At 57.7% G+C, this 56048-nt stretch carries 58 protein-coding genes, 1 other RNA gene and 1 riboswitch (2 of these 60 cut by a window edge); of the genes, 18 read left to right on the top strand and 41 right to left on the bottom strand.

Annotation, left to right across the window (positions count from 1 at the left end; translation table 11 throughout):
• The 16 genes from ftsA to rsmI form a co-directional block, all read right to left on the bottom strand.
• On the bottom strand, positions 1 to 877 hold the 5' portion of the coding sequence (ftsA, locus tag RHM56_RS02155) for a cell division protein FtsA (RefSeq protein WP_019408606.1). The gene continues 383 nt to the left of window position 1, outside the view; the window shows 877 of its 1260 coding nt (coding positions 1-877); its start codon is at positions 875 to 877; its stop codon lies off the left edge, out of view.
• 15 nt (positions 878 to 892) lie between these two features.
• Positions 893 to 1759, bottom strand: coding sequence for a cell division protein FtsQ/DivIB (locus RHM56_RS02150; RefSeq protein WP_322238098.1), 867 nt, complete (start codon positions 1757 to 1759; stop codon positions 893 to 895).
• A gap of 4 nt (positions 1760 to 1763) precedes the next feature.
• On the bottom strand, positions 1764 to 2720 hold the full coding sequence (locus tag RHM56_RS02145) for a D-alanine--D-alanine ligase (protein WP_322238096.1): 957 nt from the start codon (positions 2718 to 2720) through the stop codon (positions 1764 to 1766).
• Positions 2717 to 4177 carry a UDP-N-acetylmuramate--L-alanine ligase gene (gene murC / locus RHM56_RS02140; protein WP_322238094.1) on the bottom strand — a complete coding sequence of 487 codons (1461 nt, stop codon included), beginning with the start codon at positions 4175 to 4177 and terminating at the stop codon, positions 2717 to 2719. Before murC ends, RHM56_RS02145 begins: the two co-directional genes overlap by 4 nt.
• Entirely contained in the window at positions 4170 to 5240 is a 1071-nt protein-coding gene (gene murG / locus RHM56_RS02135; protein ID WP_322238092.1) for an undecaprenyldiphospho-muramoylpentapeptide beta-N-acetylglucosaminyltransferase, read from the bottom strand. Before murG ends, murC begins: the two co-directional genes overlap by 8 nt.
• Positions 5230 to 6444 carry a putative lipid II flippase FtsW gene (gene ftsW / locus RHM56_RS02130; RefSeq protein ID WP_416194881.1) on the bottom strand — a complete coding sequence of 405 codons (1215 nt, stop codon included), beginning with the start codon at positions 6442 to 6444 and terminating at the stop codon, positions 5230 to 5232. Before ftsW ends, murG begins: the two co-directional genes overlap by 11 nt.
• Entirely contained in the window at positions 6441 to 7787 is a 1347-nt protein-coding gene (gene murD / locus RHM56_RS02125) for a UDP-N-acetylmuramoyl-L-alanine--D-glutamate ligase (protein WP_322238090.1), read from the bottom strand. The genes ftsW and murD overlap by 4 nt, the downstream gene beginning before the upstream one ends.
• Positions 7788 to 7792: 5 nt before the next feature.
• Positions 7793 to 8875, bottom strand: coding sequence for a phospho-N-acetylmuramoyl-pentapeptide-transferase (gene mraY, locus RHM56_RS02120; protein WP_019408599.1), 1083 nt, complete (start codon positions 8873 to 8875; stop codon positions 7793 to 7795).
• On the bottom strand, positions 8875 to 10242 hold the full coding sequence (locus RHM56_RS02115) for a UDP-N-acetylmuramoyl-tripeptide--D-alanyl-D-alanine ligase (protein WP_322238088.1): 1368 nt from the start codon (positions 10240 to 10242) through the stop codon (positions 8875 to 8877). Before RHM56_RS02115 ends, mraY begins: the two co-directional genes overlap by 1 nt.
• Positions 10235 to 11698, bottom strand: coding sequence for a UDP-N-acetylmuramoyl-L-alanyl-D-glutamate--2,6-diaminopimelate ligase (gene murE / locus RHM56_RS02110; RefSeq protein ID WP_322238086.1), 1464 nt, complete (start codon positions 11696 to 11698; stop codon positions 10235 to 10237). Before murE ends, RHM56_RS02115 begins: the two co-directional genes overlap by 8 nt.
• Positions 11698 to 13446 (bottom strand): peptidoglycan D,D-transpeptidase FtsI family protein, encoded by a 1749-nt coding sequence (locus RHM56_RS02105; protein WP_416194880.1) that lies wholly within the window; start codon positions 13444 to 13446, stop codon positions 11698 to 11700. Before RHM56_RS02105 ends, murE begins: the two co-directional genes overlap by 1 nt.
• Positions 13443 to 13736 carry a cell division protein FtsL gene (gene ftsL / locus RHM56_RS02100; protein ID WP_322238084.1) on the bottom strand — a complete coding sequence of 98 codons (294 nt, stop codon included), beginning with the start codon at positions 13734 to 13736 and terminating at the stop codon, positions 13443 to 13445. The genes RHM56_RS02105 and ftsL overlap by 4 nt, the downstream gene beginning before the upstream one ends.
• A complete protein-coding gene (gene rsmH, locus RHM56_RS02095; protein WP_416194879.1) occupies positions 13733 to 14680 on the bottom strand; it encodes a 16S rRNA (cytosine(1402)-N(4))-methyltransferase RsmH in 948 nt (315 codons plus the stop codon). The genes ftsL and rsmH overlap by 4 nt, the downstream gene beginning before the upstream one ends.
• A complete protein-coding gene (gene mraZ / locus RHM56_RS02090) occupies positions 14677 to 15132 on the bottom strand; it encodes a division/cell wall cluster transcriptional repressor MraZ (protein ID WP_019408593.1) in 456 nt (151 codons plus the stop codon). Before mraZ ends, rsmH begins: the two co-directional genes overlap by 4 nt.
• A gap of 356 nt (positions 15133 to 15488) precedes the next feature.
• An RNA gene (rnpB, locus tag RHM56_RS02085) (RNase P RNA component class A) lies at positions 15489 to 15842 on the bottom strand.
• Positions 15843 to 15973: 131 nt separating this feature from the next.
• The gene (gene rsmI, locus RHM56_RS02080) at positions 15974 to 16828 is read right to left on the bottom strand and encodes a 16S rRNA (cytidine(1402)-2'-O)-methyltransferase (RefSeq protein ID WP_322241674.1); all 855 of its coding nucleotides are present in this window, start codon (positions 16826 to 16828) and stop codon (positions 15974 to 15976) included.
• A gap of 234 nt (positions 16829 to 17062) precedes the next feature.
• Between rsmI and RHM56_RS02075 the strand changes: the two genes are divergently transcribed.
• From RHM56_RS02075 to RHM56_RS02060, 4 genes are all read left to right on the top strand, one after another.
• The gene (locus RHM56_RS02075; RefSeq protein WP_322238082.1) at positions 17063 to 18835 is read left to right on the top strand and encodes a penicillin-binding protein activator; all 1773 of its coding nucleotides are present in this window, start codon (positions 17063 to 17065) and stop codon (positions 18833 to 18835) included.
• A complete protein-coding gene (locus RHM56_RS02070) occupies positions 18835 to 19197 on the top strand; it encodes a YraN family protein (RefSeq protein ID WP_322238080.1) in 363 nt (120 codons plus the stop codon). Before RHM56_RS02075 ends, RHM56_RS02070 begins: the two co-directional genes overlap by 1 nt.
• A gap of 139 nt (positions 19198 to 19336) precedes the next feature.
• Positions 19337 to 19930 carry a phosphoheptose isomerase gene (locus RHM56_RS02065; RefSeq protein WP_019408589.1) on the top strand — a complete coding sequence of 198 codons (594 nt, stop codon included), beginning with the start codon at positions 19337 to 19339 and terminating at the stop codon, positions 19928 to 19930.
• On the top strand, positions 19927 to 20508 hold the full coding sequence (locus tag RHM56_RS02060; protein ID WP_019408588.1) for a BON domain-containing protein: 582 nt from the start codon (positions 19927 to 19929) through the stop codon (positions 20506 to 20508). The genes RHM56_RS02065 and RHM56_RS02060 overlap by 4 nt, the downstream gene beginning before the upstream one ends.
• 122 nt (positions 20509 to 20630) lie before the next feature.
• Here RHM56_RS02060 and RHM56_RS02055 read toward each other — a convergent pair whose 3' ends face one another.
• From RHM56_RS02055 to rplM, 7 genes are all read right to left on the bottom strand, one after another.
• Complete coding sequence (locus RHM56_RS02055; RefSeq protein WP_322238077.1) at positions 20631 to 21044, bottom strand: ClpXP protease specificity-enhancing factor; 414 nt, start codon at positions 21042 to 21044, stop codon at positions 20631 to 20633.
• Positions 21045 to 21061: 17 nt separating this feature from the next.
• The gene (locus tag RHM56_RS02050; RefSeq protein WP_322238075.1) at positions 21062 to 21679 is read right to left on the bottom strand and encodes a glutathione S-transferase N-terminal domain-containing protein; all 618 of its coding nucleotides are present in this window, start codon (positions 21677 to 21679) and stop codon (positions 21062 to 21064) included.
• Between the two features lie 187 nt (positions 21680 to 21866).
• The gene (locus RHM56_RS02045; protein ID WP_322238073.1) at positions 21867 to 22646 is read right to left on the bottom strand and encodes a cytochrome c1; all 780 of its coding nucleotides are present in this window, start codon (positions 22644 to 22646) and stop codon (positions 21867 to 21869) included.
• Positions 22646 to 23857 carry a cytochrome b gene (locus RHM56_RS02040; RefSeq protein ID WP_019408584.1) on the bottom strand — a complete coding sequence of 404 codons (1212 nt, stop codon included), beginning with the start codon at positions 23855 to 23857 and terminating at the stop codon, positions 22646 to 22648. Before RHM56_RS02040 ends, RHM56_RS02045 begins: the two co-directional genes overlap by 1 nt.
• A complete protein-coding gene (petA, locus tag RHM56_RS02035; protein ID WP_322238071.1) occupies positions 23857 to 24450 on the bottom strand; it encodes a ubiquinol-cytochrome c reductase iron-sulfur subunit in 594 nt (197 codons plus the stop codon). The genes RHM56_RS02040 and petA overlap by 1 nt, the downstream gene beginning before the upstream one ends.
• A 254-nt stretch (positions 24451 to 24704) precedes the next feature.
• The gene (gene rpsI / locus RHM56_RS02030; protein WP_002555064.1) at positions 24705 to 25097 is read right to left on the bottom strand and encodes a 30S ribosomal protein S9; all 393 of its coding nucleotides are present in this window, start codon (positions 25095 to 25097) and stop codon (positions 24705 to 24707) included.
• Between the two features lie 14 nt (positions 25098 to 25111).
• Complete coding sequence (gene rplM / locus RHM56_RS02025; RefSeq protein WP_019408582.1) at positions 25112 to 25540, bottom strand: 50S ribosomal protein L13; 429 nt, start codon at positions 25538 to 25540, stop codon at positions 25112 to 25114.
• Positions 25541 to 25786: 246 nt separating this feature from the next.
• On the opposite strand from rplM, the gene RHM56_RS02020 reads away from it, so the two are divergent.
• Complete coding sequence (locus tag RHM56_RS02020) at positions 25787 to 26827, top strand: NADP(H)-dependent aldo-keto reductase (RefSeq protein ID WP_322238049.1); 1041 nt, start codon at positions 25787 to 25789, stop codon at positions 26825 to 26827.
• Positions 26828 to 27119: 292 nt separating this feature from the next.
• Positions 27120 to 28016 carry a GlxA family transcriptional regulator gene (locus RHM56_RS02015; RefSeq protein ID WP_322241673.1) on the top strand — a complete coding sequence of 299 codons (897 nt, stop codon included), beginning with the start codon at positions 27120 to 27122 and terminating at the stop codon, positions 28014 to 28016.
• Positions 28017 to 28102: 86 nt separating this feature from the next.
• Here RHM56_RS02015 and zapE read toward each other — a convergent pair whose 3' ends face one another.
• From zapE to RHM56_RS02000, 3 genes are all read right to left on the bottom strand, one after another.
• Positions 28103 to 29197 (bottom strand): cell division protein ZapE, encoded by a 1095-nt coding sequence (zapE, locus tag RHM56_RS02010; protein WP_322238047.1) that lies wholly within the window; start codon positions 29195 to 29197, stop codon positions 28103 to 28105.
• Between the two features lie 91 nt (positions 29198 to 29288).
• A complete protein-coding gene (locus RHM56_RS02005; RefSeq protein WP_322238045.1) occupies positions 29289 to 30644 on the bottom strand; it encodes a tryptophan--tRNA ligase in 1356 nt (451 codons plus the stop codon).
• 24 nt (positions 30645 to 30668) lie between these two features.
• Positions 30669 to 31304 (bottom strand): alpha/beta hydrolase, encoded by a 636-nt coding sequence (locus RHM56_RS02000; RefSeq protein WP_322238043.1) that lies wholly within the window; start codon positions 31302 to 31304, stop codon positions 30669 to 30671.
• Positions 31305 to 31443: 139 nt separating this feature from the next.
• Between RHM56_RS02000 and RHM56_RS01995 the strand changes: the two genes are divergently transcribed.
• On the top strand, positions 31444 to 31878 hold the full coding sequence (locus RHM56_RS01995; RefSeq protein ID WP_322238041.1) for a YhcB family protein: 435 nt from the start codon (positions 31444 to 31446) through the stop codon (positions 31876 to 31878).
• A gap of 106 nt (positions 31879 to 31984) precedes the next feature.
• Here the strand turns inward: RHM56_RS01995 and RHM56_RS01990 are convergent, their stop codons facing one another.
• The 4 genes from RHM56_RS01990 to RHM56_RS01975 all read right to left on the bottom strand — a co-directional run bounded on the left by RHM56_RS01990 (position 31985) and on the right by RHM56_RS01975 (position 36048).
• Positions 31985 to 32707, bottom strand: coding sequence for an OmpA family protein (locus RHM56_RS01990; RefSeq protein ID WP_322238039.1), 723 nt, complete (start codon positions 32705 to 32707; stop codon positions 31985 to 31987).
• Between the two features lie 103 nt (positions 32708 to 32810).
• A complete protein-coding gene (locus RHM56_RS01985; protein WP_322238037.1) occupies positions 32811 to 33452 on the bottom strand; it encodes an MBL fold metallo-hydrolase in 642 nt (213 codons plus the stop codon).
• A gap of 31 nt (positions 33453 to 33483) precedes the next feature.
• On the bottom strand, positions 33484 to 35250 hold the full coding sequence (locus RHM56_RS01980) for a DUF1302 domain-containing protein (RefSeq protein WP_322238035.1): 1767 nt from the start codon (positions 35248 to 35250) through the stop codon (positions 33484 to 33486).
• A 168-nt stretch (positions 35251 to 35418) separates the two neighbouring features.
• Complete coding sequence (locus RHM56_RS01975) at positions 35419 to 36048, bottom strand: LysE family translocator (RefSeq protein WP_322238032.1); 630 nt, start codon at positions 36046 to 36048, stop codon at positions 35419 to 35421.
• Between the two features lie 80 nt (positions 36049 to 36128).
• Between RHM56_RS01975 and RHM56_RS01970 the strand changes: the two genes are divergently transcribed.
• From RHM56_RS01970 to RHM56_RS01960, 3 genes are all read left to right on the top strand, one after another.
• A complete protein-coding gene (locus tag RHM56_RS01970) occupies positions 36129 to 37094 on the top strand; it encodes a 2-hydroxyacid dehydrogenase (protein WP_322238030.1) in 966 nt (321 codons plus the stop codon).
• A 30-nt stretch (positions 37095 to 37124) separates the two neighbouring features.
• Positions 37125 to 38123: a class I SAM-dependent methyltransferase gene (locus tag RHM56_RS01965; protein ID WP_322238028.1), complete on the top strand. Its 999-nt coding sequence runs from the start codon at positions 37125 to 37127 to the stop codon at positions 38121 to 38123.
• A 50-nt stretch (positions 38124 to 38173) separates the two neighbouring features.
• Positions 38174 to 38293, top strand: a riboswitch (yybP-ykoY riboswitch).
• Positions 38294 to 38385: 92 nt separating this feature from the next.
• Complete coding sequence (locus RHM56_RS01960) at positions 38386 to 38970, top strand: TMEM165/GDT1 family protein (protein WP_322241671.1); 585 nt, start codon at positions 38386 to 38388, stop codon at positions 38968 to 38970.
• A gap of 86 nt (positions 38971 to 39056) precedes the next feature.
• Here RHM56_RS01960 and RHM56_RS01955 read toward each other — a convergent pair whose 3' ends face one another.
• The 4 genes from RHM56_RS01955 to RHM56_RS01940 are packed head-to-tail and all read right to left on the bottom strand — an operon-like array spanning position 39057 to position 41040.
• A complete protein-coding gene (locus tag RHM56_RS01955; RefSeq protein ID WP_322241670.1) occupies positions 39057 to 39875 on the bottom strand; it encodes a M48 family metallopeptidase in 819 nt (272 codons plus the stop codon).
• A 34-nt stretch (positions 39876 to 39909) separates the two neighbouring features.
• On the bottom strand, positions 39910 to 40536 hold the full coding sequence (locus tag RHM56_RS01950) for an SOS response-associated peptidase (RefSeq protein WP_322238026.1): 627 nt from the start codon (positions 40534 to 40536) through the stop codon (positions 39910 to 39912).
• 48 nt (positions 40537 to 40584) lie between these two features.
• Entirely contained in the window at positions 40585 to 40845 is a 261-nt protein-coding gene (locus RHM56_RS01945; RefSeq protein WP_322238024.1) for a putative signal transducing protein, read from the bottom strand.
• Between the two features lie 12 nt (positions 40846 to 40857).
• Complete coding sequence (locus tag RHM56_RS01940) at positions 40858 to 41040, bottom strand: CPXCG motif-containing cysteine-rich protein (protein WP_322238022.1); 183 nt, start codon at positions 41038 to 41040, stop codon at positions 40858 to 40860.
• A gap of 103 nt (positions 41041 to 41143) precedes the next feature.
• Here RHM56_RS01940 and RHM56_RS01935 point away from each other — a divergent pair, with 103 nt between their 5' ends.
• Together RHM56_RS01935 and RHM56_RS01930 are read left to right on the top strand one after the other, a co-directional pair.
• A complete protein-coding gene (locus RHM56_RS01935) occupies positions 41144 to 42310 on the top strand; it encodes a 1-acyl-sn-glycerol-3-phosphate acyltransferase (protein ID WP_322238020.1) in 1167 nt (388 codons plus the stop codon).
• 113 nt (positions 42311 to 42423) lie between these two features.
• Complete coding sequence (locus RHM56_RS01930) at positions 42424 to 42630, top strand: hypothetical protein (RefSeq protein WP_019408559.1); 207 nt, start codon at positions 42424 to 42426, stop codon at positions 42628 to 42630.
• A 60-nt stretch (positions 42631 to 42690) separates the two neighbouring features.
• Here RHM56_RS01930 and RHM56_RS01925 read toward each other — a convergent pair whose 3' ends face one another.
• Positions 42691 to 43275 carry a YajG family lipoprotein gene (locus tag RHM56_RS01925; RefSeq protein WP_322238018.1) on the bottom strand — a complete coding sequence of 195 codons (585 nt, stop codon included), beginning with the start codon at positions 43273 to 43275 and terminating at the stop codon, positions 42691 to 42693.
• A 158-nt stretch (positions 43276 to 43433) separates the two neighbouring features.
• On the opposite strand from RHM56_RS01925, the gene RHM56_RS01920 reads away from it, so the two are divergent.
• A complete protein-coding gene (locus RHM56_RS01920; RefSeq protein WP_322238016.1) occupies positions 43434 to 43667 on the top strand; it encodes a hypothetical protein in 234 nt (77 codons plus the stop codon).
• Positions 43668 to 44371: 704 nt separating this feature from the next.
• Positions 44372 to 45880 carry a malate dehydrogenase (quinone) gene (gene mqo / locus RHM56_RS01915; protein ID WP_322238014.1) on the top strand — a complete coding sequence of 503 codons (1509 nt, stop codon included), beginning with the start codon at positions 44372 to 44374 and terminating at the stop codon, positions 45878 to 45880.
• A 76-nt stretch (positions 45881 to 45956) separates the two neighbouring features.
• Here the strand turns inward: mqo and RHM56_RS01910 are convergent, their stop codons facing one another.
• The 3 genes from RHM56_RS01910 to RHM56_RS01900 all read right to left on the bottom strand — a co-directional run bounded on the left by RHM56_RS01910 (position 45957) and on the right by RHM56_RS01900 (position 47457).
• Entirely contained in the window at positions 45957 to 46409 is a 453-nt protein-coding gene (locus RHM56_RS01910) for a hypothetical protein (RefSeq protein WP_322238012.1), read from the bottom strand.
• Between the two features lie 214 nt (positions 46410 to 46623).
• Positions 46624 to 46911 carry a PA4642 family protein gene (locus RHM56_RS01905; protein WP_322238010.1) on the bottom strand — a complete coding sequence of 96 codons (288 nt, stop codon included), beginning with the start codon at positions 46909 to 46911 and terminating at the stop codon, positions 46624 to 46626.
• Positions 46912 to 46962: 51 nt separating this feature from the next.
• Positions 46963 to 47457 (bottom strand): hypothetical protein, encoded by a 495-nt coding sequence (locus RHM56_RS01900; protein WP_322238008.1) that lies wholly within the window; start codon positions 47455 to 47457, stop codon positions 46963 to 46965.
• A gap of 189 nt (positions 47458 to 47646) precedes the next feature.
• Here RHM56_RS01900 and RHM56_RS01895 point away from each other — a divergent pair, with 189 nt between their 5' ends.
• Complete coding sequence (locus RHM56_RS01895; protein ID WP_322238006.1) at positions 47647 to 48060, top strand: hypothetical protein; 414 nt, start codon at positions 47647 to 47649, stop codon at positions 48058 to 48060.
• Positions 48061 to 48101: 41 nt separating this feature from the next.
• On the opposite strand, the gene RHM56_RS01890 is transcribed toward RHM56_RS01895, so the two are convergent.
• The 3 genes from RHM56_RS01890 to RHM56_RS01880 form a co-directional block, all read right to left on the bottom strand.
• Positions 48102 to 49817 carry an ABC transporter ATP-binding protein/permease gene (locus RHM56_RS01890; RefSeq protein WP_322241668.1) on the bottom strand — a complete coding sequence of 572 codons (1716 nt, stop codon included), beginning with the start codon at positions 49815 to 49817 and terminating at the stop codon, positions 48102 to 48104.
• A gap of 140 nt (positions 49818 to 49957) precedes the next feature.
• Positions 49958 to 50518, bottom strand: coding sequence for a response regulator transcription factor (locus tag RHM56_RS01885; protein WP_322238004.1), 561 nt, complete (start codon positions 50516 to 50518; stop codon positions 49958 to 49960).
• On the bottom strand, positions 50511 to 51773 hold the full coding sequence (locus tag RHM56_RS01880) for an ATP-binding protein (protein WP_322238002.1): 1263 nt from the start codon (positions 51771 to 51773) through the stop codon (positions 50511 to 50513). The genes RHM56_RS01885 and RHM56_RS01880 overlap by 8 nt, the downstream gene beginning before the upstream one ends.
• A 230-nt stretch (positions 51774 to 52003) precedes the next feature.
• On the opposite strand from RHM56_RS01880, the gene RHM56_RS01875 reads away from it, so the two are divergent.
• The 3 genes from RHM56_RS01875 to RHM56_RS01865 form a co-directional block, all read left to right on the top strand.
• Positions 52004 to 52720 carry an SIMPL domain-containing protein gene (locus RHM56_RS01875; protein WP_322238000.1) on the top strand — a complete coding sequence of 239 codons (717 nt, stop codon included), beginning with the start codon at positions 52004 to 52006 and terminating at the stop codon, positions 52718 to 52720.
• A gap of 309 nt (positions 52721 to 53029) precedes the next feature.
• Positions 53030 to 54655 (top strand): ABC transporter substrate-binding protein, encoded by a 1626-nt coding sequence (locus RHM56_RS01870; protein ID WP_322237998.1) that lies wholly within the window; start codon positions 53030 to 53032, stop codon positions 54653 to 54655.
• A 399-nt stretch (positions 54656 to 55054) separates the two neighbouring features.
• Positions 55055 to 56048, top strand: the 5' portion of a protein-coding gene (locus RHM56_RS01865) for an OprD family porin (RefSeq protein ID WP_322237995.1). The gene runs 374 nt beyond the window's last position; the window shows 994 of its 1368 coding nt (coding positions 1-994); its start codon is at positions 55055 to 55057; its stop codon lies off the right edge, out of view.

The following is a 56048-nucleotide window of genomic DNA, read 5'->3' as shown; positions in this document are numbered from 1 at the left end:
AGGCCTGGCGGGACAGCTCGCGCGGAGGACGATCGCCCACGCTCGGTACTTTGATGGTTTCACCCGCGCCAGCCAGTTTGGCCAGTGCGCAGGCGTAACGGATTTTGATTTCTTCGGCGTATTGGGTCGGTGTGCGCAACGCCATCGCGATGTCGTTGGTCACTTGATCTCCGGCAATCGGGATCACGGCCGTGTGACGAATCGCACCTTCGGTGAAGATCGCGATGTCGGTGGTGCCGCCACCGATGTCGACCAGGCACACGCCCAGTTCTTTTTCGTCGTCGGTCAGGACCGAGTACGCCGACGCCAGTTGCTCGAGGATGATGTCATCGACTTCGAGGCCACAGCGGCGTACGCACTTTTCAATGTTCTGAGCCGCATTGACCGCACAGGTGACCACGTGCACTTTGGCTTCCAGACGCACGCCCGACATGCCCAGAGGCTCGCGAACGCCCTCTTGGTTATCGATCACGTAGTCTTGCGCCAAGGTGTGCAATACGCGCTGGTCAGCCGGAATCGCAACCGCCTGGGCAGCGTCGAGAACGCGCTCAAGGTCGGCCGTGCTGACTTCACGGTCGCGGATCGCAACAATGCCGTGGGAGTTCAGGCTGCGGATGTGATTGCCCGCAACGCCAACGAACGCCGAGTGAATCCGGCAACCGGCCATCAGCTGCGCTTCTTCGATAGCGCGCTGGATCGATTGCACGGTGGACTCGATGTTCACCACCACGCCCTTCTTCAGGCCACGGGACGGATGCGTGCCAATACCGACTATTTCGATCGTGCCGTCTTCACCGACCTCGCCCACCAGCGCCACCACTTTGGAGGTGCCGATATCGAGACCGACGATCATTTTCCCGCTTTGCACGTTTGCCATGGGTCCTGCCTCTTCTTAATTCTTCGCGACAGCGGGTTGGGCTGCCGTGGGTGCCACAGGTTCCCGCCAGCCGACGGCCAATCCGTTGGCATAACGCAAATCAATGCGCGCTATGTTTGTAATCTGATCTTTGAGCGTCTTGTCATAGATGGCTATGAAACGACGCATTTTCTCTACCAAGTGATCGCGCCCCAACAGCAGCTCGATTCCAGGCCCTGCACTGCCAGCTCCGGTGGTCAGGAACCAGCTACCGCGCTCACGCAATTCCAGACGGGCAATCGAAAAGCCCATTGGACGCAGCATCTGGCTCAGCACCTGATACTGCTGCATCACTTGTTGTTGAGCCCGTTGTGGGCCAAACAGCTGCGGCAAATGTTCATAATTGGCCAGCTCACGCGGGGTGAACGCCTGGCCCTGGTTGTTCAGCAGCGCTTCATCGCCCCAACGCGCCACCGGCAGTTGCTCTTCAAGGCGAATCACCACTTGGTCCGGCCACACCCGACGGACTTCGGCGTGGGCAATCCATGGCATTTGTTCAAGCTCGGTGCGCATGCCTGCCAGATCGACCGTGAAGAAACTCGCGGCCATATACGGAGCAATACGCTGTTGCACGGCCTGCTGGCTGATGTAGGTCAAATCACCCTGCACATTGATGTTGGTGATCGGGCGGTCCGCATACGGCATCAGACGTTGTGCGCCTTCGTACGTACCGAACCCCAGCACCACCAGCAACACTGGCCAAAACAGCACTTTCAAAAAGCCAAAATTGGCTTTTGGCACACGCACCGACATCGGCTCTTTAGCCACCATTCGGCTGGCACCCCGTGGCACCGGCTTGCGGCCGGGTACGGGTTGCTGATGACGAAGCGATGCGCCTTGCATGGTCTTAACCTCGCGGCTCAACACTGGCCGCCAAAATCGACAGCACCAGTTGCTGGAAATCCAGACCGGCCGCCTTGGCCGCCATCGGCACCAGGCTGTGATCGGTCATGCCTGGCGCGGTGTTGACTTCGAGCAGCCAGAACTGGCCATCGGTGTCTTGCATCACGTCCAGACGGCCCCAACCGGCAATACCAATCGCCTCACAGGCTTTCGCCGTGAGCGCCATGAGTTCTTGTTCCTTGTCGCGATCAAGGCCGCACGGAATCCGATACTGGGTATCGTCAGACACGTACTTGGCGTCGTAGTCGTAGAACGTATGCGGAGTGCCCAGTGCGATAGGTGGCAGCACTTGGTCACGCAGGGTGGCGATGGTGAACTCCGGACCGTGGATCCATTGCTCAACCAACACTTGCGAGTCGTACTTACTGGCGTCAGTCCAGGCGACGATCAACTCGTCTGCGCTGTTCACTTTGGCCATACCGATACTTGAACCTTCATGGGCCGGTTTGACGATCAAAGGGAAGCTCAGTTCCTTCGCTGCTGAAATACAGTCGTCTTCGCTGCTCAGCACGGCGTGACGCGGGGTTGGAATCCCCAGGCTGTGCCACACCTGTTTGGTGCGCAGCTTGTCCATGGCCAGCGCCGACGCGAGGATGCCACTGCCGGTGTAAGGAATGCCCAGGCACTCCAGCAGGCCTTGCATGCTGCCGTCTTCGCCGCCACGGCCATGAAGAATAATGAAGGCTCGGTCAATTTTTTCGGAGGTGATGCGGCTGATGAAGTCATCGCCCACATCGATACCGAAGGCGTTGACGCCCGCGTCTTGCAAGGCCTTGAGTACGGCATTGCCCGACTTCAAAGACACTTCACGCTCGGCGCTTTTACCGCCGAACAATACCGCTACACGGCCGAAGTCGGCGGGAGCAATGGTCGAGAACAGATTGGCGTAGGCAGCAGTCATTTCAGCTTCCCCTCGTTGGCGGCGATCACTGCGCCGGCGAACAACGGACTCTTGATAAGTTGTGGCGCCAGGCGACCGATGTCGCCCGCCCCTTGGCACAACAGAATGTCGCCAGCGCGCAGCAGCGGCTTGACGATCGGCGCCAGCTCAACGCCGCGCTCAATGTAGATCGGGTCCAATTGGCCGCGCTGACGAATGCTGTGGCACAGCTGACGGCTGTCAGCACCCGGAATAGGCTCTTCGCCCGCCGGGTAGACTTCCATCAGCAACAGCACGTTGGCATCGGCCAGGACCTGCACAAAATCGTCGTACAGATCACGGGTGCGGCTGAAACGGTGCGGCTGGTAAACCATGACCAGACGACGATCCGGCCAGCCACCGCGTACCGCTTTGATCACGGCTGCGACTTCGGTCGGGTGATGACCGTAGTCATCAACCAGCATCACGCTGCCGCCTTCTACTGGCAGCTCGCCGTAGACCTGGAAGCGTCGGCCCACACCCTCAAAGCCCGACAGGCCCTGAACAATGGCTTCATCGCTGATGCCTTCATCCGAGGCAATGCAGATGGTCGCCAGGGCGTTCAGCACGTTGTGGTTGCCCGGCATGTTGACCGACACATCCAACGGCTCGCGGTCAGGGCGAAGCACGGTGAAGAAGGTTTGCATGCCCTGCTGGCGCACATTGATTGCGCGAACGTCAGCGCCTTCATTGAAGCCGTAGGTCACGGTCGGACGCTTGACCAGTGGCAGAATCTCGCGCACTACCGGATCGTCCAGGCACAGCACAGCCAAGCCGTAGAACGGCAGGTTGTGCAGGAACTCGACGAAGGTTTTCTTCAGTTTGTTGAAGTCACCTTCGTAAGTCGCCATGTGGTCGGCGTCGATGTTGGTGACCACTGCAACCATCGGCTGCAAGTGCAGGAAGCTGGCATCGCTTTCGTCGGCTTCGGCAATCAGGTAACGGCTGGTACCCAGTTGTGCATTGGTACCGGCTGCATTCAGGCGGCCACCGATCACGAATGTCGGGTCCAGACCACCGGCCGCGAAAACCGAAGCCAACAGGCTGGTGGTGGTGGTTTTACCGTGCGTACCGGCAACGGCGATGCCGTGGCGATAGCGCATCAGTTCCGCCAGCATCTCGGCCCGCGGGACGACCGGAATACGGCGTTCCAACGCATTGGCAACTTCCGGGTTGGACGTGTTCACAGCGCTCGACACGACCAGCACATCGGCATTGGCCGCGTTTTCGGCGCGGTGTCCAATAAAGATCTGCGCGCCGAACGATTCAAGGCGTTCGGTCACTGCCGATGCATTCAGGTCAGAACCCGACACCTGATAACCCAGGTTCAGCAGCACTTCAGCGATACCGCACATGCCCACACCACCGATACCGACGAAGTGAATACGACGGATGCGGCGCATTTCCGGTTGTGGCATGGCTTTCTGATTCTCAACCATTGGCCACCTCCAGGCAGATGTCTACGACGTTGCGGGTGGCATCGGGTTTAGCCAGGCGGCGAGCATTGGTCGCCATGCTGTTCAGTCGTTCCGGTTGCATCAATACCTCTGTCAGGCGTGCAGCCAGTTCGGCTGCGCCAGTTGTCGCTTGTGGCATCACGAAGGCCGCGCCTTCACGTGCCAAAAAGTCAGCATTACGGCTCTGATGGTCGTCAATCGCGTGGGGCAATGGCACCAGCAACGAAGGCAGACCGGCCGCAGCCAGTTCACTGACAGTCAGCGCGCCTGCGCGACAAACCACCAGGTCGGCCCAGCCATAGGCGTGGGCCATGTCTTTGATAAAAGGCTGTACGTCAGCCTCGACGCCGACGGCGGTGTAGCGCTCGGCGGTAATCTGATCGTGCTGCTTGCCTGCCTGATGAAACACTTCAGGGCGCACCTCGGCCGGCACTTTGGCCAGGGCTTCAGGCAGTAACTTGTTCAACGGCTCAGCCCCCAGGCTGCCGCCCAACACCAGCAGGCGCGCCTTGCGCCCTTCGAGTGCCGCGCGAGGCGCCAGGGTGAACAACTCGGGACGCACCGGATTGCCGGTGGTGCGAAGTGTGTCGGAGGCCGCAAAGGTCTGCGGGAAGGCTTCACACACGCGGCGGGTCATCGGGACCAGCAAGCGGTTAGCCGTCCCGGCCACCGCGTTTTGCTCGTGAATGATCACCGGCACGCCACAGGTTTTGGCTGCCAGGCCGCCAGGTCCGGTCACGTAGCCACCAAAGCCAAGCACACACACGGGCTTGAGCTGACGGATAATCTTGCGCGCCTGGAACAAGGCATTGAGCAGCACAAACGGTGCTTTGAGCAGCGACAGTTTGCTCTTGCCACGCAAGCCCGCGACGTTGATTCGGTGCAAGGTGAAACCCGCTGGCTCAACCAGTTCGTTCTCGATGCCACGCGGCGTGCCGAGCCAGTGCACGGTGTAGCCACGCGCTTCAAACTCACGCGCACAGGCCAGCGCAGGGAACACGTGTCCGCCGGTACCGCCCGCCATGATCAGCACATTAGCGCCCATGGTTCGGCTCCTCTGCGAAGTCGCTTTCTTTGAAATCGGTCTCTTCGCTGCCCAGGTGGGTGCGACTCTCCCACTCGATGCGCAGCAACAAACCCATACACACGCAGCAAATCACCAACGAACTGCCGCCATAACTGAGGAATGGCAAGGTCAGGCCTTTGGTCGGCAGCAAACCGACGTTTACCCCGATGTTGATCAAGAACTGGCCGATCCACAGGAACGACAAGCCGTACGCCATATAAGCCGCAAAATATTGCTTGGCACGCTCAGCCCACAGGCCGATGTACATGCCGCGTACGCAGACGAACACGAACAACGCCACAGTCAGCAGCGAGCCGACCACGCCCAGCTCTTCAGCCAACACCGAGAACACGAAGTCGGTGTGGGCTTCTGGCAGGTAGAACTGCTTTTGTACGCTGTTGCCCAAGCCCACCCCGAACCACTCGCCGCGACCAAACGCGATCAGTGCCTGGGTCAGTTGGTAGCCGGAGCCGAATTGATCGGACCACGGGTCGGTAAAGGTGATCAGACGCGCCATCCGGTAAGGCTGCGCTTGTACCAGCACAAACACCGCACCCACTGCCAAGGCGACCATCAGGGCGAAACGGAACAGACCAACACCGCCGAGGAACAACATGGCCGCCGCCGCGCCCATCATGACAACCGTGGCACCGAAGTCGGGCTCCATCAGCAACAGGCCAGCCATTGGCAGCAGCACAATGAACGGCTTGAAGAAGCCCATCCAGCTTTCGCGGACTTCCTTCTGTTGACGCACCAGGTAACCGGCGAGGTAAATCACCACGAATACCTTGGCGATTTCCGAAGGCTGCACGTTAAAGAAGCTGAAACCGATCCAGCGCATCGAGCCGTTAACCTCACGGCCAATGCCTGGCAGCAACACCATCACCAGCAAGCCAAACGCGCCGAGCAGCAACACCCAGCCCAAACGCTGCCAGGTGGCAATCGGCACCATCATGGTCATGATGCAAGCGCCCAGGCCGAGCACGATGTAAAACAGGTGGCGGATCATGTGATACAGCGTGTTGCCCGACTGCAAGGCGGCCACTTCGGACGAGGCCGAAGTGATCATCACCAGACCGAGGCCAAGCAACGCCAGGCAACCGGCCAGCAACGGGAAGTCGAGGTCAATGCCACGGCCCGTGATCAGCGGTGAAGGGTAAGGTTTCAGGAAGCCGAAGATCATGCCAAGGCCTCCACTGCGCGAGCAAACAGGTGGCCGCGCTCTTCGTAGTTCTTGAACATGTCGAAGCTCGCACACGCAGGCGACAGCAGCACCGCGTCACCGCTGTAGGCCAGCGAACGGCTGCGGGCAACCGCGTCGTCCAGCGAAGCCACTCGGATTTTAGGAACGGTATCGTCCAGAGCGGCGGCGATCAGCTCGGCATCACGGCCCATCAAGACCACGGCGCGACAATGCTTGGTCACCGAGTCGCGCAGACCGCTGAAATCAGCGCCTTTGCCGTCACCGCCAGCGATCAGGACCAGCTTGCCGTCCATGTCTGAACCCAAACCGTCAATAGCCGCCAGGGCTGCGCCGACGTTAGTGGCTTTGGAGTCGTTGTAGTAGCTCACGCCATCCAGTTCGCGTACCCACTGGCAGCGATGCTCAAGGCCGGTGAACGTGCGCAGACTCGACAGCATGGCGTCGAACGGCAAGCCCACCGCATGCCCCAGCGCCAGTGCAGCCAAGGCGTTGGCCTGGTTGTGGGCGCCACGGACTTTCAATTCGCGTACAGGCATCAGGTTCTGGAATTCGAAAGCGAGGTATTTTTCGCCGTGTTCTTCACGCAGACCGAATGCCTTGAAATCTGGCGCGCTGAGGCCGAAGGTCCAGCACGGTTGGCCTTCGCCCATCAGCGGACGGGTCAGGGCATCCTGACGGTTGACCACCACTTGCCGCGCCCCCCGGAAAATCCGGTGCTTGGCCAGGTGATACGCCGGCAGGCCGCTGTAGCGGTCCATGTGATCTTCACTGACGTTGAGCACGGTGGCAACTTCAGCGCCCAGGTGGTTGGTGGTTTCGAGCTGAAAGCTCGACAGTTCCATCACGTACAGTTCGATGTCATCGCTGAGCAGGTCCAAGGCAGGCGTACCGAGGTTGCCGCCGACCGCCACACGCTTGCCAGCGGCCACCGCCATTTCACCGACCAGCGTGGTCACGGTGCTTTTGGCGTTGGAACCACTGATTGCCACGATAGGCGCTTTCGCGTTACGCGCGAACAGGTCGATGTCACCCGACAGCTTCACGCCACGGGCAGCCGCCGCTTGCAGTGCCGGGGTCGCCAATGCCAGGCCGGGGCTCACGTAGAGCTCGTCGGCACGGCACAGAAACTCGACATCCAGCTCGCCACAACGCACGTCCACTTGCGGGTAGTCACGGCGCAGCGTGGCCAGCTCCGGTGGATTTTCCCGCGTGTCAGCCACCGCAAACGACACGCCCTGGCGCGCTAGAAAGCGAACCAGGGACATGCCGCTCTTGCCGAGGCCGACAACGATGCGGAAGTGGTCAGAAGCGATCAGAGACACAGGTTCTACCTCAGCTTCAGTGTGGCAAGACCGATCAACACGAGGATCACGGTGATAATCCAGAAACGGACAATCACGCGTGGCTCGGGCCAGCCCTTGAGTTCAAAGTGGTGATGGATCGGTGCCATGCGGAATACCCGCTTGCCGGTCAACTTGAACGACGCGACCTGGATGACCACCGACAGGGTTTCCATCACGAACACACCACCCATGATGAACAGCACGATTTCCTGACGCACGATGACCGCGATGGTGCCCAAGGCTGCGCCCAGCGCCAGTGCGCCGACGTCACCCATAAAGACTTGTGCGGGGTAGGTGTTGAACCACAGAAAGCCCAGACCGGCGCCAATCAGCGCGCCGCAGAACACAATCAACTCACCTGCGCCCGGTACATACGGGATCAGCAGGTAGTCAGCGAATTTCAGGTTACCCGACAGGTAGCAGAAAATACCCAGCGCACCGCCGACCATCACAGTTGGCATGATGGCCAGGCCGTCGAGGCCGTCAGTCAGGTTGACGGCGTTGCTCGAACCGACGATCACGAAATAGGTCAGCACCACAAAACCGATGCCCAACGGGATGCTGGCGCCTTTAAGAAACGGCAGGATCAACGTGGTTTCGACTGCGCTGGGCGCCGTCATGTACAAGAAGATCGCAGCGGCGAGACCGAACACCGACTGCCAGAAATACTTCCAGCGGCTTGGAAGGCCGCGTGAGTTCTTTTCGATGACCTTGCGGTAGTCGTCTACCCAGCCAATGGCACCGAACAGCAGGGTGACCAGCATCACCACCCACACGTAGCGATTGCTCAGGTCAGCCCACAGCAAGGTGCTGACGGTAATGGCCGACAGGATCAGTGCGCCGCCCATGGTTGGCGTGCCGGATTTGGACAGGTGCGATTGCGGGCCGTCGTTACGAACCGATTGACCGATTTGACGGTTTTGCAGGGTGCGGATCATCCACGGCCCCAGGCACAGCGACAACGACAACGCAGTGAGTACTCCAAGAATCCCGCGCAGGGACAAGTACTGGAAGACTGCAAAGCCCTTGTAGAACTGTTGTAGATACTCCGCTAGAAGCAGCAGCATTAATGTTTCTCCCCGCTGGAACCGCACAGCGCCGCAACGACGTTTTCCATCGCTGCGCTGCGCGAACCCTTGATCAAAATAGTGGTGTTTGTTTCGTGCTCGGTGCGAAGCGCCTTGATCAGGTCAGCCTGATTGGCGAAGTGACGAGCCTGGTGTCCAAATGCAGCGACGGCATGAGCCATCAGTGGTCCCACCGCGTAGAGCGCTGAAACCTTGTCGGCGGCGTAAGCGCCTACTTCACGATGTCCTTGCTCTGCCCACTCACCCAGCTCGCCGATATCTCCGAGCACCAGGACGGTGCGACCGGAAAAGCCGGCGAGTATATCAACGGCAGCGCACATTGAGGTGGGGTTTGCGTTGTAAGTGTCATCAATAATTCGCAGACCTGTGCTAGTCAGTTGCGCAACAGCGCGCCCTTTGACCGGCAGCACGGCTTCGAGGCCGGTCTTGATCCCGAACAACGACACATTCAGCGCATAAGCAGCCGCTGCTGCAGCCAGAGCGTTCGCCACGTTGTGACTGCCCAGCAGGTTCAGTTGAACCTGTTCGACACCCAGCGGGGTGTGGATCTTGAAACCTTGGCAGCCACGCGCATCGCGCACCAGAGCGCTGGCGTAAAAATCAGCCTGGGCATTGTCCAGCGAAAAGCTCAGCACCTTGCGACCTGCCGCACGGGCCTGCCAAATGCCAAACGCCTTGTCGTCCAGATTCAGAACGGCGATGCCATCGGCATCCAGCCCTTCGATAATTTCACCTTTGGCCTCGACGATTTTCTCAGGCCCGCCGAACTCACCCACGTGCGCGGTACCGGCATTGTTCAGCACGGCAACACGAGGTTTGGTCATGGCCACGGTGTAGGCGATTTCGCCGACGCGCGATGCACCCAGTTCGATCACTGCCGCAGTGTGTTCCTGCGTCAGTTCGAGCAGGGTCAGCGGCACGCCCAGATCGTTATTCAAATTACCTTTGGTCGCCAGCACCGGGCCACGGGTGCGCAGGATGCAGGCGAGCATTTCTTTAACGGTGGTTTTGCCGCTGGAGCCGGTAATCGCCGCGACGGGCTTGTCGTAGCCAGCACGGTTCAGCGCGCCCAATTGGCCCAAGGCTTCACGCGTATCTTTGACCACCAATTGCGGCAACACCGACTCAGGCACTTCGCGCTCAACCAGCGCGGCAACAGCACCTTTGGCTGCGACTTCATTCAAGTAGTCATGGCCATCAAAACGCGGGCCTGTCAGCGCGATAAACAACTGGCCCTGAGCGATGGCACGGCTGTCGATGCTCACGCCATTGAATCGGCTGTCCGCGCTGACCAGACGACCATTCAGGGCGGCAGCGACTTCGCTTAATAGAAGAGGCTTAAGCATGAGCAACCTCCCAGGCAGCCAAGGCTTTTTGGGCTTCAGTCAGGTCAGAGAAGTCATGGCGCTCGCCGTTGATTTCCTGATAGTCCTCGTGGCCTTTACCGGCCAGCACGATGACGTCTTCAGCACGGGCATTGGCGATGATCTGCGCAATGGCGGCGCCTCGACCGGCGACAAAAACCACCTTGTCGGCCTCAGTAAAACCAGCACGAATGTCAGTGAAAATCTGCGCTGGGTCTTCGGTACGCGGGTTGTCGTCGGTCACCAGCACCGCGTCAGCCAAACGCTCAACCACCTCAGCCATTAATGGGCGCTTACCGCGATCACGGTCGCCGCCACAGCCGAACAGGCAATGCAATTGACCTTTGGCGTGAGGGCGCAGTGCGAGCAGCACTTTTTCCAGCGCATCCGGGGTATGGGCGTAATCGACCACCACCAGCGGCTTGGCGCCGCCGCCCAAACGCTGCATACGCCCGACCGGGCCTTCCAGCTTGGGCAGCACTTTAAGAATTTCGTCGAGGGCGTAGTCAAGACCGAGCAAGGCGCCAACAGCGGCCAACACATTGCTCAGGTTGAAACGGCCGAGCAAGGTGCTGCGCAAATGGTGCTCGCCTTGGGGCGTGACTAGGGTGGCGCGCACGCCATCGTCATCAAAGGTCGCTTCGCGGCAATACAGGTAGGCACTGCTGTCTTCGAGGCTGTAGCTGATCAGGCGCGAGTCGTGTTTTTCAGCAGCCAGTCGACGACCGAACTCATCGTCCAGATTGAGCACCCGGCAACGCAGATCTGGCCAGGCAAACAGCTTGGCCTTGGCGTCGGCGTACGCCTGCATGGTGCCGTGATAGTCCAGGTGATCGCGGGACAAGTTGGTCAGCACGGCCACGTCAAACGCCAGTGCACTGACTCGCCCCTGATCCAGACCGTGGGACGAGACTTCCATAGCCACGGCTTTGGCACCGGCCTTTTTCAGGTCGGCCAACATGGCTTGCACGGCAATCGGGTCTGGGGTGGTGTGGCGGCCGCTATGCAACGCGCCATAAAAACCGGTGCCCAGGGTGCCGACGATGCCACAGTGCTGACCGAGCAAATCCAGCGCTTGCGCGACCAGTTGGGTCACGCTGGTTTTACCGTTGGTTCCGGTGACGCCCACCAGGTTCAGGTGATGGCTCGGCTCGCCATAAAAGCGCCCAGCGATGTCGGATAGCTGCGCCGCCAGACCTTTGACCGGGATCAACGGCACATGGGTAATAGGCAGCACAGAGGCGCCGTCTACTTCATAGGCAACGGCAGCAGCGCCGCGTTTCAAGGCGTCGCTGATGTGTTCACGACCATCGAGCTTGCCACCCGGCACGGCGAGGAACAGATCACCCGCGCGGACATTGCGGCTGTCGAGGGTCAATTCACGGATCAGCAAGTCGTGACCGGCGTGAGGGAAAATCTTGTTCAGGCTCAGGGACATTAGCCGCGCCCTCCTTTGGCTGCCGCAGCGGTTGCCGCCGCTTGTTGCTCCGCTGCCGTTGGCAGGTTGTCAGGTGTGACGTTCATCAGGCGCAGCGTGCCGGACATCACCTTGCTGAACACCGGCGCCGATACCAGTCCACCGAAGTAGCCCGCTTTGCTTGGTTCATCGATCACGACCACGATCGCGTAACGCGGGTCGCTCATCGGGCCAAAGCCAGCGAACAGGGAGCGGTAAGAGTTAACGGCGTAGCCTTTGACGCCGCCGGACGATGTTTTACGCGCAGTACCGGATTTGCCACCGACGTGGTACGCCGGAACCTTGGCTCGCCAAACGCCACGCGGGTTTTCGATCACTTCCTGGAGCATGCCCTGCAAGGTCTTGGCGACCTGCTCCGGCATGACTTGCGTAGCCTGGACGGGCTTGTCCTTGTCGGCCTTGAGCAAGGTCAACGGCGCCAGCTTGCCGTTGTTGGCCAATGCCGAGAACGCGTGAACCAATTGGATCGCGGTGACGGAAACGCCGTAGCCGTAAGACAAGGTTGCGGTTTCGGCTTTGCGCCACTCGCGGTAGTTCGGCAGGTTGCCGACGCGCTCGCCCGGAAACCCCAGACCGGTGTCTTGACCCAAGCCCATTTTGGCCATCTGACGGAAAATCGCTTCGCCGCCAATATCGAAGGCGACTTTACTCATGCCCACGTTACTGGAATTGATCAAAATGCCAGTCAGGTCGAGGACCGGACCTTCAGTACGCGATACGTCGCGAATGGTGTATTTGCCCAGTTGCAGCGTGCCTGGATACACCTCGACTTTGTCGGTCGGTTTCCAGCGGCCGGTTTCCAGCGCCGCACTCATCGAAATCGGTTTTACCGTCGAGCCCGGCTCAAACACGTCGATCATGGCGCGGTTACGCATCATCGCCGGTTGCAGGTTGCGACGGTTATTCGGGTTGTAAGTCGGCTGATTGACCATGGCCAGAATTTCGCCGGTCTTCACGTCCATGATCACCAGGCTGCCCGCCTTGGCGCCATTCTCGACCAGCGCATTGCGCAGCTCACGGTTGGCCAGGTATTGCAGGCGCAGGTCAATCGACAACGCCAAGGTCTTCCCTGCCTTGGCGTTTTTAGTCACTTGGATGTCTTTGATCAGACGCCCGCGTCGGTCCTTGATGACCTGTCGCTTGCCCGGCACGCCAGCCAGCCACTCGTCATAGGCCAGCTCAACGCCTTCGCGCCCCTTGTCGTCAATGTCGGTAAAGCCAACCATGTGCGCGGTCACTTCACCCGCCGGGTAGAAGCGGCGGAACTCTTCAATGCCGTATACACCCGGCACTTTGAGGTCGAGCACGACTTGGCCCTGCTCAGGGGTCAGCCCCCGAACAAGGTAGATGAACTCTTTATTGGCTTGCTGTTCAAGGCGCGCCGTCAGCACTTTCGGGTCTTGCCCGAGCGCGTGCGCCAACGCTGGCCAGCGATCTTTTGCGGCCTGCATTTCCTTGGCATTGGCCCACAACGTGGTGACCGGTGTACTGACCGCCAACGGCTCGCCATTACGGTCGGTAATCAGCCCGCGGTGCGCAGGAATGGTGATGTGGCGCAAGCTACGGGCATCGCCCTGACCTTTGAGGAAGTCGTGATCGATGACCTGCAAATAGACAATTTGGCAGGCAATCGCGCCCACCAGCAGTGCCAGCAGCGCCAGCACCACGCGAAAACGCCACGGATAAAGTGCGCCTTCGAGTTTGATCATGGCGCCACCATCCGCACTTCTGCTGCACCCGGGATGTGCATTTTCAGTTGTTCGCTGGCCAGGGTTTCGATACGGCTATGCGCGGTCCAGGTACTTTGCTCCAGGATCAAGCGACCCCATTCAGCCTGAGCCTTGTCGCGCACGCTCAGCTCCCCATACAGGGTATTGAGCAATTGGCGGTTCCAGTGCGCGCTGTACGCAACACCCACAGCCGAAACCAGCACGGCAATAAACAGCAGCAGCATGAAGAAACTTCCGCCGGGAAGTGGTTTGGCGTAAAGCTTGTTCAACGAAGCTTCTCCGCGACGCGCATGACAGCGCTGCGCGAGCGCGGGTTGGCCTTGAGCTCTGCTTCAGAAGCGAACTGTGCCTTGCCATGAATTTTGATCTTGGGTTCAAAGGTTTTGTGCTGCACCGGCAAGCCACGCGGCAGGTTGTCAGGTTCACCTTTGACCAAATCACGCATGAACAATTTGACGATGCGATCTTCGAGCGAGTGGAAGCTGATCACGACCAGACGGCCGCCCACTTCCAGCGATTCCAGGGCCGCTTGCAGGCCAGCCTTAAGATCTCCGAGTTCGTTATTGACGTGAATCCGCAGGCCCTGGAACGTACGGGTCGCAGGGTGCTTGCCCTTTTCCCAAGCCGGGTTGGCGACTTTCAATACTTCAGCCAGATCGCCAGTGCGCTCAAACGGCGTAATGTCACGACGCTCGACAACGGCACGCGCCATACGCCCGGAAAAACGCTCTTCGCCGTATTCCTTGAATACGCGGGCAATTTCTTCTTGAGAGGCGGTGTTCACAAATTCGGCAGCGCTGATGCCCGCATCCGGGTTCATGCGCATGTCCAGCGGGCCATCGTTCATGAAGCTGAAGCCGCGCTCAGGGTCATCGAGCTGTGGCGAAGACACGCCCAGATCGAGCAGCACACCGCTGATTTTACCGGCCAGACCGCGCCCGGCAATTTCGGATCCCATTTCTGCAAAACTGCGCTGCACAATGACAAAGCGGCCGTCTTCGGCCGCTAGCGCTTGCCCGGTGGCAATCGCTTGTGGATCTTTATCAAACCCGAGAAGACGCCCCTCAGGGCCCAGCTTCTGGAGTATCAAGCGGCTATGTCCGCCGCGACCGAAGGTGCCATCCAGATAGCATCCATCAGGACGTACGGCGAGAGCCTCTACGGCTTCATCGAGCAGTACGGTGATGTGGTTGAAGTCGCTATCAATAGTCACAGGATTAAATCACGCAGTTCATCAGGCATCGCGCCCGGTTGTTGAATGGCTGCAAGGTCAGCGGCAGAAACAGCTTCCCAGGCATCCTCGTCCCACAGTTGAAACTTGTTCAGCTGGCCCACCAACATCGCGCGCTTGTCCAACTTGGCATACTCACGCAAACGCGGCGGCACCAGAAAACGACCACTGCCATCGAGTTCGAGGTCGACGGCGTTACCAATCAACAGGCGTTGCAAACGGCGGTTTTCTTCACGCAACGAAGGCAACGCCCGCAGCTTGGTTTCAATCAATTCCCACTCGTCGAGCGGGTACACACATAAGCAGGGATCCACGGCATCAATGGTCACGATCAATTGCCCGGAGCTTCTCGAAATCAGCTCGTCACGGTACCGGCTCGGCATTGCGAGACGACCCTTGGCATCGAGACTGATTGCGTTAGCTCCGCGAAACACGAGGCGCCACTCCAAAAATTAGCGTTTTACGTTCAAAAAACCCACTTTCTGCCACTTTTCGCCACTTGTGCACACTATAGGAATGCGCCCACCACACCGTCAAGGCGCGGCCCAAGGAAAATCCTTACATTACGGAGATTTAGGAGAGTAAATAGACGTACAGCAATAAGCGAGGGTGTTCCTTGACGTGCGATAAGCCGCTAATTCAATGCTTCGGACTTCAAACTTAAAGTGATTTGTTAAGAGTAAGAACTTTTTGGCATTACGCTGGCAGTTCTTCTTGCAAATAAAGCGAGGGGGTTGGAGCGAGCATTTCAAGAATGCATATCTGCTTGCGAAACAAGCAGGGGAAAAAGGTGGAGAGTCGATCTGTAAGCCGGGTTCTGTCTTGAACAGTCATTCGTCTACGATGGCCATCACTGGACATCTTTAGCAACCTACCCGGTCCCAGCGCGGGCCACGCCTTGGGACCCTATTTGGTCTTGCTCCAAGTGGGGTTTACCTAGCCACGAACTGTTGCCAGACGTGCGGTGCGCTCTTACCGCACCTTTTCACCCTTACCGGCGCCGAAGCGCTTAGGCGGTTATTTTCTGTGGCACTTTCCGTAGGCTCACGCCTCCCAGGCATTACCTGGCACTTCGCCCTATGGAGCCCGGACTTTCCTCCCCCCCCTAATTTTCATAGAGGGCAGCGACTGTCCAATCGACTCTCCGGCGCGAAGGTTAACTGTACAGAGCGTATAGAACAAGCTTTAAAGCTGAACTTGATGCTCGACATCCAACCTCAGCCCCCTTACTTACAGGCCTAACTGCAAAAAACAAGGGCTAAGTGCCACTATTCCTTACTCTGCTTTCTGCTTTTCAAGTGCAACTTGATACAGCACATTTTTGCGCTCGCCGGTTATTTCAGCAGCCAATGCAGCAGCACGTTTGAGTGGCATCTCTTTAAGCAGTAAATCAAGAATGCGCATTGCCTCGCTGCTCACCACTTCATCGGTGTCGGGCGCGGTCCAGCCTGCAACTAGCACGACACATTCGCCGCGCTGTTGATTGCTGTCAGATTCAACAAAAGCGCGCAGCTCGGACAACGGCAACCCCTTGAGTGTTTCGAAGGTCTTGGTCAGCTCCCGCGCCAGCAATGCCGGGCGATCGGGACCAAACACCAGCTCCAGGTCTTGCAGGCATTCAAGGATGCGATGCGGCGCTTCGTAGAAAATCAGGGTGCGCGGCTCTTCCTTTAATAGCTCAAGACGCGAGCGGCGACCAACGGCCTTGGCCGGCAAGAACCCTTCAAAGATAAAGCGGTCAGAAGGCAACCCGGCTGCCGACAACGCAGCGATCAACGCGCAAGCTCCTGGCACAGGTACAACCTTGACCCCGGCTGCTCGCGCCTGACGCACCAAGTGGTAACCCGGATCAGAGATCAATGGCGTACCCGCATCAGAGATCAAGGCCACATCTTCACCGGCCAGTAACCGCTGAATAAAGCGACTGCCTTCATCACGCTCGTTATGTTCGTGACAGGCCCCCAGCGGGGTAGTGATGCCAAAATGCTGCATCAAACGCAGGGAGTGACGCGTGTCTTCGGCCGCGATCAGCGATACCTCGCGCAACACTTTAAGCGCACGCGCACTGATGTCGTCCAGGTTACCGATGGGCGTGGCCACCACATAAAGTGAGCCAACAACGGAATTCAAAGCACCTGGAGCAGTCAAAACGCGCACCTCTTAAGAGTTAAAGGCGCCATTGTAGCGCGTAGAACCCTGCTGAACGCACCCTCCAGACATGCTCAAAAGCGTCAATCTGGAAAACACCGCGTCACAACGGCCAGAAGTCATCTAAATTTAAGCTTTATCACCAGTAACATCGCGCCCCGGCCAGCGCTTGGGTACACTTCCCCCCCTCATTTGATCGAGTATCAGGAACACTACATGATCGCTTGCCTGCGGCTGTTCACTGCCCTCTGCCTCGCTGCCTTGTTGGCGGCTTGCGCCAGCTCGCCCTCGTCCAGCCTTGGCGAACTCCCACGTACGCCCGATGCCAGCCTTGAACAGCTGCTGCAACAGGCCGCTGCGAGCAAGGACCCGGAAAAGGCGGCCCTGCTGCGCCTGTCCGCAACTGACCTTGCCATGCGCCAAAACGACAACCAGCGCGCGGCGCAAATCCTGGGACAGGTACCTCTGGATCTGCTCAAACCTGCACAACAGGTTTTTGCCAGCACGCTGGCCGCAGAACTGGCGATGAGCCGCAACCAGCCTAAAGACGCACTGACCGCCCTGAACCACCCAAGCGTATCGCGCCTCAATGAGATGCCAGCCGACTTGCAAGTGCGTACACACGTGGTCCGCGCACGCGCTCTGGAGGCCGACGGTCAGAACCTGGCCGCCGCTCGCGAACGCGCCGCCATGAGCCAGAACCTGACCGGCGATGCGGCCAACAACAATAACGAAGCCATTTGGGCACTGGTTGCTGCACTGCCCGTTGACCAACTGCGCACGCCTGACACAGGCGTGCTGGGCGGCTGGATGTCCCTGGCCCTCGCCGTCAAAAGCGCCTCCAGCCTGCAAGATCAGCAAAACGCCATTGACCAATGGCGCGCGCAAAACCCGACACACCCGGCGGCTATCCAACTCCCAGCCCCTTTGCTCAAGCTCAAAGAACTGGCCAGCCAGCCGCTGACCAAAATCGCCCTGCTGCTGCCGCAGGATGGCCAACTGGCGTCTGTCAGCAAAGCACTGCGTGATGGCTTTATGGCCGCGCACTATCAAGCACAGCAAGCTGGCCAAAACCCGCCGAGCATCCAGTTCTATGACAGCTCGCGCCTGACTTCGCTGGACGACTTCTATCGCAAGGCTCAAGCCGATGGCGTGCAACTGGTGGTCGGCCCACTGGAAAAGTCACTGGTCAAGCAATTGAATACCCGCTCCCAACTGCCGATTCCTACCCTGGCCCTTAACTACAGCGAAGGCGGACAAGGCCCTGCGCAATTGTTTCAATTTGGCCTGGCAGCTGAAGACGAAGCACGCGAAGTTGCACGCCGCGCACACGCTGACGGCCTGACCCGCGCTGGCGCCATCGTGCCGCAAGGCGAATGGGGCGATCGCGTACTCAAGGCGTTCCGCCAGGAATGGGAAGCCAATGGCGGCACCGTCGTTGGCGCCGAACACATCGACAAACCTGTAGCACTGGCCCAGCAAGTCGCCGACCTGGTGCAACTGCGTAATGCAGGAGGCGCCGGCCAGCCTTCGCGCCGCCAGGACATGGAGTTCATCTTCCTGGCTGCAACGCCTCAGCAAGCCCAGCAGGTCAAGCCGACGCTCAATTATCAATACGCAGGTGATGTACCGGTTTACGCCACATCCCACGTATTCAGCGCCAGCGGCGACCAAAACCAGTACAACGACATGAACGGCATCCGTTTTTGCGAAACCCCTTGGCTGCTCGACACTGCGAACCCGCTGCGCCAACAAGTGGCTGCACAATGGCCGCAAGCCGGTGGCAGCCTGGGCCGCCTGTACGCCATGGGTGTTGACGCTTATAGCCTGACTTCTAGACTGGGCCAGCTCAAAGCCCTGCCCGACAATCGGATTGACGGCCTGTCCGGCAGCTTGAGCATGAGCCAGCAGCAACATATTCAACGTCAGTTGCCATGGGCCGAATTTATCAATGGTCAGGTCCAACGCCTGCCCGACACCCCAAACTGATGCCCGAACGCACAAGCCAGCAAACAGGTAAAGATGCCGAGCGCACTGCGCTGCGGCATCTTGAGCAACACGGCTTACGCTTGCTGGCGCAGAACTGGCTATGCAAGCGCGGCGAGCTGGATCTGGTCATGCTCGACGGCGATACAGTAGTATTCGTCGAAGTTCGTTACCGACAACATGCGCAATGGGGCGGCGCACTAGCCAGCATTGACGCACGCAAGCGTCAAAAACTGATACTGGCCGCTCAGTATTTCTTGCAACGCGAATCGCGCTGGGCCAATCACCCCTGTCGATTTGACGTCGTAGCCATGGATAGCGCAACACCCCATTTGAACTGGCTACGGAATGCCTTTGACAGCTAAAGCGCTGCCGGGCCGATTCCAGCACACTTTTTACTAAACGATTTTGCTTTGCTTTGCGGGCTGCACATTTTTGTGCCGGGAAGTCACCCAGGAACACCTGGCTCACGCCCGACCAGCCGCCCTACTTAAGGTCACATAGATGGACATGCAATCCCGAATTCGCCAGCTTTTTCAGGCCAGTATCGACACCAAGCAGCAGGCGATGGAGGTTCTTGCCCCTCACATCGAGCAAGCCAGCCAAGTGATGGTTAACGCCCTGCTCAACGAGGGCAAAATGCTTTCGTGTGGTAACGGTGGTTCCGCGGGCGACGCCCAGCACTTCTCGTCCGAGCTGCTTAACCGCTTTGAGCGCGAGCGCCCAAGCTTGCCAGCTATTGCACTGACCACCGACAGCTCGACGATCACCTCGATCGCCAATGACTACAGCTTCAACGAGATTTTCTCCAAGCAGATCCGCGCCCTTGGCCAACCGGGCGATGTGCTGCTGGCGATCTCTACCAGCGGCAACTCAGCCAACATCATCCAGGCCATTCAGGCGGCTCACGATCGCGAGATGATCGTGGTTGCCATGACCGGCCGCGATGGCGGCGGCATGGCCTCGCTGCTGCTACCTGAGGACGTGGAAATTCGCGTCCCGTCCAACGTCACTGCACGTATTCAAGAAGTCCACCTGCTGGCGATCCACTGCTTGTGCGATCTGATCGACAGCCAACTGTTCGGGAGTGAAGAATGACTTTTAATCGCTTTAGCCTAGTGGCATTGACGCTGTGCCTCGGCCTGACCGCTGGTTGCAGCTCGGTACTGACCGCCACCCGCGACACGCCGATTGAAGATGATCGCGGTACTCGCACGTTTGGCAGCAAAATCGACGACTCCCTGATTGAAACCAAAGTTGCCGTGAACGTCGCCAAAGCCAACCCGGACCTGGATACCGGCTCGCACATCGTTGTCACCAGCTATAACGGCATCGTGCTCCTGGCCGGGCAAACCCCGCGCGCCGACCTCAAGGCCCAGGCTGAACAAGCAGCTGCCGCGGTGCAGCGAGTCAAAAAGGTCAACAACGAACTGCAAGTCATGGCGCCTTCATCGATTCTGGCGCGCAACAACGACGCGTGGCTGACCACCAAAATCAAGACTCAAATGCTGACTGACAACGGCATTCCGGGCTCACGCATCAAAGTCGTGACCGAAAACGGCATCGTTTACCTGCTCGGCCTGGTCACCAAACAAGAAGCTGCCCGCGCCACCAACTTGGTGCAAGGCGTTTCTGGCGTACAAAAAATCGTCAAACTGTTTGAGTACATCGACTGATTGTGTGTAGGAGCGAGCCTGCCTCGCGATCTTTTGAACCTAAAAGATCGCGAGGCAAGCTCGCTCCTACAGGACGGGACAGCGACCATAAAAAAGGCGACCTCTGCAGGTCGCCTTTTTTGTTACTTCACTACTTTGAGGCTAGGCCGTCCACTCGGGCGCGGCGGCTCGGTGTCTGGCGGCGGAGTGTCGTCGTCCGGCTCAATCTCATCATCCACGTCAAACGCTTCTTCAAGATCAAACATCATGCCCTGACCGTTTTCCCGGGCATAAATACCCAGAATCGCGCCTGCCGGCACGTACAACGTGTGTGGCACACCACCAAAACGCCCGTCAAAGCTAACAGCTTCGTTGTCCATGTGCATATTGCGCACGGCGCTTGGCGATACATTGAGGACTATTTGTCCATCACTGGCAAAACCCTGAGGCACCTGGACCTTCGGGTAGTCCGATTTAACCAGCAAGTGCGGAGTGCAATCGTTATCAACAATCCACTCATAGAGCGCACGCACCAGATAAGGTCGACTTGAATTCATCAAGGGCTCCTAAAGCCTTAGCGCATATCGCGTTCGACACCAGACAAGCTTGCCTGGAAAGCCTCACGCGCAAACTGACGCTCCATATAGTCAAGCAGCGGCTTGGCAGGCCGCGGCAATTCAATACCCAAAACAGGCAAGCGCCAGAGTATCGGCAATAGACAGCAGTCGACCAGACTTTGCTCATCACTGAGGAAAAAAGGTTTGTCTGCAAACAATGCAGACACGCCCGTCAAGCTCTCTCGCAGCTCTTTGCGCGCCTGCACACGTGCTGGTTCTTTGGTGCGCGAATCGAGGATCAAGTCGACCAGGTTGCACCAGTCACGCTGGATACGGTGCATCAGCAGACGGCTATTGGCTCGCGCTACCGGATAAACCGGCAACAACGGTGGATGCGGATAACGCTCATCCAGATACTCCATTACCACTGTCGACTCCCACAACGCCAGGTCGCGATCGACCAGGGTTGGCAGGCTGCCGTAGGGGTTCACTTCGATCAGCTTCGGCGGATGACGGCCCGCTTCCACGCTAATGATCTCGGCGCTGACACCTTTCTCGGCGAGCACAATGCGTACTCGATGGGAATAGTGGTCGGCGGGGTCGGAGTAACAGGCCAACCGATTGGTCACGCCCATGGCGGTCCTCCTCGCTTGTAGAAATTATCAGAAGCAGAAAAACGAACGCGCCCAAGGAGTGCCTCCAATAACAGCAGAACCCGGGGAGGACAGGTCATCTTGACCTTGCCCTCCCCCTGTCCTGCACTGTTACCTTTTCAGAGACACCCTTGGGCGCGCACGATTAACAGCAATGCTTGTAACGGTATCAGTGCACATCCTTCCAGTATTCGCGCTTGAGCAGATAAGCGAATACGAAGAAGAAGGCCAGATAGAGCAATACGTAAGTACCGATGCGCTGATGCTCCAGCTTCACCGGGTTAGCCGAGTAGGCCAGGAAGGTCACAAGGTTCTTGATCTTCTCATCGAACTGCTCTTCAGTCAGCGTGCCGGTCTTTGGCAATACTGTCAGCTGGTCGCACGCTTCATGTGTCAAAGGTGTGCCGGTGAGCGGATCATACTGCTTCTTGCCGTCTTCGACGATCTGTACTTGCTTGCAACCGATAACTTGACGCCCTTGCAGTGGCGCAAGAACGTTCGGCATGCCCACATTCGGGAAGACGGTATTGTTCACACCCCAAGGGCGCGACGGATCTTCGTAGAACGACCGCAGGTAGCTGTAGAGCCAGTCTGTGCCACGCACACGCGCCACCAGGGTCAAGTCCGGCGGTGCAGCACCGAACCAGGCCTTGGCGTCTTCAGGCTGCATGCCGATGTTCATGTGGTCGCCAATCTTGGCACCTGTGAACACCAGATTATTGAGCATGACGTCATGAGGGATACCCAGATCGTCAGCCACACGCTCGTAGCGCTGGAACTTGGCACTGTGACACCCCATGCAATAGTTGGCGAACGTACGCGCACCATCTTGCATGGCAGCTTTGTCGGAGACGTCGATATCGACTTTGTCGAGATGCACACCCTGCTCGGACGCAAAGGACAGCACAGGCATCATCGCGAGCATCAATACTGCAAATAGCTTTTTCATCAGCCAGTCACCCTTTCCGGAACCGGTTTGGTCTTCTCGAGCCTGGTGTAGAACGGCATCAGAATGAAGTAGGCGAAGTACAGGAACGTACACACCTGCGACAACAGCGTGCGCTCCGGGGTGGGTGCGAGAACACCCAAAACGCCCAGAATCACGAACGAGATACAGAACACCCACAGCCAGATTTTGCTCATCCAGCCTTTGTAGCGCATGGATTTCACAGGGCTGCGATCAAGCCATGGCAACACGAACAGCACGGCAATCGCAGCGCCCATGGCAATAACGCCCATCAGCTTGTCAGGGATGGCGCGCAAGATCGCGTAGAACGGCGTGAAGTACCAGACAGGAGCAATATGCTCTGGTGTCTTGAAGGCGTTTGCTTGCTCGAAGTTAGGCTTTTCGAGGAAGTAGCCCCCCATTTCCGGGAAGAAGAACACAATTGAGCAGAAGATAAACAAGAACACCACGACACCGACAATGTCTTTCACGGTGTAGTACGGATGGAACGGAATGCCGTCCAGCGGGATACCATTTTCGTCTTTGTACTTCTTGATATCGACGCCGTCGGGGTTGTTGGAGCCGACTTCGTGCAGGGCCAGAATATGCAGCACCACCAGACCCAGAATCACGATAGGCAGGGCCACGACGTGCAGGGCAAAGAAGCGATTCAGGGTAATCCCGGAGATCAGGTAGTCACCACGGATCCACTGAGTCAGGTCGTTGCCGATCACGGGAATGGCGCCGAACAGCGAGATAATCACCTGCGCGCCCCAGTAGGACATTTGCCCCCACGGCAGCAAGTACCCCATGAAAGCTTCCGCCATCAAGGCCAGGTAAATCATCATGCCGAACAGCCAGACCAGCTCGCGCGGCTTCTGATAGGAGCCGTAGAGCAAGCCACGGAACATGTGCAGGTAAACCACAATAAAGAACGCCGACGCACCCGTTGAGTGCAGCAAGCGCAAAATCGAGCCGTATTCGACGTCACGCATGATGTATTCGACAGAGGCAAACGCCTCTTCTGCCGACGGCGTGTAGCTCATGGTCAGCCACACACCCGTGACGATCTGGTTAACCAGAACCAGCAAGGCGAGGGAGCCGAAGAAGTAGAAGAAGTTGAAGTTTTTCGGGGCGTAATATTTGCTGAGGTGGTCTTCCCACATTTTGGTGGCCGGGAAGCGAGCATCAATCCAATCCATGAACTTGCTCATTACACGTTCTCCCCATCAAGGCCAACGACAACGATGTTGTCCGACTCATAGTAGTAAGGCGGTACGGGCAGGTTCAGCGGAGCTGGTTGGGCCTTGTAAACACGGCCAGCCAAATCATAGTGCGAACCATGACAAGGACAGAAATAACCACCGACCCAATCCTTGCCAAGGTCGGCAGGGGCAACTTCAGGGCGGAAAGTAGGCGAGCAGCCCAAGTGGGTGCAAATACCGATCAGCAGCAAAATTTCTGGTTTGATCGAGCGCAGCTCGGGATTTACATAGGTAGGTTGATCGGATTGCTTGGAGTCCGGATCAGCTAGCTGACCTTCAATCTTCTTCAGATTTGCCAGGATCTCATCGGTGCGACGTACGATGAATACGGGCTGACCACGCCATTCAGCAATCATTTGCTGGCCTGGCTCGACCTTCGCAATATTCACTTTTACCGGTGCGCCAGCGGCCTTGGCCTTGGCACTGGGGAACCACGACCCCACGAACGGGACCGCCGCCCCCACCGCTCCTGCAGCACCCACCACGGATGTGGCTGCCACGAGGAAGCGACGCCGGCCGACATTAACGCCGTCATTGCTCATTCCGTCCTCTCCCATCAGCTTTGTGGCCTGTTAAATCAGGCCTCTAGTAAGTTGCAAACTAATCTTTATAAAAATTTTGCCGAATGTTAATGAAAAGACCCTACTAAGACAAGGTAATTACCGCTCTGAGTCGGCTACAGCCCTTGCAGCGTAGGCATTTGCTGGATGTGGCACGTTGTCACATCGACCAAATTGCGCCCATAAAAAAAGCCCAACTCCGTGAGGAGCTGGGCTTTTTTGAACGAAGCTGCGAATTAACGCTTCGAGTACTGCGGACGCTTACGCGCTTTACGCAGACCGACTTTCTTACGTTCAACTTCACGAGCATCGCGAGTAACGAAGCCTGCTTTGCGCAGTGCGCCACGCAGAGTTTCGTCGTACTGCATCAGAGCGCGAGTGATACCGTGGCGGATTGCGCCAGCTTGACCACTTACACCACCGCCGATAACAGTGACGTAGATGTCGAATTTCTCGACAGTCTCGGTCAATTCCAGCGGCTGACGAACTACCATGCGGGCAGTTTCGCGGCCGAAGAAGTTATCCAGGGAGCGGTTGTTGATGGAGATGTTACCAGTACCCGGACGCAGGAAAACGCGTGCGGTTGCAGTCTTACGACGGCCAGTGCCGTAGTTTTGAGTCGCCGACATAATGAACTATTCCGTTAAAACTTCAGTTCTTGGGGCTGCTGAGCAGTATGAGGGTGAGCAGCGCCCGCATAGACTTTCAGCTTACGGTACATGTCGCGACCCAGTGGGTTCTTAGGCAACATGCCTTTAACCGCGGTCTCGATCACGCGCTCAGGAGCTTTGGCGATCAGCTTTTCGAAGTTGATCGACTTAATCCCGCCCGGGAAACCGGAGTGAGAGTAGTACATCTTGTCAGAGGTCTTAGCACCAGTGACACGAATCTGCTCAGCATTGATAACAACGATGTAGTCACCGGTGTCAACGTGCGGAGTGAATTCAGGCTTGTGCTTGCCACGCAGACGGCTCGCGATCTCGGTGGCCAGACGACCCAGGGTCTGACCAGCAGCGTCGACGACAAACCAGTCGCGCTTTACTGTTTCTGGTTTAGCAGTAAAAGTTTTCATTCTTTATAGCCTCAGGGGCCGCCCTGTAAATTAGACGGCGGATCTTACTGAATAGTGCGTACTTTGACAAGTCAAAGGCAGCCGGATACAGACGCTATCGGGGGCTCGGGTCAGCGCGTCCGTTCAACGGCAAGATTCTTCGGCAGGCGGCGCATCACTTCCACTGCAGAAAGAGGTCGACGATTATCCAGATTGCACAAAAAATTACAACCTGCTTTTATGATTCTTTACCCGAAGGAGTGACCGATGGACTACCGCCCGCTTGGCCGCAGCACCCTGAACGTAAGTGCAATCGCCCTCGGCACCATGACTTGGGGTGAGCAAAACACCCAAGATGAAGCCTTCGAGCAAATCGAATACGCCAAAAACGCCGGGATCAACTTCATCGACACTGCCGAAATGTACCCGGTGCCGCCCAAGGCTGAAACCTACGCGACCACCGAGCGCTACATCGGCAACTGGTTCAAGGCCCGCGGCGACCGTGCCGACTGGATACTGGCCAGCAAGATTGCCGGGCCGGGCAACGGCATCGACTACATCCGTGACGGCCAGCTCAAGCACAACCGCACCCACATCGTGCAAGCGCTGGATGCCAGCCTCAAACGCCTGCAAACCGACTGGATCGACCTTTACCAACTGCACTGGCCTGAGCGCAGCACCAATTTCTTTGGTCAACTGGGTTACACGCACAACGCAGACGAAGGCTTCACCCCGCTGGAAGACACCCTCGAAGCGCTGGACGAACAGGTCAAAGCCGGCAAAATCCGCCACATCGGCCTGTCCAACGAAACACCTTGGGCAACCATGAAGTTCCTGCAACTGGCCGAGAGCCGTGGCTGGCCGCGCGCCGTCTCGATCCAGAACCCCTACAACCTGCTCAATCGCAGCTTTGAAGTCGGCCTGGCCGAAATCGCCATTCGCGAACAATGCGGGCTGCTCGCCTACTCGCCCCTGGCGTTCGGCATGCTGACCGGCAAGTACGATGGCGGCGCCCGCCCGCCAAAAGGCCGCCTGAGCCTTTTCAGCCGCTTCTCGCGCTACTCAAACCCACAAGCCGTGGCTGCCAGCGAACGTTATGTAGCACTGGCGCGTGAGCACGGGTTAGACCCTGCGCAAATGGCCTTGGCGTATGTCAACCAACAGCCTTTCGTGACCAGCAACATCATCGGCGCGACCACCCTGGAACAACTGAAAAGCAACATCGCCAGCCTCGACCTGAAACTCTCGAATGAAGTGCTTGCGGGCATTGAAGCGATTCACAAAGACCAGCCGAACCCGGCGCCTTAACGCAAACCTTTGTAGCCGCTGCCGCAGGCTGCGATGGGCAGCGCAGCGGCCCTGCTCTTTGAAGGCCCTGCGGACCTTATCGCAGCCTTCGGCAGCGACTACAGGCTTGCTTATTTCCCCTAGACACACAGGAAAAAACATAAGACGATCCAGCCGCAAGTTGACCAATTTCACCTATAAGAATAATCAAATCATGTCTAATCAACTCTCCACGCCCTTGCGGCGCGTCAGCATTTTGGCCATCGATCGAGTGTTCGCCTCGACCCTGATGCAAGCCAAGGATTTTTTTCATCTGGCCAGCCTGCGCCACGGCAAGCAATTGGGCCAAGGGCTCAACGCCAGCTTCGAAACCCGACTCGTCAGCCCCGACGGCCAGCCCGTCAGCAGCTTCAGCAATGTCATGCTTCCCGTCGACGGAGGCCTTGAAGACACTGACATCATCATCCTTCCGGCCTTCTGGGACGACTTTGACACCCTCTGCCAGCGCTACCCGCAAATCATGCCGTGGTTGCGTGAGCAACATGCTCGCGGCGCCGTGTTGTGCGCAGAGGCCACAGGGGTGTTCTGGCTGGCCGAAGCCGGGCTGCTCAATGGCAAAGAAGCCACCACGTACTGGCGGTTTTTCAATACCTTCGCAGAACGCTTCCCGCAGGTGCACCTCAATCAGGACAAACACCTTACCGACGCCGACAACCTGTACTGCGCTGGCGGTCCGACCTCGGCCTGCGACCTGTACATTTATTTGATTGAGCGTTTCTGCGGCGCCAATATCGCCCAGGCCGTGGCCCGCGACATTTTGTATGAAGTGCAGCGCAACTACTCACCCGGCCGCATTGGTTTCGGCGGGCAAAAGCTGCATCAAGACGTGATCATCTTGCAGATCCAGCATTGGCTCGAAGAGCACTTCGCCGACAAGTTCCGCTTCGAAGACGTGGCCCGCGAACATGGCATGAGCATTCGCAATTTCATGCGTCGCTTCCAGATCGCCACCGGCGATAAACCCCTGCACTACTTGCAGCGGCTGCGCATAGAAACAGCCAAGGGCTTGCTGTCTGCAACCCGCAAGAGCATCAAGACCATCAGTTATGACGTGGGCTACGACGACGCCAGCTTCTTTGCACGGCTGTTTCGCCAGCACACTGAGTTGTCGCCCAACCAGTACCGGCAGCAGTTTCAGCAAGCGGCTTAATTTTGGCAGGCAGTCTGTAGGAGCGAGCTTGTCTCGCGATCTTTTAAAAGATCGCGAGACAAGCTCGCTCCTACAACAGTGCTCAACTAAGGCTTGTGAGCGCGCGTCAGGTATTCGTGGGACTGCATCTCAAGCAAGCGGCTCAAGGTCCGCTGGAACTCGAAGTTCAGACGACCGCCTTTGTAGAGGTCTTTGAGCTCTACTTCAGCCGAAATGATCAGCTTGACGCCACGGTCATAGAACTCGTCGACCATGTTGATAAAGCGACGGGCGATGTCGTCAGTTTTAACGTCCATTTGCTCAACACCGCTGAGGATCACAGCGTTGAAGATTTTGCCGAGCTCAATGTAGTCGTTCTGGCTGCGCGGGCCGTCACACAGCTCACGGAAATCAAACCAGGCCACGTCATCGCAGGTGCGAAGCGCGCGAATGGTTCGGTTCTCAATGACCAGATCATCGTTCTCGACTGCCCGGGTGGAGTTGTGCGTCAGCGCTTTAAAGCTCTCGCGCAGGCTCGCCTCTGAGGCTTCATTGAGCGGGAAGTGAAACAGCTCGGCTTGTTCCAGATGGCGCAAGCGATAGTCCACGCCACTGTCGACGTTAACGATCTCGGTGTTCTGCTTGATCAGCGCAATCGCCGGCAAGAAGCGCGCACGTTGCAGACCGTCCTTGTACAGACCGTCTGGCACGATGTTCGAGGTTGCAACCAGGGTGACGCCGTTTTTGAACAACTCTTCCATCAAGGTGCCGAGAATCATGGCGTCCGTAATGTCCGACACAAAGAATTCGTCGAAACAAATCACCCGCGCCTCATCAGAAAAACGCTTGGCAATGATGGTCAGCGGGTTCTTTTCGCCAGGGAGCGTGCGCATTTCTTCATGAACACGCTTCATAAAGCGGTGGAAGTGCGTACGTACCTTCTGCTTGAACGGCAGCGCATCAAAGAACGTATCGACTAGATAAGTCTTGCCCCGGCCAACACCGCCCCAGAAGTACAAGCCTTTCACGGGCGCCTGTTCTTTTTTGCCAAACAGCTTGCCCAGCAAACCGGGCTTGCTCTGCGAGGCGGCAACCAGGTCGTCATACAGACGCTGCAAATGGCGCACAGCGTTTTCCTGCGCGGCATCGTGGAAGAAGTCCGGGCGTTTCAGATCAACTTGGTATCGTTCTAGAGGCGTCATAATTCGTTAGCAAGGCAACAAAAACGGGCCGACACTGTAGCGACGGCCCTAAGGAATGGCAATCAAACCTGAGACGAAACGTCGCACTTTTTCAGTCTTGCGCGGGCACCAGTGCCAGGCGCAATGCTTCGATTGCCGCATCACGTGTCGCGTCATCGGCAAATACCGGACTGTCTGCAACGCACGCATCCTCCAGCCAAACGCTGAAGCTCAAGCCATCAACACGCACATCCAGCGCTTCGCCAGATTGCAGTTGCTTGGTCACCTGACCTGCGGTTTTGCCATCGGCGAAGCTGCGCGACAACAGCAGTTGTTCACCATCGGCGGCCAACAGGCGGAAACGGAAGCTGCCGTCTTCATCTCGGAAGCTGACAAAGCGCGGGCCTTTGGCGGCTTTCTTCTTGGTCGTTGCAGCGGTCTGCGCGGCACCCACGAACGAACGCAGGCCAACCGCTTCACGCAGCTCTGCCAAGAACGGGGTCGCCGTTTTACGGGCTTTTTGGGCGCCCGCCTGCAGAATGTCTTCCATATCGGAGGGACGCGAGATCAAGTCATGGTAACGATCGCGGGCCTCGCCCAGCTCTGCGTCCAGCAGCTTGAACAGACGCTCTTTGGCCTCACCCCAGCCCAAGCCTTGCAACAACTCGCTGCGGAACTCAGCGGACTGCTCAGGCGTCGAGAACGCCTGATACAAGGTGAACAGGTGCGAATTGTCCGGGTCTTTGGCTTCGCCCGGCGCGCGGGAGTCAGTCACGATCCGCGAAATCGCGCTTTTCATGTCTTTGGCGCTGCTGAACAACGGAATGGTGTTGTCGTAACTTTTCGACATCTTGCGACCATCAAGGCCCGGCAAGGTGGCCACGCTTTCTTCGATCAAGGCTTCAGGCATGGCGAAGAACTCTTTGCCATTGCCGAACAGGTGGTTGAAGCGCTGACCAATGTCACGGGCCATTTCAACGTGCTGGATCTGGTCACGACCAACCGGCACTTTGTGCGCGTTGAACATCAAAATGTCCGCCGCCATCAATACCGGGTAGCTGTACAGGCCCATGGAAATGCCCGCATCCGGGTCTTCGCCGTTTTCCAGGTTCTTGTCCACCGAGGCCTTGTAAGCATGCGCACGGTTGAGCAAGCCCTTGGCTGCCACACAGGTCAGCAGCCAGGTCAGTTCCGGGATTTCCGGGATGTCTGACTGGCGATAGAACGTCACACGCTCAACATCCAGACCGGCCGCCAGCCAAGTTGCCGCGATTTCCTGACGCGAACGCTGAATGCGCTGCGGGTCATCACATTTGATCAGGGCGTGATAGTCGGCCAAAAAGTAAAACGAGTCGGCGTTGCTGTCACGGCTGGCAACGATTGCCGGGCGAATGGCCCCGGCGTAGTTACCCAAGTGCGGTGTACCGGTGGTGGTAATACCGGTGAGGATACGAGTACGAGTGGTCATGGCTAATCGCTTATCAGGCTGCAATCAATTCGAAAGGCGTGGCGCTACCAACTCTTTGAGTTCAGGCAGCTTGCCGTGAAAAAAGTGTCCGCATTCTGCCACTTTCAGCAGCTCATGGGGGCGCGACAGGTTTTTTGACCAGTTATAGACCAGTTGCGGATCAATCACTTCGTCAGTTTCGGGCTGGACTACCGTGATCGGGCACGTCTGCGGCAGGGCGTCTTCGTCACGTAAACGCATCACGGCGGGCGCCACCATGAACAACCGCGACAGGCTTTGTCCCTGCGCCTCAAGTCGCCCGCCCAGGCTTGCCGCGACAAAACCACCGAATGAAAAACCGAGCAACGTCAGTGGCAATTCAGGGTGCTTGGCGCGCAACCAGTGGGCGGCCGCCAGCGCATCGTCGACTTCGCCGGTGCCCATATCGTGGCTCCCGGCACTTTCGCCGACGCCGCGGTAATTAAATCGCAACGTAATCAGACCAGCATCGCGCGCAGTGCGCTGCAAGGTCGAAACCACTTTATTCATCATCGTCCCACCCTGAACCGGGTTGGGATGGCACAGCAGCGCAAGGCCGCGCGGCTCAGCAGAATCAAGGTATAAAGCTTCCAATTGGCCAACCGGGCCATCAATCAGTACGGGGGTTTCGCGGGTAAGCAAGAAGGAACTCCGTGACCTCAAAGTGGGTCGACACGTCTAGCTGATAGATTCTGTCTGACATATTTGCGAGTGCATCGCGGTATACAGCGCAGGTCCGAGCCGTTAACGTAAAGCAAAGCCGTTTATAGAGGAAGGACTCGTGGAACACTCGCTCTTGATTTGGTTGTTGCCGACTCTCGCCCTGGTTGCCGGTGTCGCTATTGGTTTTCTGATTGCCCGTCTGCTGCCGAACGCCGCGCCTAGCCGTACGCAGCGTCAGTTGGACGACATCCAGGAACGTTTTGATAATTATCAAAGTGAAGTGGTTACCCACTTCAACAGCACTGCAACTCTGGTGAAAAAACTCACTCAGAGCTACCAGGAGGTGCAAGACCACCTCGCCGAGGGCGCCAACCATTTGGCCCTGGACGAGCAAACTCGCCAACGCCTGCTGGCCGCCCTGCACTCTGACGCGCCACAACCGCACCGCGAACGCCTGACCCCGCCGCACAGCTCCGAGCCACCAAAGGATTACGCCCCAAAAACCCCGAACGCCCCCGGCATGCTCGATGAGCATTACGGCCTGAAGAAGTAATTCATCCGGCAAAGCGCTCAATAAAAAGCCCCGCAATCAGCAATGATTGCGGGGCTTTTTGTTGGCGCTGTAGCCGCTGCCAAAGGCTGCGGCTACATCTGGCACGTTACGGGTACTGCTGAACCTGACCTTGTTGCTGGTAATTCATACCCGGGATAGGCGCCAGAGTAATCTGAACACGGCGATTCTGAGCGCGGCCGTCTAGGGTGGCGTTGCTGGCAATCGGATCTGCCGGGCCTTTACCGATGACCGACAGGTACTGACCGCTGACACCCTGAGACGTCAAATACGTCGCGACGCTTTGCGCACGCTGCTGCGACAACTGCTGGTTGAAGGCGAGGCTACCCGTGCTATCGGTGTAACCCACGATTTGGATCTGCTGCTGGTTATTCAACTGCTTCAGCGAGTTAGCAAGGCTGTTAAGCGGCTGATAGAAGCTTGGCGCGATGTTCGCCGAGCTGGTCGCAAACGTAATGTTGCCCGGCATTACCAGAGTAATGTTGTCGCCCTGGCGCTGAACTTCAACCCCAGTGTTGGCCATGCTGGCGCGCAACGCAGCTTCTTGCTTGTCCGCGTAGTAGCCATAGCCCGCAGCCCCCAGACCCGCCACAGCGGCGCCAATCAATGCGCCCTTGCCACGGTTGTTATGGTCGATGGCAGCACCTGCAACAGCACCGGCCAAAGCCCCCAGACCACCGTAAGTGGCCGTTTTACTCATGCCCGAAGAACCCTGTCCTTGCCCTTGATTGCTATACGGGTTTGGCGAGGCGCAGCCGGCTAACAAGGCAATCGCACTTGCAGCAATAATCAAACGACGCGAGGTGAACATGGTGAAACTCCTGATCAATCTTTCTGGGGGCAAAGGTCTCTGGCAATAAACCTCTGCAGGGCGTTGGAACGCGACCAACGGTAAAAATTCCATTACATCTTGGTTAAGCACGAACAAACGGGTTCTCACGCATTTCATCGCCAAGCCGGGTATCCGGGCCATGCCCGGCAACCACGGTGGCATCTTCATCCAGCGTATAAAGCCGCTGCTTGATCGAGCGCACGATGGTGGCCTGATCGCCGCCCCACAGATCCGTGCGTCCTACACCGCGACGAAACAGCGTATCGCCCGCAATCAAGAGCTTAGACTCAGAAAACCAAAAACTCATGGATCCTGGCGTATGCCCCGGCGTGTGCAGCGCAACACCACAGCCACAGGCCAGCTCTTCGTCATCTGCCAACCAGCGATCTGGCGGCGGCACAGGCGTATATGGCACGCCAAACAAGCCGCATTGCATCTCAAGGTTGTCCCACAAAAACTGGTCTTCCTTGTGCAAATGCAACGTAGCGCCGGTTTTCTCCTTGAGCTGGCCCGACGCTAAAAAGTGATCCAGATGCGCATGCGTATGGATGATGCTCACCACCTTCAAGCCCAGCGTCTCCAGCCGCGCCAGAATCAACTCATGATCGCCGCCCGGATCGACCACGATGGCTTTTTTAGTGATCGGGTCACCAATGATCGTGCAGTTGCACTGCAAAGGTCCGACGGGGAAGGTTTCGCGAATGAGGGCGGGCTTTGTGCTCATGGTTCAGGCTTCCAGATCTGTTTAAAACCGCTCAAAACTTCAGCCCCACACTCAGCGCCACAAAATCGCGGTCGCTGAGTGTGTTGTAGCGTCCACCAAAGAAATTGGTGTACGACAGGCTGCTGGTGTAGGTGTTTTCGTATTCGGCATCAATCCCCAACGTGATCGCCTTGCGACCTTCTTCAAAGGTGTTGTCAGGCCCCGGCGAGTAGCCGCTGACGTCATGCGACCAAGCCAGGTTGGGTTTGAGGTCAAGGCCCGAAAACACCTTGTTGTATTCCCACACCGCACGCCCGCGATAGCCCCAGGCAGTGGCGGTGGTAAAGCCGTCATTGCCTGCCGAGCCAAACACCGGGTCGCGTCCGTAGCGCAGGTCAGCGTTGCCTTCCAGCCCCGCCACATGCGTGACGCCCACTTCACCCATCAGCGTCAGTCGATCCGCGCCCATGGCATTGTCGAAGATATGCGTCAGCGAGGTCTGAAACTGGCTGATTTCTTTGCGTCGATACCCTTGCGAATCCGCCCCCGGCGTCACGCTCAGGGGTGACGCATCGGCAAGCCCAGGCAGTAATGTCACGTTGGCGTACAGCAAGTCGTTGCTATTGAGTTGCACCGGCGCATTGGGCCGGTAACTCAGCTCACCCTTCCAGGTCGTGCCTGTGGATAAGGTGGTCTTGAAGCTCAGCCCGTACAGCCGAATATCTTCCGGGTACTCGACGTAGTAGCTGGAATTGCCGGCCACGATCATCGGCGCCAGACTGCCCGCCCCCACAGCGGCGTTGTACACCGACTGCGACGCCGCGCGACCGCTGATGATCGGGTCACGGCTGTGGTAGTTCATGAAGAACGCCCCGAACTCGGTGTCCAGCGGTTCAAATACATAGTGCATGGCCACGCCAAATTGCCCGCTGTTGCGCGCATCACGGTCCGCCCCTCGGCGAACCAGCACACCTTCGCCATTTACATCGACACCCGCCGAGGTCAGCGCCGCCAGATCGGCCACATCGAGCGCAGAACGTTTGCTCATCACTCGATAATTGCCGCTGCAACCATCAGCAATCACGTCGGATTGTGAGAAGAACGTGCCGCAGTTATCGGTTTCAGACTGTTCCCAATCGAGCTGGTAAAACGCCTCGGCCGACAAGTTTTCGGTCAGGTTTTGCGAGACGTAGAACAGATTGACTGGCACCAGGCCGTCTTTGATTTCAGTGCCAGGCCGCCGGTAAGCGGAAACATCCGTGGGGTTGATTGCATTGATCCCGCCGCCGATAAACTCACTCTCGCCCCAACTGACCACTTGCTTGCCCAAACGCACAGCGCCCGGCTGATCGCCGATCGCGTAGTTGTGATAGACGAACGCGTCCAGCAGTTGCGTGCCCGCTGACTGCGCAGAAGCCTTGCGGCCGCTGTCACTGATGGGTTTAAAAGGACGGCTGTCGTCTTGCAGTTCGAAGTCGTACCAATACTTGCCGCGCACATAAAGACCGCTGTCGCCGTATTTCAGCTCCAGGCCGTGCATGCCGGTAAATATTTTGGAGAAGGTTTCGCCGCGCTTGAAATTCAGGCGGCCATCGTCGGAGATGGCGGATTGGCCTTTGCCGCCGTTGTTGGCGCCAATCAAGTTGTGATCCGCCTTGGCGGTGGACCAACTGGCGCCGATGGACAGCTCGGAATCCAGCTGACCCTCGACTTCCCCCATGTTAAAGCTCACGCCCCAGGCGGGCCCGGCGAGTGCCGAGACGAGGCTGACTGCCAATGGCAGTTTGGCTCGGCACCAGAACCGGTTAACTGAGGACATCGATACTTCTCCGTGCGCACGCTGCAATAAGCTCGCAAGGATGAAGGAAAACCAGAATTTGACAAGATCACGCGTAAACCAAACCTCTGTAGGAGCGAGCTTGCCTCGCGATCTTTTGATCGTTGAAAAGATCGCGAGACAAGCTCGCTCCTACAGACGGTGGTGCGCTCAATGCATCTCGGTAAAAGCCAGCTTGACGCCCAGCGCCACCAGCACCGCGCCCATGGTGCGATCAAACCAGTGGCCCATGCGGGCAAAACCGGTACGTACGCGCTGGTGACTGAACAACATGGCCACCATGCAGAACCACACGCCCGTCGCCACCGCGAGGTAGACGCCGTAGCCCGCTTGGATCGTCAGCGGCGTGTGCGGATTGATCACCACGGTGAACAGCGACAGGAAAAACAGCGTTGCCTTGGGGTTCAGCCCGTTAGTCACAAAGCCCGAGGTAAAGGCGCCGCGTGCGGTGCGCTCACCCACCGGCAGCGCCGCCGCAACAGCCGCAGGGTCTGCTGGCTTGGCCCGCAATGCCTTGATCCCGATGTACAGCAGGTAAGCCGCCGCCAGCCACTTGAGGGCGTTAAACAGCACAATCGACTGCGACACAATAATCCCGATACCCAGCAACGAATAACCCACATGTACGAAAATTGCCGTGCCCACGCCGAACGCGGTAAAAATGCCAGCACGACGACCATGGGTCACGCTTTCACGCACCACCACGGCGAAATCCGGCCCGGGACTGGCCACCGCCAGCAAGTGAATCAGGGCAACGGTCAAAAATTCTGTCCAGTACATGCACGGCTCCATTACAAATTGTTTCTTCTGTTAGGCTCGCCACATTACGCCTTCACTCGACAGCACAAAAGGTACAGTTGATGACGAATACTCACCGCGCCGTGTTCCTTGATCACCCTTCCCTGGATCTGGGCGACCTCGACCTCAGCCCGCTGCGCAGCCTGTTCAGCGAGTTGCAGCTGTTCTCGGACACCACGCCCGACAACCTGATTGAACGCTTGCAGGGCGCCAGCGTCGTCATCAGCAATAAAATCCTGCTCGACGCTGTAACCCTCGCCGCCTGCCCCGACCTCAAGCTGATTCTGGTGGCCGCCACCGGCACCAACAACGTCGACCTTGACGCCGCCCGCGCCCAAGGCATCACCGTCGCCAACTGTCAGGGCTATGGCACGCCTTCGGTGGCGCAGCACACCTTGAGCCTGCTGCTGGCACTGGCCACGCGGCTGATCGACTATCAAAAAGCCGTGGCTGATGGCCAATGGCAACAGGCCAAACAGTTCTGCCTGCTGGACTTCCCGATTGTCGAGCTGGAAGGCAAAACCCTTGGCCTGTTTGGCCACGGTGAGCTGGGCAGCGCCGTGGCCAAACTGGCCGAAGCCTTTGGCATGAAGGTATTGATCGGGCAGATTCCCGGCCGCCCGGCCCGCGCTGATCGCCTGCCTGTGGACGAACTGTTGCCGCAGGTCGACGCCCTGACCTTTCACTGCCCGCTCAACGAACACACCCGCAACTTTATCGGCGCCCGTGAGCTGGCGCTGCTCAAGCCCGGCGCGTTTGTGGTGAACACCGCACGCGGCGGCATGATTGACGAACAGGCGCTGGCCGATGCCTTGCGCAGCGGTCATTTGGGCGGCGCTGCCACCGACGTGCTGAGTGTAGAGCCGCCACGCGACGGCAACCCGCTGCTGGCCGCAGACATTCCACGCCTGATCATCACCCCGCACAGCGCCTGGGGCAGCCGCGAGGCGCGGCAGCGAATCGTCGGTCAACTCACGCAAAACGCCCAAGCGTTCTTCAACGGTACAGCGCTGCGGGTCGTCAGTTGATAGACTGCGCCCCTTTTTGAGGAGCAGATTATGGATCCGCGCAGTGAAGTACTGCTTCGTCAGCCTGACTACTTTCAAGGCTCGCTACTGTTAGTCGGCTTGCCGGCTGATGAATTGCTCAGCGAGCTGCCGAACGCACACGGCTGGTGCTGGCACGCAGGCGATCAAGCCGCGCTTGACGCCCGCTTTGCCGGGCGCGTGCATTTCGGTGTCGAAATCCCGGAGCGGGCCTTCGACACCGCTGTGGTGTTTCTGCCCAAGTCCAAGGAGCTGAGCGATTACGTGCTCAAGGCTGTGGCCGCTCGCTTGCCCGGCGCCGATGTATTTTTGGTCGGTGAAAAGAAAGGCGGCATCGAAGGCGCGTCCAAACAACTCATCCCGTTCGGCAAGCCGCGCAAGCTCGACAGCGCGCGGCATTGCCAGCTGTGGCAAGTCACCGTCGAAAACGCCCCGGCCGCGCCAGTGCTTGAACAACTGGCGCAGCACTATGAGCTGGATCTGGCCGAAGGCCCGCTGAAAGTGGTCAGCCTGCCAGGCGTTTTCAGCCACGGCCGCCTGGATCGCGGCAGCGCCTTGCTGCTTGATCACCTGGACAAACTGCCCAGCGGTCACGTGCTGGATTTCGGCTGTGGCGCGGGCGTTCTCGGGGCAGCCGTCAAACGCCGTTACCCGCATAACAACGTCACCTTGCTCGACGTCGATGCGTTTGCCACCGCCAGCAGTCGCCTGACACTGGCTGCCAACGGTCTGGAAGCGGAGGTCATTACCGGCGACGGAATCGACGCCGCACCGATGGGTTTGAACACCATTTTGAGCAACCCGCCGTTCCATGTCGGCGTTCATACCGATTATCACGCCACCGAAAAATTGCTGAAAAAAGCAGTCAAACATCTGAAAACAGGTGGCGAACTCCGCCTTGTCGCCAATAGTTTCCTGCGTTATCAACCGCTGATCGAAGAGCAATTCGGGCACTGCGCCGTCAAGGCTGAAGGGCAAGGTTTTCGGATCTACAGCGCCAAGCGTCGTTAACACGATTTGAAAAACAGGGCTTGCCGGATCGGATTTGCCTAGGCAGAATCCGCTCCGTCCTAGGGGAGTAGTCTCCCTTGAGCCTCAAGCTCATCCGGCATGCGTCAACATACTTGGTCAACAGACCATGGTGCATGCGACCCAGGCGTCCGCACAGACGGACCAGGGTTTGACAAGACCTATGACACGAACACCTTACCCGGGGCGGGGAGGCTGTACGTGTCATAGCCGTGTCGACCCGCCCCTGGAAAATTACCTGATGATGCTCGACTCCTTACTCGTTCCTACCGCAATCGTTGCCTTGGCCGAAATCGGCGACAAGACGCAACTGCTCGCACTCATTCTGGCAGCTCGCTTTCGCAAACCCTGGCCGATCATCGCCGGCATCGTGGTCGCGACCCTCGCCAACCATGCGGCAGCGGGTGCTGTGGGCGCCTGGTTCAGTACCTTCTTCACCGACGTGATGCTGCACTGGATCCTCGCCGCGAGCTTTACCGCCACCGCGCTGTGGACCCTGGTTCCGGACAAAATGGACGACGACGAAGCCAGCACTGCACGCAAGTACGGTCCTTTCGTCACCACACTGATCACATTCTTCATTGCCGAAATTGGCGACAAGACCCAAGTCGCTACCGTGATGCTGGCTGCGCAGTATCCGGACCTGTGGCTGGTGATTATCGGCACCACCGTGGGCATGCTGATTGCCAACGTGCCAGTGGTATTGGCGGGTAACTTTGCCGCAGACAAACTGCCACTGACCCTGATTCGCCGACTGGCAGCGACTGCGTTCTTCGTATTGGCCGTCGTGGCCGTGTACAAGGCGATGGTGATTAGCGGCTGGGTGTAGCCCAACGCATAACCCGTAGGAGCGAGCTTGCCTCGCGATCTTTTGATCTTTAAAAGACCGCAAGCAGCTCGCCCCGACAGATCGACTCAGGTTTTCGGAGCCTGTTGATAAAGCGGCATTACCTTGGGAATCGCCGCTTCCAGCGAGGCAATCCGGCTGCTGGAGGCCGGGTGAGTGCTCATGAATTCAGGCGGCGCGCTCTGCGAGGCCTGACCCATTTTCTGCCACAGCGTTATCGCCGCATTCGGGTTGTATCCCGCACGTGCCGCCAGCTCCAGGCCAATCAGGTCGGCTTCGTTTTCATTGCTGCGGCTGTTGGGCAACGTGAGGCTGTAGTTGACCACAGTGTCCGCCAGTTGCAGGCTGTCCTGCCCCAACCCTAACAGCGCACCCGCGCCCTGCTTGGCGATCTCGATGCCATACGCCTTGGACATGGACTCGCGCCCATGCTCACGCAAGGCGTGAGCAATTTCATGCCCCATGACCGCCGCGATTTCGTCGTCGCTGAGCTTGAGCTGGTCGATGATCCCACTGTAGAAAATGATCTTGCCGCCAGGCCCGCAGTTGGCGTTGAGTTCGTCACTCTTGATCAGATTGACTTCCCAATTCCATTGCGCAGCATCGGGGCGAAAAACCGGTGCCTGAGCAATCAGGCGATTGGCAATGGCTTGCAAACGCTTGGCGTTGGCGCTGGTCTTGTCCAGCTCGCCCTTGGCGCTAGCCGTGCTGACGGTCTCTTGGTACGACTGGGCGTACATTTGGTCAACTTGCTGACTCGACAGCATGCTGAACATGTACTGCTTGCGCTCAACGCCCACCGCGCCACCGCTGGTGGTGTTTACTGCCTGGCAGCCACTGAGCAACACGCCTGCGCCCAGTGCGCACACTACTGCTAACTTACCCATCATGAGTCTCCCTTTAGATGGCGCGCATCGTATCTCAACCCGGCGTCAGGCACTCAGGCGCATTGAGTTTTGGATCATTGACCAGGTTGGCCAATGGCCGCTCGCGCAACGGTGATTGCGGGCTGGCAAGCAGCGCCTGCAAAACATGCAGCGGGGTTTCGGGGTCAAGCCAGGCGTGCTGCCCGGCCTCATCCAGAATGAGCGGGCGACGCTGACTGGCGGCAGCCTGGGTGACGACGGCGGTGCTCAACCAGACATGCCCCTCAACCGGGTATGCCTCCCAGATACCCGCGAAAAACAGCGAAGCGCCCTCACCCGGCGTCAGCCAGTACGGGCGTTTGCGCGTGGTGCCGCGCCATTCATAAAAGCCGTTGGCCGGAATCAGGCAGCGGCGCTGGCGAAAGGCGTCGCGGAACATCGGCTGCTCGACCAGGGTTTCGGCGCGGGCGTGAGCCGGGGTTTTCGACAGATCGGTCAGCCACGACGGGGTCAGCCCCCAGCGTGCACGCGCCAGCTCACGCTGACCGGGCTCGGCAGCGGCGCGCATGATCAACACGGCGTCGTTAGGTGAAATGTTCCACTGGGCCTTTTGATCAGCCGGAAATCCTGGCAAGACTGCAAACGCAGGGTTCCAGCGAAACAGGGCAAAACGTCCACACATGGGGCAGCACAACTCTTCTATATAGAGGCAGTAAAAAGGCCGCTGCTCTCAGCAGTCCAGCACATAGGGGAAACTGTCGGGCTCATCGCCCGCCATCGGCGACGCGCCATTGTACGCATCGATCAACTCACGCGCGCGTTGCGCCTGTTCATTACCCACCGCCAAACCCAATAGCCCCAGGGCTGGCAACTCGCCCGTCCCGCCAATCAGATCACGCCCCTGCAAACAGGCCTCAATCCCTTCACTGGCCAGCATCCCCAGCAACAGCTCGGCCTCCATCAGGTTTTCTGGCTCGTAGATTCGTTGCATCACGCTCACCTGCTACTCGTTTTCGCTCTGCACATCGAGCATCCACTCAGCACCGTCTGTCTGGAGCGTGAACAAAATGGGCCGGCAACACACGGGGCAATCTTCAATGTAGGTCTGATCGCCTCCTGACAAATCCAGTACAGCTTCGACGGATTCACCGCAATAAGGGCAATCATACGTTTCAGTTTCAAGCATCGCGGTCTCCAGAGTGACTTGTGCGTATAATCACCGGTCTATTTGCAGGGCTAATTGTTGTCCTGCCCTGTGTGCTAACCCTAGCCGTTTCCAACAAGAGAGCATGATGGGCGAATTCGATACCATCCGACCTTACAACGACGCCGAAGTCCCAGCAGTGCTGGCTCGGTTGCTCAGCGACAAGGCGTTTCTAGATATCCTGACCCACTTTCGCTTTCCGCGCCTGGCTGGCGCTTTCGGCTGGCTGTTAAAACCCCTTATTGCGCACCGTCTGCGCAAAGAATTCGCGAGCGTAACATCCGTTGCGACCTTGCAGGACAAAGTCGAAGTCTACGTCGACCGCACCATCGAACACGCCACTGATGGCGTAACGTACACCGGCGTTGAGCACTTGAAGTCGGGCACCGCCTATCTGTTTCTGGCCAACCACCGCGATATCGTGATGGACCCGGCTTTCGTCAACTATGCCGTGTACCACGCGGGTTTGCCGACACCGCGTATTGCGATTGGCGACAACCTGCTGCAAAAGCCCTTTGTCAGCGATCTGATGCGCTTGAACAAGAGCTTTATCGTGCACCGCTCGATCACCGGCCGCCGCGAAAAACTGGCGGCGTATCAACTGTTGTCGGCGTACATCAACCATTCGATTCGCAGCGACGGCCAGTCAATCTGGATCGCTCAAGCCGAAGGCCGCGCCAAAGACGGCGATGACCGCACCGACTCGGCCATTCTGAAAATGTTTCACATGAGCCGTAAAGACGAGCCTTTCGCCGACGTGGTCAAGTCGCTGAATATGACCCCGGTGTCGATCAGTTACGAGTACGACCCATGCGATCAGGCCAAGGCGCGCGAGCTTTACATCCGCGCCACCACGGGCACGTACAGCAAGGCGCCGGGCGAAGACGACACCAGCATTGCCAACGGCATCACCGGCTACAAAGGCCGTGTGCACGTTAACTTTGCAGCGCCGATTACCGAGGCATTCGAAGACAGCAAATTGCTGGCTGCCGAAATGGATCGCCACATCCTCAGCGGCTACCGCCTGTTCCCGGCGCATTACCTGGCCTATGCACAGTGGAGCGAAGTCGACCCGCAATTGCAGGTTCCAAGCGCCGCCGAGGTGTTCCCGGCCGAAGAATTGGCCAAGGCCCAGCAAGAATGGCAACGCCGTCTCGACACCTGCCCTGCCGAGCACCGCCCGTACCTGGTGCTGCAATACGCCATGCCGGTGCGCAACCAGTACCGGATCAAGGCTGGGCTGCCTCTGTAATATCGCTACAGCGGTGGGGTGGCACACAGCTCATCCGGTTAATTTTTCCTGTCACCGTATCGTCATGTCTAGAGGCCACTCTGTGGCCCCTCGACACCGACACGGAGCTTGTCATGCTGCACGCTGAAAACCAGGACCGCCTCTATCTGATCGCTCCCAGCGACGAACAACAGGCACTCATCGAGGGTTTGGCATTCAACGTTCAAGACCGCCACTGGCTGGTCTACTGCGCCCTGAGCGGCCACACCCACGCCGATTTGCCAGAACTTGATCTGTTCACTGGCGTGAGCCGTCTTGAGGTGTATGCCGAAGCGGCCTAAACCCTTTAAACATTAAAAAGCCCGAACTCACTGAGTTCGGGCTTTTTGGTTTATCCGTCATTACTCGCCGAGCAAACGGCCGACCGACGGGTCTTCAAACACGCGTGTCAGGGCGTCGCTCAACACGTCGCTAACTAGCTTGGTGTTGGTTTCCTGATTCGGCGCCATGCCGAAACGCTGATCCAGCGACGCACCATAACGGCCGGTGTAAGTACGGCCGCCGTTCTTCACATCAGAACGGAAGGTCGCGCCGATGGTCGCTTCAGTGACGTACATGGTGTCTTTGGGCGACTGATATTTCAGATCGGCCAAGGTCACCGTCAACTGCGGTGCGTTCATCGCATTAGCCGTTGGCGTGTAGCCCAGCAAACGCACAGCCGCTTCGGCTTGAGCTTGCAGCTTTGGAATCACATCAGCACCGCTGACGCTGATCGCGCTGGTTTCAGGGTACATGCCACCACGGGTTCCCAGGGTCGGTGACGGACGACCATCCACCACGCGCACAACCACCGGCTGGCCACGGCCGACAGGCGCGAGTTGCTTGGTCAGCTTGGGTTGCGGGCTGAGTTGTTGCGGGCTGTGGGCGCAGCCGACCAGGGTCAAACTGGTCACAGTGATCAAACCGAACAACAGGCGTTGCAACATGCGCATCTCTCCAGGACTGGGTAAAACAGGTCGCCAGTATAGCGGGGCGGCAGCCCTTGGAAATAGCCGCTTGCTGTCACCACTCTGTCATGGCCAATACATCGGCATGTCACGTCCAGCACGTAATGTCCGGTTTACTGACCCAACAGGTGCTCCCCATGAACAGTGCATGGTCGTTATTCTCGTTTTTGCAACCGCATCGCTGCTTCGCTCGCCTGGATTCGACCGGGCGCTGCCAGGCGTTCAAGCAATGCAAACAACCGCCGGTCGGCGACAACTGGGTCGAAATCGAAGAAATTCGCCTCAACTGGTTGCACCAGGTACTACCGGCCAGCGCCCGTATCCCCGCGCGCGCGTCCCGTTCGGCGGTGCTACCGCTGTTAGGCCTTTGACTGGCAGACCAATAAAAGTCATTTAACAGCATCAATTGCCCGCGTTTCTTCGCTACAATCTCCCCCCGATTATAAGGACGTCTCCTGATCGGGCTTCGCAGCATCGCTAATGCGCTTGTATTAGCTCCCCCGCACCGCCCACAGAGAGCCGCCCACACAGATCATGTGAAGCTGGCGAGCTTGCTGTTCGTTACCTGAGTCCGCCATTGCACGATCTGCCAGAGCTGTCATTTTGCTCGGCCACTGCGATGCTTACGCGCAGGCGCCAGTACGTGACAGCCCTTTTTTGAGGTTCACGTCTTCAAGAGAGCGTGAAAAAAACGGGTTTTCACAACTTCACAAGAGTGTGGCGAGCAAATGAAAAGTTTTGCGTCTGAACATGCACCATTAGCGTCTGAAACAACCTCACCAAGCAGGAACAACCTCGGCTCCACGGCTCGAGACTGAAAGCCTGTCCGCTTACGGATTTGGTTGCACAAACGGACGCTCTTGACCTTAAGTCGAATTGCCTCCCGAGCCCTGAAATGCGTTCATGTGAACCTTCAAGGCCTGGTTGGTGGCGTCCGCTGAAGTTGCAAGGAATTGCGAAGAATCGGACATGGCGATCCTTGTCATTCGTGACCTGAGGCCTTATCAGATACACGCCCGGGTACACCTGACAGCTATGCCGTCAATTTGGTGCCGTAGATTTTGGAGACGCGTTAATGGCGCATAACGAAGCTGTCGATGTAGTACTGGTTGGAGCGGGCATCATGAGTGCCACCCTCGCCGTGCTGCTCAAAGAACTCGATCCTGGTATGACGCTGGAAGTTGTTGAGCAGATGGACTCGGGGGCTGCAGAGAGTTCCAACCCGTGGAACAACGCAGGTACCGGCCACGCTGGCTTGTGCGAATTGAACTACACCCCGCAGGCGGCGGATGGTTCGATCGACATCAAAAAAGCGGTGCACATCAACGCCCAGTTCGAAGTGTCGAAACAGTTTTGGGCCTATCTGGCACAAAAAGGGACCTTCGGTTCGTGCAAATCCTTCATTAGCCCAGTGCCTCATCTGAGCTATGTCGAAGGCGAGAAAGGTGTGTCCTTCCTGAAAAAACGCTTTGAAGTGCTGAGCCAGCACCATGCGTTTGCCGACATGGAATACACCGAAGACAAAGCCAAAATGAACGAGTGGATGCCTCTGATGATGCCGGGTCGCCCTGCGGATCAGCACATCTCGGCCACCCGTGTCATGCACGGTACTGACGTCAACTTTGGCGCCTTGACCCAGCAATTGCTCAAGCACTTGGCCAGCGCTGCTGACACTCAGATCAAGTACAGCAAAAGGGTCACCGGACTCAAGCGCAACGGCAGCGGCTGGACCGTCAGCATTAAAGACATCAACAGCGGCAACACTCGCCATGTTGATGCCAAATTCGTATTCCTGGGCGCGGGTGGCGCGGCTTTGCCGCTGCTGCAAGCGTCGGGCATCGAAGAAAGCAAAGGTTACGGCGGCTTCCCGGTCAGCGGTCAATGGTTGCGTTGCGACAACCCTGAAGTGGTCAAGCATCACCAGGCCAAGGTTTACAGCCAGGCGGCCGTGGGCTCACCGCCGATGTCGGTTCCGCACCTGGACACCCGTGTCGTTGATGGCAAAAAGTCGCTGCTGTTCGGACCTTACGCTGGCTTCACCACCAAGTTCCTCAAGCACGGCTCGTTCCTTGACCTGCCGATGTCGATCCGTCTGGGCAACATCGGGCCAATGCTCGCCGTTGCCCGCGACAACATGGACCTGACCAAATACCTGGTCAGCGAAGTGCGTCAGTCGATGGAACAACGCCTTGAGTCGCTGCGTCGCTTCTACCCGCAGGCCAAAGCTGAAGACTGGCGTCTGGAAGTGGCAGGCCAACGGGTTCAGATCATCAAGAAAGACCCGAAAAAAGGCGGCGTGTTGCAGTTCGGTACCGAACTGGTTGCAGCCAAAGACGGCTCCTTGGCCGCTTTGCTGGGTGCTTCGCCAGGTGCTTCGGTGACCGTTTCGATCATGCTCGACCTGATTGAGCGCTGCTTCGCGCAAAAAGCCACTGGTGAGTGGGCAACCAAGCTCAAGGAAATCTTCCCGGCGCGGGAAAAGGTCCTCGAAACTGACGCCGAGCTGTACCGAGAAATCAGCACCCGCAATTCCGAGTTGCTGGAACTGGTCGAGCCAAAAACAGCTGACACCCAGCTCGCGTAAGGTTGCCTTCGGGCATTGATACGCCACTCAAAGCCCCTGCCCGTTCGGGTCAGGGGCTTTTTGTCGAGTGCAGGTTCTAACCCATCGTAAACAGCACCCGCGTGCCGCCATTGCTCACAAACTCATCATCGTCAGGTATTGCAATCAACTCAGCCGCACACCTGACAGGCACCGACCCCGTCGACTTGGCCTGAGCCCAGCGATTGGGATTGTCAGCGCCCGGTGTCAGATGGCCAAAACCAAAATGACACGCCTGCTCGCCCTGGCGATAAGTGAACGTGTCGGTTCCTCTGGACTTGGGCAAGTAATACATCAGTTCCTGACTGGCCTGAGGGCCAATCACAAAGTCATGCCCACTGTTTTCAGGGCTCTCCAGCCAGCCAAAATCATGGTCCGGTGAAATGGCCTGAGCGGTCGCATTAAACAGCTCGACCTCCAGGACGTCATCGGCCGCCAGCGCAGTAGAAGCCAGCGTGGCCAATCCAAGGCCCAAAAACAGTAGATTTAAAACACTTATTGCGCGGTCCATTATTCGATTCCATTCCAATTAAAAGGTTGCCCACAATCCTTGTGAGCACGCTTGAGTATGGTTCGCCCACACAAAAGCACCCCGTCGCAAAAGGCGCAGGTTCTGTAAGAAGTGTCTGTATTAGGGTTTATACGAATAGGTAGGAGCGAGCTTGCCTCGCGATCTTTTAGGAGATCAAAAGATCGCGAGGCAAGCTCGCTCCTACAAGGCTGACTCAGCCGCGTGCAGCGTCAATGAGTTCGATGTACTCGTCGGCATTGCGTTGATCTTTGATGACCTCGACGAACGTCTGGCCGTGCTCATCTTTGCCATCCAGGTCGTAACCGGCTTCTTTGAAGAAGGTCAGGAAACGACCGAAATCGTCGATACGCAGCCCGCGATAGGCTTTGATCAGTTTGTGATGCGAAGGCGAAGTAGCGTCCACAGGCTCAAAGTCCAGGAACAACTTGACCTGCTCGTCGCCGATCTCATCACCAATCAACTGCTTCTTATCTTTACGCATGTCCGACTCCAGCCTGCTGATACTTCACGAGGGCCGCAGTTTACCCAAGGCTCAGCGCGCACGCACGCTGCCGGTGTGCAGATCCGCCCAAATATGGCCATTGGCATAGGTCAAAAACTGGCAATAGACCGTGTCGTTGCGCAGTAAATCCATCACTACCCGGTATTGAGACAGCGGGTACGACAGCGTCAGGGTTTTGGTCTGGCTGTCAAAAGCAGGCTTTTTCAGGCTCTTGCTCTCGCCATCGAATGAGATCAGCACCTCGCGCACCGTCGCTCCCTGGCTCATTGGCTTGCCTTTCAAACGCACCAGCAGCGGAAACGTCACCGGGATCGGCTGTTGATTGGACTGACGCTGACTGCCCACCACCACCGAGTACGTGGTCACCATCATCAATTGCTGCTGCTCGGGTTTTTCGGCACGCAACTGCAAGTCATCGGCAGGCAAGAATTGCGCATGCAAAGGCGAGGTAACGGCTGGTGCAGCTGCCAAGGGCAAACTCGCTAACAGTAAAAAGGGCGCAACACAGCGAAATAAGCGACTCATGACCGGCTCCGGAAGGCTAGAGCGGCACTCTAGCATGTGCCTGTGCCAAGCAGACCGGTCGTCACTACTGTCATTTCTGACAGGCTGTGCAACGTCCGTAAACATGAATAAATGCAGGTCTTGCTTTACGCATAGACGCTCACCTGCCCAACTGTTCAGGAATTACGTCCACCTCGACGGGAATCGATCATGCCCAACAGGCCTCAAGCACGCCAGATCACTGAAAAAGACCTCAGCCAGAGCACGCATCAATCAAACACAGGCACCTTGCCAGCGCCTGTTGCACCCTTTCTGATCGACCACGCCGTTCACTGCAAGGGTGGCGACACGTTCGTGACCATCAGCATCAGCTACCCGCAAATGGCCGCCGGTCAGGCACTGAATCAACACCTGAAATTCATTAGCGATGACGGCAGTAAAACGAAAAACAGGACATTCACCCACGCCCTCACCGAGGCAGAAGCAAAGGCCAAAAAAGCGACCTGGGAAATCGCCATGGCGCTGTTCGATCCCGAGAATTATCTGAGCGTGGACATCTATTACGTCGTCAGCCCGGCAGCCCCCAAAACCTCAAAAACCCTGGAACTCAAGCTGGTTGACTAACCTGCCCCAGGCAAGTCACGCAATTTGACTGCAGCGTCTTGCTACTGAGCCTCCAACTGGCCCGCGTCAATCCGCACATGCCGTGGATGGAAGCGCGCCAGACTGCTGCGATGCCCCACGCTGACAATACTCAACCCCGGCAATTGATCAATCAGCGCCTGATACAGCATCGCCTCATCTTCTTCATCCATCGCTGACGTCGCCTCGTCCATGTACAACCACTGTGGGCGATACAACAGCGCACGGGCAAAAGCCAAGCGTTGCTGCTCACCACCCGACAGCACGCGCTGCCAGTGATTGACCTCGTCGAGTTTGGGAATCAAATGCTCCAGCCGACAGGTGCGCAGCACTTCTTGATAGCGCTCAGAGGTGTAGGTATCACTGACCTGTGGATAACTCAGCGCATCACGCAAGCTGCCTATTGGCAAATAGGGTTTTTGCGGCAAAAAAAGTGCACGCTCCTGAGGCAAGCGAATCGCCCCGCCCCCTTGCGGCCACAGTCCACCCATCGCCCGCAGCAAGGTACTTTTGCCGCTGCCGGAACGCCCGCGTAGCATCACTCGATCACCCGCGGCCACTTGCAAGTTGGCCCCCTGCAACAAAGCGCGGCCATCTGCCAGATCCAGGCTCAGGTTATTGAGCTTCAACGCATCGCCTTGGGCCTGAACATCAATCGCCGGTTGGCGCTGTTCGTTATCGCTCATCGCCTGACGAAAGCTCAGCAGACGATCACAGGTCGCGCGCCATGAGGCCAAGGTGACGTAGGCGTCGATAAACCAGCTGAAGTTCTCTTGCACATTGCCGAAGGCCGAGTTGATTTGCATCAGCTCTCCCAACTCGATCTTGCCCGCGAAGTAGCGCGGCGCAGCCACGACAAACGGAAAAATAATGGCAATTTGCGAATAGCCGGCCGTGAAAAAGGTCAGGCGCTTCGTCACCTTCATTTGCGTCCAGAAGTTTTGCCACACCCTGTTGAAACGGGTGCTCAGGCGCTCATGTTCATTCGGTTCGCCGTTGTACAAGGCGATGCTTTCGGCGTTTTCACGGACCCGCACCATTGAGAAACGCAGATCGGCTTCGAACCGTTGTTGTTGGTTGCTCAGGCCAATCAAACGTCGACCGATCAAATGCGCCAGCCAACTGCCCACGGCGGCATACAGCAGCGCACACCAGAACATATAGCCGGGGATGGTGAGGCCGAATACTTCGATACTGCCGGAAACGCCCCACAATATGACCGAGAACGAGACCAGACTGACCACGTTACGAATCAGGCCCAGGCCGAGGGTCAGGGTGTTGTCAGTGAACGAGTTGATGTCTTCGCTGATACGTTGGTCAGGGTTATCGGTGTAACCGCCCTGCTCCAACTGGTAGTAGTTTTTATGCGCCAGCCAGCGGGCGAAGTGTTGCTCGGTGAGCCAGCGACGCCAGCGAATGGTCAGCATCTGGGTCAAGTACAGCCGGTACACCGCCCCCACAATGCCCGCCGCCGCAATGAGTCCGAAGTAACCGATCAGGCTCCAGAAGGCCGCGCTGTCCTTTTTCTCCAGAGCGTTATAGAAATCTTTGTACCAATGGTTGATCCACACCGAAATCCCCACGCTGACCAGCGACAAGGCAATCACTGCGATCAATAGCAGCCAGGCTTTGGCCCGCTCTTCACTGCGCCAGTAAGGTGTTATCAACCCCCAGACACGCGGGATAAAATCTGCGCGCACAGCATCATTCACAACAGAAGGCTCAGCGTTCTGATTCATCATTCAGGCTCGGTAGGAGGAAAGAGCAACCTGCGAGCCGATCAGGACGACCGGCACACGACGCACTGAAACGTCTGATTACAGACTAGAGCCTGTCGCCATTTCGTTGCAAGTTGTAACGAAATGGCGACAGCTTAGGTTCAGCGACGGACTGGACGTTTCTGCAACTTGCGCTGCAAGGTACGACGATGCATGCCCAGCGCGCGGGCGGTCGCGGAGATATTGCCTTCATGTTCACCCAACACGCGCTGGATGTGTTCCCACTGCAGGCGGTCTACCGACATGGGGTTATCCGGCACCAGCGTCTCAAGGTCGGCATGCTGGGACAGCAAGGCCGCGACCACATCGTCAGCATCGGCAGGTTTGCACAGGTAGTTGCAGGCGCCACGCTTGATCGCCTCAACCGCCGTGGCGATGCTCGAATAACCGGTGAGAATCACCACGCGCATTTCCGGGTCCAGTTCCAGCAATTTGGGCAGCAACACCAAACCCGAGTCGCCGTCCATTTTCAGGTCCAGCGCGGCGAAGTCAGGCAAGTCCTGCTGAGCCAGGAGCAACCCTTCTTCGGCCGAGCCGGCGGTACTGACGCGAAATCCGCGTCGAGACATAGCGCGGGCCATGACTCGGGTAAACGTCGCGTCGTCATCCACTAACAGCAAATGCGGCAGTTCTTCGCCTTCGACCTGAATTTCTTCACTCATTTTCGTTTCCTCGGGCGACACGTGGCAGGCGCAGCTCGGTGAGCGTGCCGCCATCCTCATGACTGTAGAGTTTTACCGAGCCGCCTGCGCGTGTCACGCTGGCTTTGCTCAAGAATAGGCCCAGGCCGAAACCTTTGCCCTTGGTGGTAAAAAAAGGTTTGCCGATTTGTTCAGCGATGGCCAACGGCACACCCGCACCGTGGTCACGAATACTGATGGTCAGATCAACCGCATCCCAATCCACCGTCACCTCCAGCCCTTCCGGGCAGGCGTCTGCGGCGTTGTTCAGCAAATTAAGCAGCGCCTGGGTCAGATCCGGCGGTGGCGCCAGGCGCGGAATCGGCGCGTGTCCCAGGCACTGAAAGCGATACGTTGCTTCAGGACGCATCAAATGCCAGCGGTTTAACGCTTCATTCAGCCAGTCGGTAACGTCTTGCACCTCAATGGCCAGACGACGGTTGGCCTCAGCGGCACGGACCAGTTGCTGCAAGGTTTGCTTGCACAATTGGACCTGGTCCTGCAGCACACTCAGGTCGTCTTGCAACTCGGGGTCGAGGTGGTCGCGGCGTATCTCATTGAGCAACACACTCATGGTCGAGAGTGGCGTCCCCAGTTCATGAGCGGCACCGGCCGCTTGCGTGGCAACGGCCAGCAATTGCTGGTCACGCAACCCCTCTTCGCGGCGCAAGGCACGCAGCTCTTCCTGACGACGCAGTTCTTCACCCATTCTGGCGGCGAAAAAGGTAATGACGGCGGCTGACAGCGCAAAGCTTAGCCACATGCCGTAAATCTGCAGTTTTTCACGGAAGAACGGCGCGGCATCGACAGGGTAAAACTGCAACAGCAGCAACGTGTAAAGCGCCAGCGCAATGCCGGTCAAAATGACCGAAAAGCGCCACGGCAGCGTCACCGCCGCGATGGTCAGCGGCACCAGGTAATAAGACACAAAGGGGTTGGCCGAGCCCCCGGAGAAATACAGCAAAGCGCTGTGGATAAACAAGTCGCAAGCCAATTGCAGGGCATATTCAAGCTCGGTGACCGGCCAGGTAGTGCGCAAGCGAATGGCAGTAAACGCGCACAACAGCGCCGAAAAACCCAAGGTCAGGCACAGCTGAAACCACGGCAGCGGCAGCAGATCGAACCCATAGGCGATGCCCACTGAGCCCGCTTGCGCGGCCAGCACCAGCATGCGGATAAACGTAAGACGCCAGAGGTTCTGACGGGTTGCGGACAATAACTGAACGGGGGCGAGCATGAGCTCTCCTGATGAGTGCTCCAGGCGGACCGCACGGAGTATAACCAAGCTGACGGCCTGGCAGGCAAAAGTGCGGCAATGGGCCACAGTGTGTTTTTCTGGAAAAGCGCTACTGCGCAACTGCCATCCCTGTGAGAGCGGGCTCAGTTGTATCGAAAATGTAACTGGGCGAACCGAATACTGGCCACTAGAGTCTTATGCGTATTGCTGACCTCACCCAAGGAGCTTCTATGTTTACGTTTCAGCGCACTGCCACCCTACTGACTCTGACCATTGGCGCCTTTGCCAGCCTTCCAGCACTGGCTGAGGGGGTGAATTACAACCAGGTCTCGCTGCGCGCAGAAGCCAGTCAGGAAGTGCCGCGCGACTTGATGATCGTGACGCTGTACACCGAGGCGCAAAATACTGATTCGGCCAAGCTGGCTGCCGAAGTCACAACGATCATGAACAAAGCCATTGGCGAGGCCAAGCAAGCTAAAGCCGTCACCCTGCGCCAGGGCAACCGAAACAGCTACCCGATTTACGACAACAAAACCCAAAAGATCACCGGCTGGCGTGAGCGCGCTGAGTTGCGCCTGGAAAGCACCGATTTTGCAGCCTTGTCCAAACTCACCGGCGATCTGATGCAAACCCTGAAAATGGGCAATATGCAATTCACCGTGGGTAATCACACCCGCAAAACCAGCGAAGACGCCCTGCTCAAAGATGCGGTCAATGCCTTCAAGGCCCGCGCTCAACTGGCCACCGATGCACTGGGCGGCAAGGGTTACAAAATCGTCAACCTGAACCTCAACAGCAACGGCTACCCGCAGCCGTACATGCGCAGCGAGATGATGATGAAAGCGGCATCCCCGGCCATGGATTCCGCGCCGACACCTGAAGTCGAAGCCGGTACCAGCGAGATCAGCATGAGTGCTGATGGCGTGATTGAAATTCAAATGCCTTAAGCACCACCGCCATCACCCAAGCCCTTGAAGCCTTCGCGCCTCAAGGGCTTTTTATGCCTGCGACACTCACCCACCCACAAACAATAGGGAATGCTCCTACGCACAAACAAATAAGCGCTTACATATTTTCCCGCCAAGAGCCTAGATAAGTAACACCCCGTCAGGATCGACCGGCAGCGACACGTGAACGGTCTATGGTTAACCCAGACCCGCGCTGCGCATGTTGCACCGGCCAGGACGGGGTAAGTATCGAGAGGCTGATTCAACGGGTCGCCCTCACACTAAAAATGACAAAAAACAGAGGTATCCATGTTCAAACACGCGGTCATTCCTTTATTGGTGGGTGCCAGCCTGCTGGCAAGCGCACCTTTCGCCCAGGCAGCCACCAATCTGGTGTATTGCTCTGAAGGCAGCCCGGCCGGTTTTGACCCCGGCCAATACACCACCGGCACAGACTTCGATGCCTCGGCCGAAACGATCTACAACCGCCTCAGCGAGTTCGAACGCGGCAGCACCAACGTCATTCCCGGGCTGGCAACGAGCTGGGACACTTCACCGGACAACCTGACCTACACCTTCCATTTACGGGAAGGGGTCAAGTTCCACACCACGCCGTACTTCACCCCCACGCGCAACTTCAACGCCGACGATGTGCTCTTCACCTTCAACCGCATGCTCGACAAAGACATGCCGTTCCGTAAGGCCTACCCCACCGAATTCCCCTACTTCACCGACATGGGGATGGACAAAAACATCAAATCAGTCAAAAAAGTCGACGACCACACCGTCACGTTCACCCTGGACAAGGTTGACGCCGCTTTTATCCAAAACATGGCCATGCACTTTGCCTCCATTGAATCGGCCGAGTACGCCGACAAACTGCTGAAAGCCGGCAACCCGTCCGACATCAACCAGAAGCCCATCGGCACTGGCCCGTTCGTGTTCAAGAGTTACCAGAAAGACTCGAACATCCGCTACACCGGCAACAAAGCGTACTGGAAGCCTGAAGACGTCAAAATCGACAACCTGATTTTCGCCATCACCACCGATCCGTCGGTACGCGTACAAAAGCTGAAAAAGAACGAATGCCAGATCACCATTTACCCGCGCCCTGCTGACCTGCAATCCCTCAAAGAAGACCCCAACCTGAAGATGCCCAACCAGGCAGGTTTCAACACGGGTTACATCGCCTACAACGTGATGGACAAGATCAAAGGCAGCGACGAGCCCAACCCGATGGCCCAACTCAAGGTTCGTCAGGCGCTGGACATGGCAGTGAACAAACAACAAATTATTGATTCGGTGTATCAGGGCGCAGGCCAGTTGGCGACCAACGTCTTGCCGCCGACCCAATGGTCGTATGACGAGTCGATCAAAGACGCGCCCTACGACCCTGAAAAGGCCAAGCAACTGCTCAAGGAAGCAGGCATCAAGGAAGGCACCGAAATCACCTTGTGGGCCATGCCGGTTCAACGCCCGTACAACCCGAATGCCAAGCTGATGGCTGAAATGCTGCAAGCGGACTGGGGCAAGATCGGCATCAAGGCCAAGATCATGACCTACGAATGGGGCGAGTACATCAAGCGCTCCAAAGGCGGTGAAAACGGCGCGATGCTGATTGGCTGGAGCGGCGACAACGGTGACCCGGACAACTGGCTCGGCACCCTGTTCGGCTGCGACGCGATCAATGGCAACAACTTCTCCAAGTGGTGCAATCCCGAGTTCGACAAACTGATCACGGCCGCCAAGAACACCACGGACGTAACCGAGCGAACCAAACTCTACGAACAAGCCCAGAAGTTGCTCAAAGAACAAGTCCCGCTCACACCGATCGCCCACTCAACGGTGTATCAGCCGATGCGCAAAAACGTTGAAGGCTTCAAGATCAGCCCCTTGGGCTTGATGTCTTTCTACGGCGTCAGCGTCGATAAATAAGTAACCCGTGAATGCGGCGACAACGCCGCATTCAGTCCCCTGCCGCACACCCCGTAAGCCCCTCTCCCCGCCATCTAAAGGCCACTGCGTACTACAGCAGACACCGTAAGACAAAAAGACACTTCCTACGCACTTATCAGCCGCGACGCATTTACCACCTCGCGCCGCGCCCCTAACGTCGAGGCTTGTCTAGGCACTCTAGGCCCTCAGCCATGAAGCCTTCTCAAACATCTGCCTGAACGACTGGCTAACTCCTTGATGACCTCTGCTGGCCACCTCGCGTGGCGCGTTGAGCCCTTGCCAAAAATAGCCAGAGCAAACGTTTGCAGCGTTCTAAAAGCACCAAAAAAACCGAGCCTCATAAAAGAACAGCAATAAAAAACAACAGGAGCCTCAATCATGAAACTGACAACACGCGCGCTACTTGCCTTATCCATCACTGGCCTCACAGCGCAGGCACATGCCGACGAATTTATTGCCACACAATTAACACCAGGCGCCAGCCAGCAAAGCCAGACCAAGGGCTTTATTGAAGAGCAGGCCTTGAGCGGTACTACACGCAACTGGTATGCCAATGAACTCAAGCGCCGTAACGATCGCTTCAGTTACCTCGATAATGGCGTCCGAGAATCCACCCCGCGCCGGATCAACTGGGTGCAGGGCACTATTGTCGATTACACCTCTGGTTTTACTCAGGGCACTGTGGGGTTCAGCACTCAAGTCGCGGTTTACAACGCTATGGCGCTGGATCGCAACGTAAAAGACATTGCAGGCCCCAACAACCGCACCCTGACTCATAGCAACGGCGATGCCATTGATCAGTGGAGCAAGCTGGGGCTAGCCAACCTCAGCGCACGGATTTCCAACACCACACTGACCGTGGGCCGACAGAACTTCAGCAGTCCGAGCATTGATGTGATCGGCAACCGGGCACTGCCCTCAAGCTTCCAAGGGCTGGCCTTGCACAGTAAAGAATTCAACAACCTGTCGTTCGACGCGGGCTCATTTGACAGGGTCTCGCCACGCACCGAGCAAAGTATCAGCAAGTTGCGCAGTGAATATGGCGCCCTTGGGGTCGAAACAGATCGCGCCAGCGTCGCGGGCCTTAACTACCAGCCGTTTAAAAGCCTGAAAACCACGCTCTTCGCAACCCACGTTGAAGACTTCTGGAACCAGTACTACTTCGGTGCCACCCACGAGTGGGGCGACAATGCAGTGCTGGGCGTCAACACCGACCTTAAATACTACAAGACCCTCGATACCGGCAAAAAAGCGCTGGGCGAGATCAACAACGACGCCTACAGCCTGGCACTGGGCTTGACTCACCAAGCCCATACCGTGAGCTTGTCGTACCAGCAAATCATCGGTGACGAGTACTTCGATTACCTGCACG

This window comes from Pseudomonas sp. CCC3.1 (genome assembly GCF_034347405.1).
Classification (GTDB): Bacteria; Pseudomonadota; Gammaproteobacteria; order Pseudomonadales; family Pseudomonadaceae; genus Aquipseudomonas.
Note: the sequence above shows the minus strand (reverse complement) of the source record. Positions and strands in the feature narration are given on the sequence as shown.

What these genes read in the sequence shown, in the direction of transcription:
- RHM56_RS02150 (WP_322238098.1), bottom strand. Translation starts at nt 1,759, where the DNA reads ATGCAAGGCGCATCGCTTCGTCATCAGCAACCCGTACCCGGCCGCAAG.
- RHM56_RS02145 (WP_322238096.1), bottom strand. Translation starts at nt 2,720, where the DNA reads ATGACTGCTGCCTACGCCAATCTGTTCTCGACCATTGCTCCCGCCGAC.
- murC (WP_322238094.1), bottom strand. Translation starts at nt 4,177, where the DNA reads ATGGTTGAGAATCAGAAAGCCATGCCACAACCGGAAATGCGCCGCATC.
- murG (WP_322238092.1), bottom strand. Translation starts at nt 5,240, where the DNA reads ATGGGCGCTAATGTGCTGATCATGGCGGGCGGTACCGGCGGACACGTG.
- ftsW (WP_416194881.1), bottom strand. Translation starts at nt 6,444, where the DNA reads ATGATCTTCGGCTTCCTGAAACCTTACCCTTCACCGCTGATCACGGGC.
- mraY (WP_019408599.1), bottom strand. Translation starts at nt 8,875, where the DNA reads ATGCTGCTGCTTCTAGCGGAGTATCTACAACAGTTCTACAAGGGCTTT.
- RHM56_RS02115 (WP_322238088.1), bottom strand. Translation starts at nt 10,242, where the DNA reads ATGCTTAAGCCTCTTCTATTAAGCGAAGTCGCTGCCGCCCTGAATGGT.
- murE (WP_322238086.1), bottom strand. Translation starts at nt 11,698, where the DNA reads ATGTCCCTGAGCCTGAACAAGATTTTCCCTCACGCCGGTCACGACTTG.
- RHM56_RS02105 (WP_416194880.1), bottom strand. Translation starts at nt 13,446, where the DNA reads ATGATCAAACTCGAAGGCGCACTTTATCCGTGGCGTTTTCGCGTGGTG.
- RHM56_RS02075 (WP_322238082.1), top strand. Translation starts at nt 17,063, where the DNA reads ATGATCGCTTGCCTGCGGCTGTTCACTGCCCTCTGCCTCGCTGCCTTG.
- RHM56_RS02070 (WP_322238080.1), top strand. Translation starts at nt 18,835, where the DNA reads ATGCCCGAACGCACAAGCCAGCAAACAGGTAAAGATGCCGAGCGCACT.
- RHM56_RS02065 (WP_019408589.1), top strand. Translation starts at nt 19,337, where the DNA reads ATGGACATGCAATCCCGAATTCGCCAGCTTTTTCAGGCCAGTATCGAC.
- RHM56_RS02060 (WP_019408588.1), top strand. Translation starts at nt 19,927, where the DNA reads ATGACTTTTAATCGCTTTAGCCTAGTGGCATTGACGCTGTGCCTCGGC.
- RHM56_RS02055 (WP_322238077.1), bottom strand. Translation starts at nt 21,044, where the DNA reads ATGAATTCAAGTCGACCTTATCTGGTGCGTGCGCTCTATGAGTGGATT.
- RHM56_RS02050 (WP_322238075.1), bottom strand. Translation starts at nt 21,679, where the DNA reads ATGGGCGTGACCAATCGGTTGGCCTGTTACTCCGACCCCGCCGACCAC.
- RHM56_RS02045 (WP_322238073.1), bottom strand. Translation starts at nt 22,646, where the DNA reads ATGAAAAAGCTATTTGCAGTATTGATGCTCGCGATGATGCCTGTGCTG.
- RHM56_RS02040 (WP_019408584.1), bottom strand. Translation starts at nt 23,857, where the DNA reads ATGAGCAAGTTCATGGATTGGATTGATGCTCGCTTCCCGGCCACCAAA.
- petA (WP_322238071.1), bottom strand. Translation starts at nt 24,450, where the DNA reads ATGAGCAATGACGGCGTTAATGTCGGCCGGCGTCGCTTCCTCGTGGCA.
- rpsI (WP_002555064.1), bottom strand. Translation starts at nt 25,097, where the DNA reads ATGTCGGCGACTCAAAACTACGGCACTGGCCGTCGTAAGACTGCAACC.
- rplM (WP_019408582.1), bottom strand. Translation starts at nt 25,540, where the DNA reads ATGAAAACTTTTACTGCTAAACCAGAAACAGTAAAGCGCGACTGGTTT.
- RHM56_RS02020 (WP_322238049.1), top strand. Translation starts at nt 25,787, where the DNA reads ATGGACTACCGCCCGCTTGGCCGCAGCACCCTGAACGTAAGTGCAATC.
- zapE (WP_322238047.1), bottom strand. Translation starts at nt 29,197, where the DNA reads ATGACGCCTCTAGAACGATACCAAGTTGATCTGAAACGCCCGGACTTC.
- RHM56_RS02005 (WP_322238045.1), bottom strand. Translation starts at nt 30,644, where the DNA reads ATGACCACTCGTACTCGTATCCTCACCGGTATTACCACCACCGGTACA.
- RHM56_RS01990 (WP_322238039.1), bottom strand. Translation starts at nt 32,707, where the DNA reads ATGTTCACCTCGCGTCGTTTGATTATTGCTGCAAGTGCGATTGCCTTG.
- RHM56_RS01985 (WP_322238037.1), bottom strand. Translation starts at nt 33,452, where the DNA reads ATGAGCACAAAGCCCGCCCTCATTCGCGAAACCTTCCCCGTCGGACCT.
- RHM56_RS01980 (WP_322238035.1), bottom strand. Translation starts at nt 35,250, where the DNA reads ATGTCCTCAGTTAACCGGTTCTGGTGCCGAGCCAAACTGCCATTGGCA.
- RHM56_RS01975 (WP_322238032.1), bottom strand. Translation starts at nt 36,048, where the DNA reads ATGTACTGGACAGAATTTTTGACCGTTGCCCTGATTCACTTGCTGGCG.
- RHM56_RS01970 (WP_322238030.1), top strand. Translation starts at nt 36,129, where the DNA reads ATGACGAATACTCACCGCGCCGTGTTCCTTGATCACCCTTCCCTGGAT.
- RHM56_RS01965 (WP_322238028.1), top strand. Translation starts at nt 37,125, where the DNA reads ATGGATCCGCGCAGTGAAGTACTGCTTCGTCAGCCTGACTACTTTCAA.
- RHM56_RS01960 (WP_322241671.1), top strand. Translation starts at nt 38,386, where the DNA reads ATGCTCGACTCCTTACTCGTTCCTACCGCAATCGTTGCCTTGGCCGAA.
- RHM56_RS01955 (WP_322241670.1), bottom strand. Translation starts at nt 39,875, where the DNA reads ATGGGTAAGTTAGCAGTAGTGTGCGCACTGGGCGCAGGCGTGTTGCTC.
- RHM56_RS01950 (WP_322238026.1), bottom strand. Translation starts at nt 40,536, where the DNA reads ATGTGTGGACGTTTTGCCCTGTTTCGCTGGAACCCTGCGTTTGCAGTC.
- RHM56_RS01945 (WP_322238024.1), bottom strand. Translation starts at nt 40,845, where the DNA reads ATGCAACGAATCTACGAGCCAGAAAACCTGATGGAGGCCGAGCTGTTG.
- RHM56_RS01940 (WP_322238022.1), bottom strand. Translation starts at nt 41,040, where the DNA reads ATGCTTGAAACTGAAACGTATGATTGCCCTTATTGCGGTGAATCCGTC.
- RHM56_RS01935 (WP_322238020.1), top strand. Translation starts at nt 41,144, where the DNA reads ATGATGGGCGAATTCGATACCATCCGACCTTACAACGACGCCGAAGTC.
- RHM56_RS01930 (WP_019408559.1), top strand. Translation starts at nt 42,424, where the DNA reads ATGCTGCACGCTGAAAACCAGGACCGCCTCTATCTGATCGCTCCCAGC.
- RHM56_RS01925 (WP_322238018.1), bottom strand. Translation starts at nt 43,275, where the DNA reads ATGTTGCAACGCCTGTTGTTCGGTTTGATCACTGTGACCAGTTTGACC.
- RHM56_RS01920 (WP_322238016.1), top strand. Translation starts at nt 43,434, where the DNA reads ATGAACAGTGCATGGTCGTTATTCTCGTTTTTGCAACCGCATCGCTGC.
- mqo (WP_322238014.1), top strand. Translation starts at nt 44,372, where the DNA reads ATGGCGCATAACGAAGCTGTCGATGTAGTACTGGTTGGAGCGGGCATC.
- RHM56_RS01910 (WP_322238012.1), bottom strand. Translation starts at nt 46,409, where the DNA reads ATGGACCGCGCAATAAGTGTTTTAAATCTACTGTTTTTGGGCCTTGGA.
- RHM56_RS01905 (WP_322238010.1), bottom strand. Translation starts at nt 46,911, where the DNA reads ATGCGTAAAGATAAGAAGCAGTTGATTGGTGATGAGATCGGCGACGAG.
- RHM56_RS01900 (WP_322238008.1), bottom strand. Translation starts at nt 47,457, where the DNA reads ATGAGTCGCTTATTTCGCTGTGTTGCGCCCTTTTTACTGTTAGCGAGT.
- RHM56_RS01895 (WP_322238006.1), top strand. Translation starts at nt 47,647, where the DNA reads ATGCCCAACAGGCCTCAAGCACGCCAGATCACTGAAAAAGACCTCAGC.
- RHM56_RS01890 (WP_322241668.1), bottom strand. Translation starts at nt 49,817, where the DNA reads ATGAATCAGAACGCTGAGCCTTCTGTTGTGAATGATGCTGTGCGCGCA.
- RHM56_RS01885 (WP_322238004.1), bottom strand. Translation starts at nt 50,518, where the DNA reads ATGAGTGAAGAAATTCAGGTCGAAGGCGAAGAACTGCCGCATTTGCTG.
- RHM56_RS01880 (WP_322238002.1), bottom strand. Translation starts at nt 51,773, where the DNA reads ATGCTCGCCCCCGTTCAGTTATTGTCCGCAACCCGTCAGAACCTCTGG.
- RHM56_RS01875 (WP_322238000.1), top strand. Translation starts at nt 52,004, where the DNA reads ATGTTTACGTTTCAGCGCACTGCCACCCTACTGACTCTGACCATTGGC.
- RHM56_RS01870 (WP_322237998.1), top strand. Translation starts at nt 53,030, where the DNA reads ATGTTCAAACACGCGGTCATTCCTTTATTGGTGGGTGCCAGCCTGCTG.